The sequence below is a fragment of the Bradyrhizobium semiaridum genome (assembly GCF_020329505.1).
In the GTDB taxonomy this organism is placed as follows: Bacteria; Pseudomonadota; Alphaproteobacteria; order Rhizobiales; family Xanthobacteraceae; genus Bradyrhizobium; species Bradyrhizobium semiaridum.
On sequence record NZ_JAGKJJ010000029.1, the window covers coordinates 1 to 57,305 of the forward strand.

Here is a 57,305-nt window from a genome sequence, read left to right on the forward strand (position 1 = left end):
GCAAGATGCGATCCGGGTGGGGGTCTTGCCACGAGTCCCGCTGAGGAGAGAACCCCCACCCGGATCGCATCTTGCGATGCGATCCGGCCTCCCCCGCAAGCGGGGGAGGCGAAGAAAGAACCTCGTTTTTCGAAGCAGGCAGCACCGCAACACATCCCCAGCGTCGTCGTCGCCAAGGACCACAACGCCATCCTGCTGCATTCCATCGACGAGGCCGCGATCCACGCCGGCCTGTCGGTCGGACTGCCGCTCGCCAATGCGCGGGCGATCTGCCCGGAGCTCACCGTCTACGACGCCGATCCCGCCGCCGACGCGGCAACCTTGAACGACATCGCCGACTGGTGCGACCGCTTCACGCCGCTGGTGGCGCTGGATCCGCCCTACGGCCTGTTCCTCGACATCACCGGCTGCGCGCATCTGTTCGGCGGCGAGCGCGCGCTGCTGCAGCTCGTCACCGGCGGCTTGAGCCGGCGCGGCTTTGCCGTCAGCGCCGCGATATCAGGCACCTCGATCTCGGCGCGGGCGCTGACGCGCTGCGCCTCGGGCACGATCGTCGCCGATGGCGAGGAGGCGCAGGCCACAAGCCCGCTGCCAGTGTCCGCCCTCGGCGCCGATCCTGCCATCATCACCGGCCTGCGCCGCGCCGGCTTGAAGACCATCGGCGATGTCGCATCGCGCGCGTCGCACGAGATCTCGGCGCGGTTCGGCGCCGCCTTCACGACGCTGCTCGGCCACGCGCTCGGGCGGGGCGATGCCCCGATCAGCCCGCGCAAGCCGCTGCCGGATTACATCGTCGAGAAGCGCTTTCCCGAACCCATCGCCACCGACACCGTGATCGCGCTGACGCTGCAAAGCCTCGCCAAAATGCTGGTCGCCGCGATGGACAAGCAGGGCAAGGGTGCCCGCCAGCTGATAGCGAGCTTCTTCCGCACCGACGGCGCAGTGCGCAGCATCATGGTCGAGACCGGCCGTCCGGTGACGCAGCCCGAGCTGATCGACCGCCTGTTCCGCGAACGGCTCGACAGCTTGAACGATCCGCTCGATCCCGGTTTCGGCTTCGATCTCATTCGTCTGACCGCAGGGCGTACCGAACTCGTGGTGCAGCAGCAGCGCGACCTCGACGCCCACGTGCACGACAATGACCAGCTCTCCGCGCTGATCGACCGCATCGCCGCCCGCATCGGGGGAAAACGCGTCGTCGTGCATCTGCCCCTGCAGAGCCACATCCCCGAACGCTCCGCGCTCGCGCTGCCGGCGCAGCATCATCTCGCCGCCGCCAGCGCCGCGGCCTGGCCGGAACGCGTCGCGGGCGAGCCGCCGCTGCGGCCGCTCAGGCTGTTCGAGCGGCCGGAGCCCATAACAGTGCCGTTCGCGACCGTGCCTGACGGTCCGCCGCATCAATTCACCTGGCGGCGCGCGCTGCATGCGGTGGTCAGGGTCGAAGGCCCCGAACGCATCGCGATGGAATGGTGGAAGCAGGACGGCGCATCGCTGACGCGCGATTACTTCCGCGTCGAGGACGCCGAGGGCCAGCGCTTCTGGATCTTTCGCGACGGCCTCTATGACAGCGAGCTGACCGACGAGGAGGGCAAGCCGGTTCCGGCCAAATGGTATGTGCACGGACTGTTCGCATGAAAGCGCCGCCTGACTACGCCGAGATCGGCATCACCAGCAACTTCTCCTTCCTGCGCGGCGGCTCCGATCCGCGTGCCTATGTGCATCAGGCGAGCGAATTGAAGATCCCCGTGATCGGCCTTGCCGATCACAACACGCTGGCTGGCGTGGTGCGGGCCTGGAAGGAACTCGACAACGACAAGGTGGTGCACCCCCCAAAGCTTCTGATCGGTGCCCGCATCGTCTTCATCGACGGCACGCCCGATATTCTCGTCTATCCCCGCGATCGCGCCGCCTATGGCCGGCTGTGCCAGCTTTTGACCCGCGGCAAGCGCGGCGACGATGAAGCGTTTTCGAGCGAAGTGGGTACCGGTTCGCGTGAAGAAAACGCGTCAAAACAAAAATCGGTGCGGATCGAGAAGGGCGACTGCCGCCTCTCTCTGTCCGATCTGCTCGACTACGCCGAAGGCCAGTTGCTGGTGCTGGCGCTGCCGCATCGCTTCGACCAGGCAAGGGCACTCGACCTGCTCGCGCGATTGAAGGCAAGCGCCGCCGACGGCGTCTGGCTCGCCGCCAGCCTGCTCTATCGCGGCGACGACAAGCGCCGCCTGGCGCGGCTGCATGCGATCGCCGCCGAGGCCGATGTGCCGCTGATCGCCACCAACGAGGTGCTCTACCATCATCCCGCGCGCCGCCCGTTGCAGGACGTGCTGACCTGCATCCGCGAAAAGACCACGATCGAGGTGGTCGGCCGCAAGCTTGAGGCCAATGCCGAGCGGCATCTCAAACCCGCCTATGAGATGGTGCGCCTGTTCCGCGATTGGCCCGAGGCCATCGCCGAGACCATGCGCTTCGCCGCGCGCATCTCGTTCTCGCTCGACCAGCTCAAATACCAGTATCCCGACGAGCCGGTGCCGCCGGGCAAGACCGCGCAGCAGCATCTGGAAGATCTGACCTGGGCCGGCGTCGACAAATATTTCGGCGGTGTGGCCAATATCGACAAAAAACTGCACGCCACGCTGAACAAGGAGCTCGCGCTGATCGCCGAGCTGAAATACGCGCATTACTTCCTCACCGTGCACGACATCGTTCGTTACGCCCGCAATCAGGGCATCCTGTGCCAGGGCCGGGGCTCGGCGGCGAATTCTGCCGTCTGCTACGTGCTCGGCATCACCTCGGTCGATCCGACCAAGGTCGATCTGCTGTTCGAGCGCTTCATCTCCAAGGAACGGCTGGAGCCGCCCGACATCGATGTCGATTTCGAGCACGTCAGGCGCGAGGAGGTGATGCAATATGTCTACCGCCGCTACGGCCGCCACCGCGCCGCTGTTATCGCCACCGTCATCCATTATCGCCCGCGCAGCGCGATCCGCGACGTCGGCAAGGCGCTCGGCCTGACCGAGGACGTCACCGCCGCGCTCGCCGACACCGTCTGGGGCAGTTGGGGCAAGGGCCTCAACGAGATGCAGGTGCGGCAGGCCGGGCTCGATCCGAAAAACGCGATGATCAACCTCGCGGTCGAGCTCGCCACCGAGCTGATCGAGTTTCCCCGCCACCTCTCGCAGCATGTCGGCGGCTATGTGCTGACCCAGGACCGGCTCGACACCTATGTGCCGATAGGCAACGCCGCGATGGACGACCGCACCTTCATCGAATGGGACAAGGACGACGTCGACGCGCTCAACATGATGAAGGTCGACGTGCTGGCGCTGGGCATGCTGACCTGCATCCGCAAATGTTTTGATCTGATCGATCAGCACAAGGGCAAGCGCTACGAACTGGCGGATATCAAAGCCATCGACGATGACGAGGTTTTTCAAATGCTTCAGAAGGGCGAGTCGCTCGGCGTGTTTCAGGTCGAGAGCCGTGCCCAGATGAATATGTTGCCGCGTCTGAAGCCGAGAACATTTTACGATCTCGTTATCGAGGTTGCGATCGTCCGCCCGGGGCCGATCCAGGGCGACATGGTTCACCCATATCTGAAACGTCGTAAAATGAATCCGGAAGATATCGAATACCCTTACCCAAGGGGCGGCGACAAGAACGAATTACGCAACGTCCTGTATAAGACCCTTGGTGTGCCCCTGTTCCAGGAGCAGGCCATGCGAATTGCAATCGAGGCTGCAGGTTTCACTTCCGAAGAAGCCAATGGGCTACGGCGTGCGATGGCGACATTCCGCCATGTCGGCACCATTGGTAATTTCGAGGAAAAGCTGATCGGAAACATGATCCGGCGTGGCTATGATCCGGTTTTTGCCAAAAATTGTTTTGAGCAAATCAAGGGCTTTGGCAGCTACGGTTTCCCGGAGAGCCATGCCGCAAGCTTTGCTCAACTCGTCTATGTTTCGTCATGGTTGAAATATCACCATCCCGACGCCTTCTGCTGCGGCCTGCTCAACTCGCAACCGATGGGCTTTTACGCCCCGGCGCAGATCGTCGGCGATGCCCGCAAGAACGGCGTCACCGTGCGCGAGGTGGATGTGTCGTACAGCTTCGCGCAGAACACGCTGGAGGAGCGGGACGGAAAGTACTGCGCGGTGCGGCTTGGTTTTCGTCAGATCGACGGTTTCCACTGGCTCGATGAGGATGAGGAGCGGCTGAAAGAAGTTCAACAGTCGTTCCGCGGCGCGTGCAGCGAAAATATGCAGCAGTCAGGGACGCACGAACGGATGGGCTCTCTCCCCCCTTGCGGGGGAGAGTTGGAGAGAGGGGTGAGCCACGACCACCGCCCGTGCGGTTTACCCCTCTCCCTAACCCTCCCCCGCAAGGGGGGAGGGAACCCGCCTACCTCCCGTGGGCCCTTAAACGAAGTTGAACTCGACTGGGCCGACCGCATCGTCGCCGCGCGCAACCGAAAACCCTTCACCTCGCTGGAAGACTTCGCCCGCGATACCCGCTTGCCGAAACGCGCGCTGATCCTGCTCGCCGATGCCGATGCGTTCCGCTCGCTCGGCCTCGACCGCCGCGAGGCGCTGTGGGCGGTGCGGCGGCTGCCCGACGACGTGCCGCTGCCGCTGTTCGAGGCGGCGACCGCGCGCGAGCAGCCGGACGAGGGCGCACAGAAGCTGCCGGAGATGCCGCGCTCCGAGCAGGTGGTCGCCGACTATCAGACCATCCGCCTGTCGCTGAAGGGCCATCCGATGGAGTTCTTGCGCGAGATGTTCACAAAAGAACGCGTCGTTGCCTGCCATACCATCAACCAGAGCAACGACCGCCGCCGCGTCCGCTGCGCCGGCGTGGTGCTGGTGCGGCAGCGGCCGGGCAGTGCCAAGGGTGTCGTGTTCATGACCTTGGAGGACGAGACCGGCATCGCCAATATCGTGGTATGGCCGAAGGTGATGGAGCAGTACCGCAAGGAGGTGATGGGCGCGCGCCTGATCCTAGTCGAGGGCTATATTCAAAGCAGCCCGGAAGGCGTCACGCATCTGGTGGCGCAGCGCATGATCGACCGCTCCCACGACCTGATCGGCCTCGCCAACGAATCCCTCTCGCGCAAGCACCCGGTGCCGGCGGGCCCGGCGCTGGTCGAGCCGCTCAATGACGACCGCCGCGACCACGGCGACAACTCCCCACAAAAAATCCGCCACCCCCGCAACGTCCGCATCCTGCCGCCGTCGCGAGATTTCCATTGAACCCGTCATTCCGGGGCTCGCGCCAAGTGGCGCGCCCGGAATGACGCGGATGTTCGTATTTTCCGAATTTCCTCTTGACGCGCACCCCAACTCAGATGTTCAATGTCTCCGTCTCACCCGATCGAGGGGCGCTGCGCATCGTCACGGTGTTGCGGTGAGATGCGGTGGACGCCGCGCGTGCCAGTGACGACAGCACGCGAGGCGGACGGCGAAGTCGTGCAGGCCGGACGCCCTGGTGGCAGGTGTCCTCTCGCTCGATGCAATTGCGTCTTGCGAGGGCGGTGACAATAAAGCCCAGTCTCGCCGGGGTAAGCACGTATAAGCCGTAACCCATCGCGCAGGGAAAGCCGGGTTGTTTCCGGTTACACCTGTGGTCCTACCCCCGAGCTTTCTACCCATTGCTCGGGGCCCATGGGTGCGATCGGCACCCGGCTTTCCCTGCGCCCTCTGCTCTTAGAGCGGCGAAACGAAATGCAAAACTCGGACAAGACATGTCGCGAGAACGCGAAGCTGCGTCCCCACCCACCACTGCCATCGCCCGGCCTGTACACCTGTGCGCATTGCGCACAGGCCGAGCGATGACACCGAGCTAGCTGTTTGACATTTCAATCACACCATCACCGTCATCCCCGCGCAAAGGCTTCGTCTTTGTCGCCGGAGGAGCGCGCTCTTGCACGCGTCTCGAAGGACGCGCTACTCCACCGACGCCCCCACCGGCGGTCCGCCGGGCGGGCGGTGCAGGAAGGTGAGCGATGCGTAGGCGCCGACCCAGGAGCCGATCGCTGCAAAGGCGACGTAGACCCAGTTCTCGGTGTAGCTGATCACCGCATAGGACGACAGCAGATACCAGATGCTGCTCCAGGTCGCCGCCGGCACGCGCTTGCGGGCGACGACGGCTGACGTGAACATGACATAGACGGCGTCGGTGCCCGCGGTCGCGAGGAAGACCGCGCCGGCGGTGAGGGGATCGATGGCAGCCATTGCAACTCCTGTTCGGGTCGGGCACAGCGGGACATGACGAGAAACAAAGCTTCGCCCTTTTTGTCATCATGCTCGGCCATCAAACAACCGCAAAGGGAAACGCGCATGCAGGATATCAGAGCCATCCTTGCCGGTATCTGGACCGACGTCGGCGGCGCACCGTCCGCACTCGATGCGGTCAGGCTGACCGGGAGCGAGCCGCAACTGCCGTCATCGTTTCGCGTCGCTGCGGCGGCGCAGGCGAGCATCGCCGCCGCCGGCCTTGCGGCAGCCGAGATCTGGAGGGCGCGCAGCGGCGAGACGCAGGAAGTCGCGGTCGACATGCGCCACGCCGTTGTCGAATGCCGCAGCGAGCGTTATCTGCGTGTCGATGACAAGCCACCGCCGCCGGCCTGGGACAAGGTCGCCGGTGTCTACCGTGTCCGCGACGGCTTCGTGCGTCTCCACACCAATTTCCCGCATCACCGCGACGCCGTCTGCAAGGTCCTAAACTGCAATGCCGAGCGCGACGACGTCCAGTCTGCGCTCTTGCACTGGGACGGTGAGGCGTTCGAGATCGCGGCCTATGCGGCCGGCGGCGTAGTCGCCTTCATGCGCTCACATGACGAATGGTCGGCGACGCCGCATGCGCAAGAACTGGCGAAGCTGCCGCTGATCTCGATCGAGAAGATCGGCGAGGCCGCGCCGAAGCCGTGGCCGGCGGGGACGCGGCCGCTGGCCGGCATCCGCGTGCTCGACCTGTCGCGCGTGATCGCCGGCCCGGTCGCCGGCCGCACGCTCGCCGCGCATGGCGCCGACGTGCTGCTGATCTCGAGCCCAGACCTGCCGTCGATCCCCTGGCTGACCATCGACACCGGCCGCGGCAAGCTCTCGGCTTACACCAAGCTGACAACCGAGGAAGGCCGGCGCACGATGCGGCGCCTGATCGGGGAAGCCGACATCCTCTCGCAGGGTTATCGCCCGCAGGCGATCGCACGGCTCGGCTTCTCGGCGGAGGAGGCGGCGCGCATTAACCCTGGCATCGTCTATGTGACACTCTCGGCCTACGGCCATGCCGGACCATGGGCGGAACGCCGCGGCTTCGACTCTTTGGTGCAGACCACGACCGGCTTCAACCATGCCGAAGGGCAGGCGGCGGGTGTCGATGGGCCGAAGGAATTGCCGGCCCAGATGCTCGACCACGCCACCGGCTATTTCATGGCGTTCGGCGCCATGATGGCCAAGGCACGGCAGGCCCGTGAGGGCGGCAGCTGGCACGTTCGGGTCTCGCTCGCGCAAACCGGGCGCTGGCTGTGGAATCTCGGCCGCATTGCCCAGGGCCTCTCGACCGAAGATCTCAAGCCCGATGCGGTGGCGCCCTATATTGAAGCCCTCGCATCAGGTTTTGGCACATTGAGCTCGGTCAAGCATGCTGCCGTGCTGTCGAAGACCCCGGCCCGTTGGACCCGTCCGGCCATGCCGCTCGGTACGCATCCCCCGCAGTTTCCCGGATGATGCATTCAGCCGCCGTTCAGGCTATGCGAACTTTAACGAGAGAAGATGCCGAACTGCGATTTTTATCTTGTTTGCCACGCCAATTCGGCACTATTAGCGCACCGCTGGCGCCGTCCCGCCGGAAGCTGAAAACGATCGAGCCCCGGACCGCATGCTGAAAGAGCTTACCAAGGGAATGCAGAGCTTTAGCCGCAAGCGCCTCGGGGCCGCTGTGGTCGTGCTGGCGGTCGCCGGCGTGAGCGCCTATGGCTACGCGCGTTACAGCACGGAAAAGCAGACACCTTCAGAAGTCTCCAGCCAGTCGCGCAAGGGCATGTCGCGCTACACGCCGACGCCGGCCGAGTGGGCCAGCCTGACCTTCCAGACCGTCAAGGAGCACACCTTCCGCTCCGAGCTCGTGACCGAGGGCAAGATCGGAATCGACGAGGACCGCTCCACGCCGGTGTACTCGCCCTATACCGGCCGCGTCACCCGCCTCTTGGTGCGCCCGGGCGATGCCGTGGTGAAGGGCCAGCCGCTGTTCGTGATCGAGGCGGCCGACACGGTGCAGGCGCAGAACGACTACATCGCGGCGATGACCGGCCTCAACAAGGCGCAGTCGGCGCTCGACCTCGCGCAGATCCAGGAGAAGCGCGCCAAGGATCTGTCCGAGGGCAAGGCGATCCCGCTGAAGGATTATCAGCAGGCGCAGGCGGCGCTGGTGCAGGCGCAGAACGACGCGCGCTCGGCGCAGACGCAGCTCGAGGCGGCGCAGAACAAGCTGCGCATCCTCGGCTTCGCCGACGACGCCATCACCACGTTGCAGCAGAAGGGCCGTCTCAATCCGGAGACGACGGTGTTCGCGCCGATCGGCGGCACCGTGGTGCAGCGCAAGGCTGGTCCCGGCCAGTATGTCGCGACCGGCGCCAGCGATCCGGTCTATGTGATCGGCGATCTCTCCACCGTGTGGCTGATCGCCTATGTCCGCGAATCCGATGCCGACAGCGTCGCGGTCGGGCAGGACGTCACCTTCAGCGTGATGGCGCTGCCGGGTCGGGTGCTGAACGCCCGGGTCAACTATGTCGCCGCCGCGATCGATCCGACCTCGCGCCGCCTCCTGGTCCGCGCCACCATCGACAACGTCGACAACCGCCTGAAGCCTGAGATGTTCGCCAACGTGACGCTGTTCTCCAAGGGCGATCACCCCGCGGTCGGCGTGCCCAAGCAGGCGCTGATCTACGAGGGCGACCAGGTTCGCCTCTGGGTCGCCCGCGCCGAGGACAAGACCATCGAGCTGCGCCAGATCAAGCCCGGCCTCACCAATGGCGATCTCGTCGAGGTCGCCGGCAATCTGAAGCCCGGCGAGCAGATCGTGACCAAGGGAAGCCTCTTCATCGACCGTGCCGCCTCCGGCACGTGAGAGCATGATCCGGAAGTGCGAGCCGGTTTTCCGGAACGATCATGCTCAATCAAAAAGTCCCTCAGAGTTGAAAGTCTCGATCTGAATGGATCGTCTCGTCGCCCTTGCCGTCAATCGCCGCTACTTGATGGTGGCCATGTTCGTTGCCGTGCTGATCGGCGGCGTGCTCGCCTTCAAGCAGCTCAACATCGAGGCCTATCCCGATCCGACCCCGCCGATGGTCGACATCGTGACGCAGAGCCCGGGCCTGTCGGCCGAGGAGATCGAGCGCTACATCACGATCCCGATCGAGACCCAGGTCGCGGGCCTGAAGAACCTGCGGACCATCCGCACCATCTCGCTGTACGGTCTCTCCGACGTCAAGCTGCAGTTCTCCTTCGACTACACCTATGACGAGGCGCTGCAGCAGGTGCTCAACCGCCTGGCGCAGCTCACGCCGCTGCCGGGCAATGTGCAGCCCGGCATCTCGCCGCTCAGCCCGATCGGCGAGATCTTCCGCTACCGCCTCAAGGGCCCGCCGAACTACAGCGTGCTCGACCTCAAGACGCTGCAGGACTGGGTGCTGCAGCGCCGCTTCCGTGCGGTGCCCGGCGTGATCGACGTCACCGGCTGGGGCGGCAAGACCAAGACCTACGAGATCCAGGTCGACTTCAATAAGCTGGTCGCCAACGGCCTGACCCTGCCGCAGGTGCTGCAGGCGGTCTCCAACGCTAACATCAATGTCGGCGGCAACACGGTGAATATCGGCTCGCAATCGGCGGTGGTGCGCGGCGTCGGCCTGATCCGCTCGATCGACGACCTCAACAACACCATGGTCTCGCAGTCCGGCGGCAATCCCGTGCTGGTCCGCGACATCGCCCATGTCACGATCGGCGAGAAGCCGCGGCTCGGCATCGCCGGTCTCGACAATGACGACGACATCGTCCAGGGCATCGTGCTGATGCGCCGCGGCGAGCAGAGCTCGCCGACCATCGCCCGCGTCGAGCAACTGGTCAACCAGATCAACAATTCCTCGATCCTGCCGCCGGGCGTGAAGATCGAGCGCATCTACGACCGCAAGGACCTGATCGAGCTCACCACGCACACCGTGCTGCACAATATGGTGGTCGGCATCCTCCTGATCGTGCTGCTGCAGTGGATCTTCCTCGGCGACCTGCGCAGCGCGCTGATCGTCGGCGCGACGATCCCGTTCGCACTGTTCTTCGCCGTGATCATCCTGGTGCTGCGCGGCGAATCCGCCAATCTGCTGTCGGTCGGCGCGATCGACTTCGGCTTGATCGTCGACGCCACCGTCATCATGGTCGAGGCGATCTTCCGCCGGCTGTCGCAGACCACCGCATTGTCGGAGGAGGAGCGCAGCCACATCTCCGAGGACACGGTGATGGGGATGAAGAGCCACGCGATCCTGTCGGCGGCCGCCGACGTCTCGCGCTCGATCTTCTTCGCCGCTGCGATCATCATCGCCGCGTTCCTGCCGCTGTTCACGCTGAGCGGCGTCGAGGGCAACATTTTCGGCCCGATGGCGCGCACCTATGCCTATGCGCTGGCCGGCGGCCTGCTGGCGACGTTCACCGTCACGCCGGCGCTGAGCGCGATCATCCTGCCGGCGCATATCCACGAGACCGAGACCTGGATCGTCAAGAAGCTCGATGCGATCTATTTGCCGGTGCTGAACTGGGCGATCGTCAACCGCAAGGTCGTGATGGGCGGCGCCGCCGCGCTGGTGGTCACGACCATCATCCTCGCGCGGTTCCTCGGCCTCGAATTCCTGCCCAAGCTCGAAGAGGGCAATCTGTGGATCCGCGCCACGCTGCCGCCGACGATCTCGTTGCAGGAAGGCAATGCCTATGTGAACGAGATGCGGCGGATGATCCGCAGCCGTCCCGAGGTGGTGTCCGTCGTCTCGCAGCACGGCCGCCCCGACGACGGCACCGACGCGGCCGGCCTGTTCAACGCCGAGTTCTTCGCACCGCTGAAGCCGGCCAGCGACTGGCCCAATACCCACGACAAGGACGAGCTCACCGCGCAATTGCTGGCGCAGCTGCAGGAGAAGTTCCCCGGCGTCGAATTCAATTTCTCGCAGTATCTGCAGGACAACGTCTCCGAAGCGGTATCGGGCGTGAAGGGCGAGAACTCGATCAAGCTGTACGGCAGCGATCTGCAGGCACTGACCGACACCGCCAACAAGATCAAGTCGGTGCTGGCCACGGTGCAGGGCGTCACCGACCTTGCGGTGTTCACTTCGCTCGGGCAGCCGACCATCCAGATCGACGTCGATCGGGCGCGCGCCGCGCGCTACGGCCTATCGCCCGGCGACATCAACGCCACGATCAAGGTCGCGGTCGGCGGCGACACCGCCGGCGATCTCTATGAACCCGGCAGCGACCGGCACTTCCCGATCATCGTCCGGCTTGCGCCGGAATATCGCAAGAGCGCGGAAGCGATCCAGAACCTGCGGATCGGGGTCGCCAATCCCAATGGCGGCATCACCCAGATCCCGCTCAGCGAGGTGGCCTCGATCAACCTGATCTCGGGTGCGGCCTATATCTACCGCGAGCAGCAGGAGCGCTATCTGCCGATCAAGTTCTCGGTGCGCGAGCGCGACCTCGGCAGCGCGATCCAGGAGGCACAGCAGAAGATCGCCGAGCAGGTGCAACTGCCGCCCGGCTCGCATGTCGAATGGGTCGGCGAGTTCGGCAATCTGCAGGATGCGATCAAGCGGCTGTCGATCGTGGTGCCGATCAGTCTCGCGCTGATCGCGGTGCTCTTGTTCTTCAATTTCGGCTCGATGGTCGACACCATGCTGGCGATGAGCGTGATTCCGATGGCGATCTTCGGCGGCGTGCTTGGGCTCTTGATCTCCGGCATTCCGTTCAGCGTGTCGGCGGCGATCGGCTTCATCGCGCTGTTCGGCATCGCCGTGATGGACGGCATCATCATCCTGTCGCAGTTCAACCAGTTGATCGACGAGGGCTACGACCGCATGCGCGCGGTGATCCGCACCGGCGAGCTGCAGCTGCGTCCGGTGCTGATGACGTGCGTGGTCGCCGGCGTCGGCCTGTTGCCGGCGGCGGTGTCGGAGGGCATCGGCTCCCAGGTGCAGAAGCCGCTCGCGATCGTCGTCGTCACCGGCATGCTGTTGGCGCCGCTGGTGATCCTGATCACGCTGCCGGTGCTGATCTCCTATTTCTCGCGCCGGCCGAAGCAACGCTAGCGCATGATCCGGAAAAGTGCGCAGCGGCTTTCCGATGAGATCATGCGCCAGCAAGAGGCGATTACGCGAAGCCGTAAAGCCGTGCCGGATTGTCGACCAGGATGCTCTTGCGGACCGCGGCATCCGGCGCCCACACCGGGAGCTGATTGAGGAGGCGGCCGTCGTCGATCTGGAACAGCGGCGTCACATCGCTGATCTTCTTGCCCGCCGGCGTCACAGAATCCGGATGCGGCCAGTCGGTACCCCAGACGATCCGCTCGGCATTGGCTGCGATCAGCGCCTTCGCCAGCGGCGCGGCGTCCGGATAGTCGGGCGCGAGCTTGGAGGCACGGTACGCGCCGGAGATCTTGACATAGGCCTTGCCGGACTTGACCAGCTCGAGCAGGTCGGGAAATCCGGGTTGTTCGACACCGAGCGCCGCCACGGCGCCGCCGAAATGGTCGAACACGACAGGGACCGGCGAAGCGGCGACCAGTTCCTTGATCGCGGTGATCATCGCGAGGCTGGTGAACAGCTGCACATGCCAGCCGCGCGCTTTCATCCGCTCGACGGCGGCGGAGAAGCGCTGCCGGCCGACATTGGGATCATTGACGCCGCCGGTCGCGAGATTGAGGCGGATGCCGCGGAAGCCAGCTTTGTGCATCGCATCGAGGTCGCTCTCGCTGGTCTTGTCGTCGATCACGGCGACCCCGCGCGCGGTCGGCCCGCGCGCCGTCATACCGAACAACGTCGAGGAATTGTCGGGCCCGTAGACGCTCGGCGTCACGATCACCACGCGCTCGATATGCAGCGCCTTGTGCAGGGCGCTCATCTCCTCCGGCGAGGCCAGCTCCGGCGTATAGACCCGGCCAGCGAAGAACGGGAATTTCTCGGGATCGCCATGGATGTGGGTGTGGCAGTCGCACGCACCGGCAGGCACGTCGAAATTGACCGGTGTCGATGGTTGCGCTGCCTTGGAAAATGCGTTGCTGCTGTTCATGCTCACTCCCGCCGCGATGGAAGCCAGCATCATACTGCGTCGCGTCAGCATTGGACGTCTCCCTGCGTGCTCGTCTGTTATGCGCGATGTCCGCGCGCCGGCATTATGGCCCGCCGGCGGGCAGGGAGGTTATCGGCGGATGGCGCGGGCGGGAAGGGGCCGTTGCTCGCGGAGCGCGTGGTTCCGCGAGGGCTATTGTCCCGACGGTGTGCGCAAGCCGTGCCAGGCGTCGCGCACCTGATGGTAGTGCACCTCGGGCAGGTAATCCGGCGTCTTCAGGTTCAGCGTCTTGACGTCGAGCCGCCCGCTGGCGCTGAGCAGCGTGTAGGAGGCGATCACGCGGTCGCGCTGCGCGCCGATCAGCCGCGCCCGCGCCGAGATCAGATCCTGCTGCGCGTTGAGCACGTCGACCGTGGTGCGCTGGCCGCCGGCGGCTTCCTTCTGCACGCCGGCGAGCGCGATCTCGGCCGCCTTCACCTCGGATTCGGACGCCGAGACCGCGATCTTGGCGCCCTCATTGGCGACCCACGCGCTGACCACGGCGGTCTTGGCCTGGTTGCGGACCTGGTCGAGCACGAGCCGGCTCTGCGCCGCGACCTCCTTGGCCTGCCGGGTCTGCGACGCCGCGGTGCCGCCGTCATAGATCGGTTGCGTGACCTGGCCGATCACCGAGGCCTGATCGGTCCCGAAGCTGCCGAGCGTGGTGTCGGTGTCGCGGCTGCGGCTCACGCTGCCCTGCACCGAGACGTTTGGCAGCAGACTGCCTTCGGCGACGCGGATCGTGGTCGAGGCGACATCGACGTCGTAACTTGCCGCCTGCACCGCGGGATGCTCGCGCAGCGCGAGCGCGATCGCATCTTCGCGGCTGCGCGGCAGCAGCCGGTCGACGGTCTCGGCCGCGCGCAGCTGCGACGGCGAATTGCCGACCACCTGCGCATAGGTGGCCTGGCTGATCGCGAGATTGACCTCGGCGGCGTTGAGATCGGCCCGGCCACGGTTGAGCCGGGCTTCGGCCTGGGCGGTATCGGTCGGCGTCACGTCGCCGGCATTGAGACGCCGCTCGGTGATCGCCTGGGTCTCCTTCAGGAACGCGACGTTGGCGCGTTGCGCCTCGACCAGCGTCTGGTTGGCCAGCACGTTGGTATAGGCGGTGACGGCATCGAGCAGCACGCCCTGGCCGACATTGCGCAGCGCCTCGCGGCCGGACTGCACCTGCAACTCGGCGACGCGCACGCTGTTGGCGGTCTTGAAACCGTTGAACAGGGTCTGCGTCACCGTGAGCCCGATCTGCCAGGGCTTCAGTGTCGCGCTCTGGATGACATTGCCGGGCAACTGGTCGCGGACCGCCTGCAGGCCGACCGACAGGCCGGCGATGATCTGCGGGCGGTAGCCGGCCAGCGCTTGCGGCACGTTCTCGTCGGTGGCGCGCTGGCGCGCCCGTTCGGCGTTGAGCGCCGGGTTGCTCTGGTACGCCTTGACCAGCGCCTCCGGCAGGCTCTCGGCGCGCGCGCCGGGGCTCGCCAGCAGCGCCCACGTCAGGGCACCAAGGCAGATGCCCGACAAAAGCGCGCGCATCCTGACCCGACCAACTCTGGCGGTACGCTCAACCATGTGATCCCGCAAACCAAACTCCGGCAGTCCGCCCCCGCCGACGCCCTCGACACGTCTACCTGTTTACGGGGCCATGCCGCCACTGACAAACCGCCGCGCGACATCTGCACATCATTTCCGTTCTTGTCTGTTGCCGGTTCGTCACAGCGGAAGCCGATTGCCATATGAAGTATAAGCTCGACCCGCCTGCCGCCGATTCAGCGGCGAGAGTTATCCACCGGCTGCCCGGATTGAGCGCAGATGCCGAAGATTTATTCTGATCCCGAGGCGGTCGCGGAACACATCATCCGTGACGTCGGAACCAATCTGGTGGTCGGGCTGCCGCTCGGCCTCGGCAAGGCTAACCACATCGTCAACGCATTGTATGCGCGGGCCAAGGCCGACCGCGCGATCAATCTGACGCTGCTGTCCGCGCTGACGCTGGAGAAGCCGAAGCCGAAAAACCTGATCGAGCAGCGCTTCATCGGCCCGGTGATCGACCGGCTGTTCGGCGGCTATCCGGATCTTGCCTATGCGGATGCGCTGCATGCCGGCGCCCTGCCGCCCAACGTTAAGGTGATCGAATTCTTCTTTCTCGCGGGGCGGTGGCTGCACCAGCCGTTCGCGCAGCAGCATTACATCTCGGCAAACTATACCCATGCGGCGTCGTATCTGTTGTCGCACGGGATGAATGTCGTTACCCAGCTGGTCGCCAAGCGCATAGTCGATGGCGAGACGCGCTACAGTCTGAGCTGCAACACCGACACCACGCTTGATGCCTTGCGTGCTCGCGCGGAAGGCCGCGCTTCGTTCAAATTATTCGCACAGGTCAATTCCGAGCTGCCATTCATGCCGGGGCCCGGCGATCTGCCGGCTGATGAATTCGCCGCGGTGCTCGACAGTCCCGACACCGACTTCCCGTTGTTCGCGCCACCGTCGGAACCGATCAGCGACACCAAATATGCGATCGGGCTGCACGCCGCCGGCCTGATCCGCGACGGCGGCTCGCTGCAGATCGGCATCGGCCAGGTCGGCGACGCCCTGGCGCAGGGGCTCGTGGTGCGTCATCGCGACAATGCGGCGTTCCACGGCATCATGAAACGGCTCTCGCGGGGGGACGCACAGCTGGCCAAGGCTGAAACCGGCCCATTCGAAAAGGGCCTCTACGGCGTCAGCGAAATGCTGTTCGAGGCGTTCCTCGCGCTGATCGATGCCGGCATCCTCAAGCGCGAGGTCGACGGCGTCATCCTGCACGGCGCCTTCTTCCTCGGGCCGCGATCGTTCTACCGCACGCTGCGCGAGATGGCGCCGGAGCAGCTGGCGCGGATCCAGATGATGCCGGTGTCCTTCACCAACGAGATCTTCGGCGACGAGGAGAACAAGCGCCGCGCCCGGGTCGATGCGCGCTTCGTCAACACCGCGATGATGGCGACGTTGTTGGGTGCTGCGATCTCTGATGGCCTGGATGACGGCCAGGTGGTGAGCGGCGTCGGCGGCCAATACAATTTCGTGGCGCAGGCCTTCGCGCTCGAAGGCGCGCGCTCGGTGCTGGCGCTGGAGGCCACGCGACCGTCCGGCAAGGGGCAACAGTCGAACATCCGCTGGTCCTATGGCCACACGACCATTCCGCGGCATCTGCGCGATATGTTCGTCACCGAGTATGGCGTTGCCGATGTGCGCGGAAGGTCCGACGCCGATATCGTTGCGGCGATGCTGCAGGTGTCGGACTCCCGCTTCCAGAACGAGCTGATGCGGCAGGCCAAGGAGGCCGGCAAGCTGCCGCGCGGTTACGAGATTCCCGCGGCCTATCGCGAAAACTTTCCCGAGCGCATCCGCGATGCTTTGAAGCCCGCGCGCGAGGCGGGCCTGCTGCCGTCATTCCCGTTCGGCAGCGATTTCACCGACGTCGAGCAGCGGCTGATCCCGGCCTTGCAATTATTGCAGCAGGCGCAGCGCACGCCGCTGCAACTCGCTGGCCTGCTCTGGCAAGGCATGCGGCATCCGCCTGATGCTGCGAACCGGGAATGCCTGGCGCGGCTCGGCCTCGACAAGCCGACGCATTTTTCCGAGCGCGCCTATCGGGCGCTGGTCAACGCAGCCCTGCAGCGAACCCAGGGAGGCTAGCGGTTCTTGTTGACCGGCTTGCGCTTCTCGATGAACGCCGCCATGCCCTCGGAGCGATCCTCGAGCGCGAAGGTCGAGTGGAACAGATTGCGCTCGACATTCATGCCTTCGGCGAGCGGCGTCTCGAACGCGCGGTTGATGGCTTCCTTGGCCATCGCTGCCGCCGGCCGCGACATCGAGGCGATCTTCTCCGCGGCAGCGAGCGCTTCTTCCAGCAGCTTGTCGGCGGGAACGATCCGCGACACCAGGCCCGAGCGCTCGGCTTCGGTGGCGTCCATCATCCGCCCGGTGAGGCAGAGATCCATCGCCTTCGACTTGCCGATCGCGCGGGTCAGCCGCTGCGTGCCGCCGATGCCGGGGATGGTGCCGAGCGTGATCTCGGGCTGGCCGAACTTGGCGGTGTCGGCGGCGATGATGATGTCGCACATCATCGCGAGCTCGCAGCCGCCGCCGAGCGCGTAGCCGGCGACCGCGGCGATGGTCGGCTTGCGGCAGCGGGCGACGCGGTCGCCGCCGATCGCGGTGAAGTCGCTGTTGAACATGTCGATGAAGCCCTTCGGCTGCATCTCCTTGATGTCGGCGCCGGCCGCAAAGGCCTTTTCGCTGCCGGTGATCAGGATGCAGCCGATCCCGTCATCGGCCTCGAGATCGTCGACCGCCGCGGCGATCTCGCGGAACACGCCGAACGACAGCGCATTCAGCATTTTCGGCCGGTTCAGCGTGATGATGCCGACCGGTCCCTTGCTCTCGACGATGATGAATTCGAACGTAGCCATGGACGCAACCCCGTGCCTGATTTGCCGGGCAATGTGCCTGCTGGCGGATTGCGCTTCAAGTGCCTGAAAGGAGACGCTTGGACGCGGCCTTCGAGGCCGCGCTGGGGCGCCGGAAGGCGCCGCAGCCTGACGGAAGGCCCAGCTAGGCCATGAACATGCGTGCGGCGGACGCCACGGTGAGCAGGGCGCCGAAACCGATGAAGATCTTGCCGATCAGCGAGGTCTCGTCCCAGCTCGCGCTTTCACCGCTTGCGACAGCCTGCGCCGGTTTGGCCGGCGCCACGGCAACGGTCTGCGGCTGCGCGGGCGGCGGCGCCTCCTGCTGGACCATCTGCGGCGGCTGGGCCGGTTGCTGCGGTTCCGGCGGCTGCTCCTGCTGCAGGGCGCGGTCGACGTCGTTGAGCTGGTCGGAGGCGACCACGCTATTGTCGGCGGCCGGCTGCGCCTCGGCGGGCTTGTCGGCCGCAGCCAGCATGGCGTTACCAGTCACGGGCATCGCGGTCGCATTGTCGACCCCGGGGGTCAGCTCGGCATTGGCGTTGGCGACCGTGGCTGGAATAGCTGCCGACGGCGCACTGGCGGTGCCGGTGGCCTTCTTGCCCTCGGATTTATCAGCGGACTTCGACGATTGGCGCTGCGCGGTACGCTTGCCATGCCGCGAATCCTGTCGGACGGACTTGCCGGCCGTCGCGCTGTCGGAGGTCGACGCAGACGTGTCCGAGCCGGCCGCATGCGCCGGCAGCGGACCTGTGAAACACACGAAAAGCCCCGTCGCGGCGATCAAGGCCAAGCCTCCGCTGGCTTTGATTTTCATCGGATTAACTCCCCATTAAGCCCGCCCACGGGGAGCGAATGAGACCCTGCTGCGTGTCCACACCGGGGCAAAAAATGGGAATCTTCGGGCCACAGCGGGCGAAAGCTGGGCAATCCGATTTCGCGGGTCTGAGGGGCAGCGGCAGCGCCGATGCGTGCCGGTCCGATCGGTGATATGAGCCGAAGCAACTGGAAACCCGCTGGAGCGATTCTTGGGCCAGTCGTTCGATGCGGTCGGGCTGAAAACTGATATCACGAGTTCGTGATATCAGGGCCTGCCGCGTAACGAATTGAAAGATCGGCCGAATTGCAACTCAGGAGCATGCGTGCGTGAACGTGAGGATGAATGGACCGGCCTGATGCGGTCGGCCATTTCTGGCGATGACGCTGCCTATCATCGCCTGCTCAAGGCCATCACGCCGGTGCTCCGCGCCGCGGCGCGCCGGGGTTTGGCGCGAGCCGGCCAACCGGTCGATCAGTCCGAGGACATCGTGCAGGACATCTTGCTGGCGGTACATTTGAAGCGACAAACCTGGGACAGCAGCGCGCCGTTCGCACCCTGGCTGTTCGCGATCGCGCGCAACAAGCTGATCGACACGCTGCGCCGCCGCGGCAAGCGCATTTTCGTCAACATCGATGATTTCGCCGAGACCCTGCCGGGCGAAACGCCCGAGCCGACCGCATCGGCGAGCGAGGTGGCCGCCCAGCTGCAGACCTTGCCGGCGCGGCAACGCGACGTGCTGCAGTCGATCGCGGTCGACAGCAGCTCGATCAAGGATACCGCGGCGAAATTCTCGATGAGCGAGGGCGCGGTGCGGGTTGCGCTGCATCGTGGACTGGCGAGCCTTACGGCGAAACTACGGGACCGATGAGCATGGACACCGATCAACTCATTCGCACCCTGGCGGCCGACAACACCTACCGCACACGCCCGATCGGCCTCGCGCTGATGCTGGCGCTGCTGGCGGCGGCGCCGGTCTCGCTGCTGATCTTCTTCGCCGAACTCGGCGTACGGTCCGACGTGATGACCGCGATGCGCAATCCGTTCTTCGACCTGAAGTTCGCGGTCACGCTGGCGCTCGCGGTCGCGGCGATCGCGGTGAGCCTGCATCTGTCGCGGCCGGAAGCCTCGCTGCGTGGTTTCGGCTGGTGGCTGCTGGTGCCGGCCGGCATCCTCGTTGCCGCCATCAGCGGCGAGATGATGATGCCGCAGCGGGCGCCGATGATGACGCGGCTGGTCGGCAAGAACTCGATGGCCTGCATGACCGCGATCCCCGCGATGTCGCTGCCGCTACTGGTGGGCGCGCTGTACGGCTTGCGGCAGGGCGCACCGGCGCGACCCGCGGTCGCCGGCGCAGTGGCCGGCTTGCTGTCGGCGGGCCTCGCCGCGACCGTCTACGCCTCGCACTGCACCGATGACTCGCCGCTGTTCGTGGCGACCTGGTACACGCTGGCGACGGCGATCGTCGCCAGCGTCGGCGCGCTGATGGGCAAGCGGGCGCTGCGATATTGATCCGTGTCGTTTGTCGCGCGGATGAAGCGAAATCCGGGCTCGCTATCCGCGGATAAACATTTCCCGGATTGCGCTGCGCTCCATCCCGGCAACGGGTCTACGGCAAGATCACGCAGCGGGCGCGGACTGCTGCATGCGGTGGAAGCGCAGGACCTGCTGCGCCGTCGAGGGCCGCAGCCGCTCATAGGTGTCCTTGCAGGCCTGCAGGTCGGTCGGCTCGGCGCCCGAGAGGTCGTCGCGCAGGTTGATGATCGCGCGCACTGTTGACCATGACAGGGCCGACACCTTGGCAAGGATCATCACGCCTTCGGCACGGGTTTCCATCATCATGTTCTCGGCGACGCTGACCGGGACGTTGGCGAGCGCGGCGAGCGAGGCATTGGTTTCGTCAAACTTGCCGGCCTCGGCGAACGAAGCGAGCTGGAATTCGTCGAGCCGGCCGTCCTGGTAGAGGGATTTGACCAGAGCATGCGCGATCGTGGTGTCGCGGCTGACCGCGCTCGGTGCCGAGCGCGCGCGCCGCGTTGCTTCCCTGACCGCGGTCGGGATTTCCTTGGCCTGCTGCGGATTGGCGGCCTCGAGCCGCTGCCTGACGGCGTCGGAGGCCTTTGCGACCAGCTTGAGATAGAGATGCCGCGGGATGGTCGGACGCAGCCCGACGCAGGTCGACAGATTGTCGTCGCCCTCGGCGCGACTGACCAGGCGGGTGAAGCCGCGTTCGGTGAACTCGGCGCCGGGATTGTTGACCGTGCTCTGGATCACCTCGTCATTGCCGCGCAGCACCAGCACGTCGGTGACGGCGCCGCTCAGCGTCGCCCGGTTCGAGATCGCGAGCAGATGCGCCTGGCTCTTGCTGCGCGCGGTCTCGATCAGGATGTCGTCGTCGAGCCGCATCGACTGCGCCAGCACGGGGCCGGCAACCTCGATCAGATCGTCGAAGGCGAGGGTGCGGACGGTCCGCGGCGGAGCGGTGTCGATCGGGGCGAGGCGGCTCGCGAGCAGCGCCTTGGCGGAGCTCTCGATGTGCTCGAGCAGGCATTGGAAAACGTCATCGAACAGCCCGATCTGCTGGTCGGAATAGTTCACCGAACCGTTGATGAAGAGATCGGTGACGCGGCGCAGCGTCTCGACGCGACGCGCAACGGTGCCGTGGGCGAGCGTCGTCTGCAGCTCATCGAGCAGGCTTTCTGGGGCGGTCGCAGACTTCGAACTCATGACTCTGTCCTGGAGCGATGGCGCCGGTTTCTCCGACGCCGGAAGCGAACAATGGAACGATCAGGCACCTGCGATGCGGTTGCGCCCCCCGGCTTTGGCCGCGTAAAGCGCGCCGTCGGCGCGGGCGAGCAATGTGTCGGAATTTTCACGCGGCTTCAGCGTCGTGACGCCGGCGGAGATCGTCACCTTCATGCCCGGTGAAAACGCCGACCAGTCGAGATCGGCGATGATCCCGCGCAGCCGCTCGACCGCGCGCATGGCCTGATCCTGGGACAGATCGGGCAGCACCAGCAAAAATTCCTCGCCGCCGTACCGGCCGAAGCGATCGATGCTGCGGATATTGGCGAACATGCTGATGGCGAAGGTGCGTAGCGCCTCGTCGCCGATCGGATGGCCGTGGACGTCGTTGATCCGCTTGAAATGGTCGAGATCGATCAGCGCGACCGCCGTGGTGCTGCCGCTGCGGGCGCTGCGCGCGATCTCCTCCTCCAGCACGCGCATGATGCTGCGGCGGTTGAAGGCGCCGGTCAGCTCGTCGATCTCGGCGAGCTGCTCGATGCGCCGGTAGGCCTCCTTGAGCTTCAGCCCGCTCTGGTACAGAGATTGCTGCATCGAGCTCGAGAAGATGCCGAGGCACATGCAGCGTCCGATGGTCAGCGCGAACACCAGCATGGTTGCCAGGCGATCCAGCCTGGTGCCGGTCGGCATTCCGATCGGCTTGTCGGTGCCCAGGAACAGCGCGGCGAGGCCGATGACCATGACGGTCCAGACGATCGCGGTCTGCCGCGTCGATGTGCGCAGCGCGCCGAAGCCGAACACCACGAACAGGTTGCACAGGAACAGCACGCCGACTTCAGGCGCGATGTAGGTGAACGCCAACAGGTTCACCATGTTGATCGCCGATTGCGGCGCGACCAGATAGTGATCGCGGAAGCGCTCGTGGACGCCGAGTTCGGAGAGCAGCACGTAGACCGCGACCAGCGTCAGGCCGGTCAGGGCATAGCCGGTTGCGACCAGGACCGACGTGGTGCCGGCATGGGCGTAGATCAGCAGCACAACGGCATCGAGAACGAAGCAGGCGCCGATCATCGACTGGATCTGACGGCGTTGCCTGGCGCGCCGCGCCAGCCGCTCTGCTGTCAAGCGCGGCCGGTCGCCTTCCAGGGCGCCCGCGATCGGGCCGAGAAATGACGACGCAGCGCTGCCCATGGTCTCACCGTTGCTGAAATCGGGGCGAAATCTACGGGGGAAAGCCTTTAGGTTTGGTATCTTTCGGAACCGAATCTGCTCTGTCGAAACCCGGTCATCACCCTTGTTTCGTAAGGGGAATCCGTTCCGATCGGGCAGCGAGTTCCGCCGGCTTGCCCGCACCGGTTCACGCAAGTCGCGCTGGCGCGCGGGCAAAGCCTTGATATGGTCGCGCCGGAAAGTGCGGGTTGCGAGCGTGCCTGGTGCTATGATACCGATGGCTGGATGTTTTTCGCGTTCAGCGATTTTTTTGCTGTCGGATCGGAGTCTGTGGCCTAGATCACACATGCGATCACGACATTGCCGTAATGTGAAGAATCTTGGCCCGCGCGTCGAACCACGCCCTACCCCCCTTAGACCAATTTTACGAGACGGCCATTGAGCGCGACACAGGCGCCTTCAGACGATGCTCTGATCGCTCGGATCGCTCAAGGCGACCGGCTCGCCATGCAGGTGCTCTATGGGCGGCACCATGTCAGGGTGTACCGTTTCGGGCTTCGGCTCGTGCGGGACGAACAGGTTGCCGAGGATCTCGTCAGCGAGGTCTTTATCGACGTGTGGCGTCAGGCGGGCAAGTTCGAGGGACGCTCCGCCGTTTCAACCTGGCTTCTGGCGATTACCCGGTTCAAGGCGTTGTCCGCGCTTCGGCGCCGGAAGGACGCCGAACTGGACGATGAGGCCGCGAACGCGATCGAGGACACGTCCGACGATCCGGAAACGGTGGTGCAGAAGAAGGACACCGGTGACGCGTTGCGCAAGTGCCTGTCGGGACTGTCCGCGGAACATCGGGAGATTGTCGATCTTGTCTACTATCACGAGAAATCCGTGGAAGACGTCGCAGAGATCGTCGGTATTCCGGAGAACACCGTGAAGACGCGCCTGTTCTATGCGCGCAAGAAACTTGCCGAGTTGCTGAAGGCAGCCGGCATCGAACGAGGTTGGCCATGATGGCTGCGAGCAATAAGGTGCTGGAACAAGAGCCTGGCGATATCGAGACGCTGTTGCCCTGGCACGCGGCCGGCACGCTGAATGCCCGCGACGCACGCCGCGTCGAGGACGCGCTGGCGCGCGATCCGAATCTCGCCCGGCAATATGCTGTTATCCGCGAGGAATATGCCGAGACCATCCGGCTCAATGAGAGCCTCGGTGCGCCGTCGGCGCGCGCCATGCAGAAGTTGTTTGCGGCGATCGATGCCGAGCCCGAGCGCAAGCCGTCGATGTCGGCGCGGATGTCGGCCGGGATCTCGCAATTCTTCGCGAAATTGTCGCCGCGGACGCTGGCCTGGTCGGCGACCGTCGGCGCGCTCGCGCTGCTGGTGCAGGCCGGCGTGATCGGTGCGGTGCTGATGCAGAGCCAGCCGGCCTCGTTCGAGACTGCGTCGTACGACACCTCCGAGCGCGCCCCCAGTCCTGCTGCGCCAAGGACCGCCGCGCCGAATGCCCCGCTCACCCGCGACCTCGGCGCCGCGGCGGCGCCCGCGGCGCCGACGCGGTTGCTGGTCCGCTTCACGCCGGATGCAAGGGTCGCTGACATCAGCGCGTTGCTCGACGGCTATAACGCCTCGATCGTCGACGGCGCCAAGGGCGGACTGTTTCGCCTGCAGTTCGGCAACCGCGCGCTGCCGCGCAGCGAGGTCGCCGGGCTGGTGGCGAGGTTGCAGAAGGAGAAGATCGTCAGCCTCGCGGCGGAAACGCCGTAACCGCGGCCGACGATTTTACCTCGCGCAGCGATGCAATCCGAACATTGATGGAAGGGCAGGCGCCGGCGCTGCGACAGGTTGGCGCGGTCATGTTGCGCCCTGACAAAGCGTCGCAGCCTGCGCTGCATCGATCACGAATAACACCTGCGTGAGCTGTGCAGCGATCGACGTCGCGTTATCGACGGCTTTCGACGAATTCGCCGGAAAATGCGCTGTTGCATGCTGATTTCGGCGCGACGCGCCGGAGACGACGCAGCGGAACCTCGCGGCGCGAAAGTTAAAAAAAGCGCCGGCAGTTTGAACGTCGGCCTCCCAGCCACGACATATGAGTGTGGGAGCGGTTATTCCCTCCCCGGCTATATCAGGCGCGAGCGCCCATCCACCCCAAGCGCCCATATGGCTTTGACCCGTCCGGTTGTCCCCCCGGACGGGTCTTTCATTTTGGGGCGGGCGCGTGCGGGCCTGGCCTCCGACGTGATCGGGGAGGCCGGGCGTCACTCGGAGCATCGCGAATCCGGCCAGGACGGGCGGCGCTGCGACGGATTGTTGTGGATCGCTTCATCGTGCCTGCCGTGAAAGGCGCGCGCGCCGCCACCATGCAAGCCGATGACCTGACTGAGGATAAGCCAGAAAACCCCGTAGTGACGCGGACTTCTTTGATCGACCGCTGCCGATTAAGAATTCAGTTAGACTTTATTTACCTTTTCCACAGAATATCTCCGTCACGTCCAGTTGATTCGGTTCGGTTGCGTCTGCGTCCGTTTCCTCCTTGCGGGCAAGTTGAATGACACATCGGACCGACGTGGCCAGAGGCCAGGAGATCGTTGCACGCTGGTGCAACCTTGCCGAGCAAAGGCTGGATCACCTTACCGAACTGTTCGAGACCGGACGCTGGCGCCGGTATCACACCGAAGAGGCCTTCCTCGAAAACATCAGGGAAGCGCGTGCTGCTGTCGAGATCTGGCGCGAGCTGCTGTCGCGCGAAGCTTCGCTCGACAACTCGCCGATCGATCTGTCCTGGCTGGGCCGCGGCAAGTCGAAGCTGCCGCCGCGCGAAATTGTGTCGGCACCGGAACGCAGGCCGGAAACGGCGGCACTGGCGGAAGCCGCGATGACTGCGGTCGCAGCTGCGCTCGAGACCGCGGTCGACGTGCTGGAAGAGCCGCCCGTCGTGGCCGACGCGCCGCCCCTGGACATGCCATACCGGATCACGCCGCCGCCGGTGCTCGATCTCGATTCGATCCAAGCGCGCTATCCGCTGCTGCGCAACACGCTGTAGGCGGAGAGCCGGCTCCAGGTCAGATTCCCTCAAAAGCTGCTCTTCCTCCCCGCCGGATTGTTAAGGACCGCATCGGATAGTCTGCCCGATCGACAATTCGACCGGTGCGGCTCTTGTCATGCCCTATGCCATTCTCATTGCAATCTTGGGCGGGATCGTTTCAACGGTCTTTGCGCTGTTTGCGTTGCGTTCGCCGTCGGCGATGGTGACCGCGCCATTTTTGGGTGCCATTCTAGGCCTGCTGCTCGCGGTAAAGTCACTCAGGAGCCAAGGCCTCTCGCTCGGCGCCAGTCTTGAAGATTATCGAAATGCCGCAGGCATTCGTTCCCTCAATCAGGTCTCTGTGCGATTCATCAACATCGCGCTCGGCGGGGCCGCAATCGTATCGGTTGTGGAGTTATCCGGTCTGCTGTTCGGGCAAGCGCTTGTGCTTGCTATGCTGCCAGCGGGCTGCACCCTGGTTGTCTTCTATACGCTCGTGCGTTCCTGGCAGGTCTCCGACGCCGAACAATTCGGCAAACTCGACGCGATCCAGGTGACCGGCGGGATTATGGGTATCCTGTTGGTGGGCCTGATGCTGTATCCATGGATCACCAAGGTGCCTGACGGAAATATGCTCATGCCGGACGTCGTTCGCGTCGTATTCGTTGTGAACGCCGCAGCGGCGCTGGAAGCAGCGATGCTCTCGGCCCTGGGCATCAGCTTCGTCTATCGCATCATGGGTCTGATCGAGACTCGGCTCTAGCGCCGCACCGCGTTCGAACCGACTGTCAGCTGCGCGTATTGCTGGGCGCCGCCGGCCGAAAGGTCCGTCGTAATGGGGCGCGCGTGGTCGAGGCCGACCACAGCGCCGCGCGGCGTCTCCGAGATCATGTTGTTGTTGATCAGCGCCGTGCCGGCGCCGGGCACCACCGAGACGCCGATCCCGACAAAGGCCTTGCGGATCACGTTGCCTGATATGGCGACGTCGCGCAGGTATTTGCCCCAGCCGGCGACGATGCCGAAGGTCGGCGCGTTCTCGATCACGTTGCCGGTCACCGACGTGTCGGCCTCGACATAGATGCCGATGCCGGCCCCGTCATTGGGGTCGGTGCCAATGGGACGCTTCGGCAGCAGGTTGCGGATGATGTTGCCCTGGACCACCGCGATGCGGCCGCCCTCGTTGAAATTGCACACGGAGACGCCGAGCGCGGCGCCGTCGACGGTGTTGTTGGCGATAACGGCCGCCTCGAACGAGAACTCCGAATAGAGCGCGACCTCGCGGACATTGCTGATGCTGTTGTCCGATATGTGGATGTTGGACGCCGAGTTGCCGCGGACCGCCGAGAAGTCGCAGTTCCTGATGCGGTTGCCGCGCACGATCACGTTGCCGGCGCGAAACGCGTTGATGGCGTTGCCGTACTGCCCGGAGCCGCCGGGGCCGGCCTTGATGTCCTCGATCCGGTTGTCGGCGACGATCGAGCCGTCATCGCCGATTGCGGTCCGCAGGATCTCGATGCCGTTGTCGTTGGTGCCCTTGATGGTGTTGCGCGCGACCATCAGGCCGAGCGCGTCGAACGACACCAGCGCCGTGGTTGCGATCTCGGTGAAGACATTGTTGCTGACGTCGCCGGACATCTGCTCGAACCAGATGCCGTTGCCGCCGCTGCCGATGAACTGGCAGTCGGTGATGCGGATGTCGCGGCCGGACAGGCAATGCACGAGGCCGCGCCGCGTCGGCAGCGGGATGTTGCCGCCGTCGAAGGTGAGGCCCATGAGCACGATGCCGCTTGCGCCCTCGCCTAATAGCATCGACGCGCCGCCGCTGAAGACGAGCCGGCTGGCGCCGCGCACGCCGATCAGCTGGCTGCCGGAAGCGAGGCGCAACATGCCGGTGCGATAGACGCCGGGCGGAAACGCCAACGGCACCTGCGCGCGCGCGGCCTCGTCGATCGCGCGCTGCAGATTGCGGGTCTGGTCGTCGGGGCTGCCGGCACGGACGCCATATTGCGTGACGTCGCGGCCGAGCGAGGCGGTCGATGCGGCGGCCCGTGCGGCATCCGGCGACATGGCAAGCGCGCCGGCGACGCCGGCGGCGGATGCTCCGATGAGATGGCGGCGGTTGACGTCCATGAGCATGGCCCTCGCTGAAGCCGCGAGCGTGACGTTCGCCTCCGCTAGGTAGCGCGAAATGCGGCGCCGCATGGTGAACATGCTGACGCAACGGGCCGATTGTTGGCGGTAGGGTTAATCGGCGGTGCAACGATCCAACACGCTCACGCGCGCGGCTTGCCGGGTCAGTTTCACCAGTTCCAGCAGCATCGCCTCGCCCGCATCGACCAGCTCGTCGAGCGTGATCGCCGACAGGCCGCGCGCCGCCGTTCCGTCATGCGCGAGCGGCGGAACATGGACGAATTGCGCAAGGCGCAGCTCATTGTCGCCCTTCATGGTCTCGATCGCCCGCCAGCTCAGATAGTTGCAGAGGTAGCTGCCGGCATCGCGCGACAGGCGGGCGTCGATGCCCGTCGCCTGGGCTGCGCGGAGCAACTTTTTGCTGTGCGGTCCGAAGCTTTGCGCATCGGCACCATCGGCGATCGATCCCTTGCGGGCGTGCTGGCGGCCGGCGTCGGGAAAGCGCGTCGTTACCGCGTTGCGGGCGCGGGTCTCGATGCGCAGATGCGCGGTGCGGCCGGCGAGGCCGAACATCAGCAGCGCCTGCGGGCGATGCCGTGCGATCAGCTCCGGCAACTCGCGATCGACTGTCGCGTAGGTGACGTGGAAGATGTGGCTGCTCAGCGCGACGTCGTCGAAGGCCGGGCGCCGCAGCCCGGTCAGCCGCCTGACCAGCGGCATGGTCGGGTTGACCGGCGCGCCCGGGAATGGGCCGAAGCCGGTGATGAGAATGCGCAGCTTTCCGCTCAATGCAGCATCTCCACGATCTGTTCGGCGGCGACCGCGGGCGAGACGCGCCCGCCGGCGACCTCGGCTTCTATCTTCTTCACCTTGGCGCGGATCGCGGCATCTGTGCGCAGCCGCGCCATCATCCGGCTCTCCAGCATCGACCACATCCATTTCACCTGCTGCTCGCGGCGTCGCGCGGCGAACTCGCCGGAGGCGTTCATCGCGGTGCGATGCTCGAGGATTTTTTGCCAGAGCCTGTCGAGCCCGGCTCCCGTCAGCGCAGAATAGGTCTCGACCGGCGGATGCCAGTGTTCGGAGCGCGGTGCGAGGATATGCAGCGCGCTGCGATAGTCGGCCGCTGCGAGGTTGGCGCGCTTGACGTTGTCGCCATCGGCCTTGTTGATCGCGATCATGTCGGCGAGCTCGACCAAGCCCTTCTTGATGCCCTGCAACTCGTCGCCGGCGCCGGGCAGCATCAAGGCCAGGAAGAAATCGGTCATGTCGCAGACCGCGGTCTCGGATTGGCCGATGCCGACGGTCTCGACCAGCACCACGTCGAAGCCGGCCGCCTCGCACAGCAGCATCGCCTCGCGGGTTTTCGCCGCGACGCCGCCGAGGGTGCCGGACGAGGGCGAGGGGCGGATGTAGGCGTCATCGGACGCCGCGAGCCGCGCCATCCGAGTCTTGTCGCCGAGGATCGAGCCGCCGGTGCGCGCCGAGGAGGGATCGACTGCGAGCACCGCGACCTTGTGGCCGCGCTCGATCAGGAACATGCCGAGCGCATCGATCGTGGTCGACTTGCCGACGCCGGGCGAGCCGGTAATGCCGACCCGCACCGCCGTGCCGGTGTCAGGCAGCAGCGCCTGTACCAGTTCGCGCGCCGCTGCCTGGTGATCGCTTCGCCTGCTCTCGACCAGCGTGATCGCCCGCGCCAGCGCGGCGCGCTGGCCGGCACGGAGGTCCTTGGCAAGGGCGCGGATGTCGGGAGCGGCGGATTTCGAGGCGATCATGGCCTTGGTTTACAACGGCCGGCCGTCGCAGGCGAGGGCCAGCGCACCGGCCCTCCCGTGCTATATGCAGTGCGCGGGAGCCGCGCAGGTTACGTTCCGCATAGTTTCTGGTCGCCGCGCAATTTGCTTATCGCTCCTTGAAGGAGTCTGCAATGCCTGGTCGTGACGGTCACTACTGCAGCCCTAGTCTGATGATGTCGGCCTAGCAAGCTCTTGTTCGCGCTGTCGCCTTCGCTCGGCGATAAATTCATCGCATCCTTCGGGAAGTGTGCACATATAATCTTCGATCCGCCACGCTGTCCTCTCGGTGAAGGTTTTGGCGACGAGAAAACCTGCTACGTACAACCATGGCAGCGACAAGAGTAAAACCACAAGAGCAGACACGGTGAGGGCGATGACGCGGATCACCTTCAACATTGTCAGTGACCCACTCCCTTTTCCCTAAAAACTGCTTTTGTTGAAACCGTCTATCCCCGCCGCTACTCCGCCGCCTCGCTGTGGCCGAGCCTTGTATTGAGCTTGCGGATCAGCTCCTCGGCGGCGTCCGAGATCACGGTGCCGGGCGGGAAGATCGCCTCGGCGCCGGCGGCGTAGAGCGCCTCGTAATCCTGCGGCGGCACCACGCCGCCGATGATGATCATGATGTCCTCGCGGCCGTGCTTCTTCAGCGCGGCCTTCAATTCCGGCACGGCGGTGAGATGCGCTGCGGCGAGCGAGGAGACGCCGAGGATGTGGACGTCGTTCTCGACCGCCTGACGGGCGGCTTCGTCGGCGGTCGCGAACAGCGGCCCGATGTCGACGTCGAAGCCGATATCGGCGAAGGCGGATGCGATCACCTTCTGGCCGCGGTCGTGGCCGTCCTGGCCGATCTTGGCGACCAGGATGCGCGGGCGGCGGCCTTCGGCCTCCTCGAAGGCGTCGATCAGCGCCTGAACCTTCTCGACCTTGTTGGACATGGCCGCTGCCTCTCGCTTGTAGACGCCGGTGATGGACTTGATCTCCGCGCGGTGGCGGCCGAACACCTTCTCCATCGCGTCCGAAATCTCGCCGACGGTGGCTTTTGCGCGCGCGGCGTCGATCGCCAGCGCCAGCAGGTTGCCGTTGCCTTCGCTCGCGCTGCGGGTGAGCGCGGCGAGCGCCGCGTCGACATCCTTCTGGTTGCGCTCCTTCTTCAGCCGCGCCAGTTTGTCGATTTGCAGCCGCCGCACGGTGGAGTTGTCCACCTTGAGCACGTCGATCGGCTTCTCGTTCTCGGGCCTGTACTTGTTGACACCTATCACCGCCTGGCGGCCGGCATCGATCCGCGCCTGGGTCTTGGCGGAGGCTTCCTCGATGCGCAGCTTCGGCAGGCCGGCCTCGATCGCCTTGGCCATGCCGCCGAGCGCCTCGACCTCCTGGATATGGCCCCAGGCCTTTTTAGCGAGATCGCGGGTCAGCCGCTCGACATAGTAGGAGCCGCCCCAGGGATCGATGATCCGGTTGGTGCCGCTCTCCTGCTGGAGAAAAAGCTGGGTGTTGCGGGCGATGCGCGCGGAGAAATCGGTCGGCAGCGCTAAGGCCTCGTCGAGCGCATTGGTGTGCAGCGACTGGGTGTGGCCTTGGGTTGCCGCCATTGCCTCGATCGTGGTGCGCATCACGTTGTTGAAGACATCCTGCGCGGTCAGCGACCAGCCCGAGGTCTGGCAATGCGTGCGCAGCGACAGCGAACGCGGATCCTTCGGGTTGAACTGCTTGAGCAGCTTGGCCCATAACAGCCGCGCAGCGCGCATCTTGGCGACTTCCATGAAGAAGTTCATGCCGATCGCCCAGAAGAAAGAGAGGCGCGGAGCAAAACGATCGACGTCGAGGCCGGCGGCAAGCCCGGCGCGCAGATATTCGACGCCGTCAGCCAGCGTATAGGCGAGCTCGAGGTCCTGCGTCGCGCCGGCTTCCTGCATGTGATAGCCGGAGATCGAGATCGAATTGTATTTCGGCATCCTCGTGGACGTGTAGGCGAAGATGTCGGAGATGATCCGCATCGAGGGCGCCGGCGGATAGATATAGGTGTTGCGCACCATGAACTCTTTCAGAATGTCGTTCTGAATGGTGCCCGAGAGTTTTTCCGGCGGCACGCCCTGTTCCTCGGCGGCCGCGACGAACAGCGCGAGGATCGGCAGCACCGCGCCGTTCATGGTCATCGACACGCTCATCCGGTCGAGCGGGATGCCGGCGAACAGCGTGCGCATGTCGTAGATCGAATCGATCGCAACGCCGGCCATGCCGACGTCGCCGAGGACGCGCGGATGATCCGAGTCATAGCCGCGATGGGTGGCGAGATCGAAGGCGACCGAGAGACCCTTTTGCCCGGCCGCGAGGTTGCGGCGATAGAAGGCGTTGGAATCCTCCGCCGTGGAGAAGCCGGCATATTGCCGGATCGTCCAGGGCTGGTTGACGTACATGGTCGGGTAGGGGCCGCGCAGATAGGGCGCGATCCCCGGCCAGGTCTCGAGGAAGTCGATGCCTTCGAGGTCGGCCTCGCTGTAGATCGATTTGACCGGAATGCCCTCGGGCGTCAGCCACGGCTCGGCGCTCGCGGCCGGTGCCGCCGCGGCGACGGGCTGGAAGGCGACATCGGCGAAATTGGGAATGCGGGTCATGGTATCCATCGTATCACGGCGCTCACCTTGTGGCGTCAATCGTGGTCCGGATGCTGGTGGCTGACGATCGTCGCCATCTTTTCCGGCCCGTAATTCTGCATCGTGGTCTGGCTCGGCAGATTGGCGATACCGACCACCCAGCCGAGGCGGGACTCAGTTCCGAATTGCTGCGTCGGGATCACCCGGTCCGGCCGATCGAAGGTCCCGGTCATGATCTCGATCCGCGGCCCGTCGATGACGTGGAAGCCGAGTGGCGTGCCGCAGGCGGCGCAGAAGTCGCGCGCGGCGATCGAGGACGACTGGAACGACGCAGGCTTGCCGCGGGTCCACGTGAAATCGGTCCGATCGATATCGGCGAGGGAAGCGAACGGGGCGCCCGATGCCTTCTGGCACATCCGGCAGTGACAGATGCTGATCCGGGTCGGCGCCGCCGACACCGCAAAGCGGACGGCGCCGCATTGGCAGCCGCCGGTCAGAACGGGTTTTGCTGGTGCTTCAGCCGTCATGCCTGCTCCATCCGCCGATAGGCGTCGCGCAACGCCGCCAGCGCATCGCCGCCGGCGAAGACGAATTCACCGATGCCGGCCGCCCGCAGCGCCGCTTCCTGGTCGCCGGGGCGCCCTGCCAGATAGATATACCTGGCGCCAGCTCCTTGAAGGCCCTTTGCCGCGTCTGCGGCACGATCGGCATAGACCTTGTCCGAGGAACAAATGCACGCCATCGCCGCGCCGGTGGCCTTGAAGGCCGCGGCAAGCGCTGCCGCGTCGGCAAAGCCCTCGCTGTCGATGGCCTCGATCCCGCCGGTCTCGAAGAAGCTCTTTGCGAAGGTGGCGCGGGCGGTGAAGTCCGCGGGCGTGCCGAGATTGGCGAGGAAGATCCTCGGCCGCGCACCACGTGCCTTCAGCGTGGCGTCCGACTTGTCGCGCAGCGCCTCGAAAGGCGCGGCAAGCCGCATCGGCGCCAGCGCGTCGAACTTGATCGCGGCGTCGGCGAGCGGGGCGGGCGCGGCCGGTTTCACGTCCAGCACCGCGATGTCGGCCTCATGCAGGTCGGGGAACTCACTGGCGCCGGTCAGCACGTCGCGGCGCTTTGCCACATTGGTCTCGCGCTGTGCGCGGGTCGCGGCGACTTTGCTCTGGATCAGACCCCGCGCGAGCGCAGCGAAGATGCCGCCGGCCTTCTCGATCTCCTGGAACAGCGTCCACGCCGCCTCGCAGAGCTGCGAGGTCAGCGTCTCGATGCCGCCGGAGCCGGCGGCCGGATCGGAGACCTTGGCGAGATTGGATTCCTCGAGCAGCACCAGCTGCGTATTGCGCGCAATGCGTCGAGCGAAATCGTCCGGCAGGCCGAGCGCCAAAGTGTGCGGCAGCACCGTGATCGCGTTGGCGCCGCCGAGGCCGGCCGCGAAGGTCGCCATCGTGGCGCGCAGCAGGTTCACATTGGCGTCGCGCTGGGTCAGCATGCGCCAGGCGGTCTGCGCGTTGACGAAGATCGGCTTCGGTGCGAGGCCGCAGGCCTGTTCGATCCGCGCCCACAAGAGCCGCAACGCGCGGAATTTCGCCATCGTCAGGAACTGGTCGGCGTCGGCGGAAAGCCGGAACGAGATCGCAGCCCGTGCCGCATCGAGATCGATACCGGCGCCTTCCAGCATGCGCAGATAGGCGAGCGCGACCGCGAGCGTGAAGCCAAGCTCCTGCACCTCCGAGCCGCCGGCATCGTGCACCGGTCGGCCGTCGGCCAGTACGAACGGTCCCTTGAAGCCGCGCTTGACCAGGCCGTTGACCACCTGGCCGAACGACTTTTCGTAGTTGGGCCATGCGATCGCCGCTGCGCCGCGCACGGCCATGGTGCTGAGCGCCTGATAGTTGAAGTGCAGGTCGAGCTTGGCCGGGTCAAGCTTGCGGGCCTCGACCATGTCGGCGAAGGTCTCGCCGGCATTCTCGCGCCCGATCACCGGGTTGAGCGCGATCATAATGCCGGCATCGAGATGGACGCCGCCGCAGGCCCGCGCCAGCGTCTTCTTGCTGGCATCGGCGAGGCCGAAGCCGCGGGCGCCGGGACCGCCGGCGAATTCGAATTCGAGGCCGGTGGCGCCGTTCTCGAGATCCTGCAATGCCTGTGCATTGGCCTGCGCGGCATCCGGATGGTCGACCCGCTGCAGGATCTGCCAGGGTGCGGCGGGGCCACGGCCGGCAAGCGGGCAGGTGTTGGTAGCCCGGCGGTAGATCGGATCGATCTTCAGCCCGTCATAGGTCTTGCTTGTCAGCTTCTCGAACGGCGCGCCTTTCAGCACGCCGTCGACCAGCTTGCGCCAGTCATCATAGGTCGCAGCCGGGAAATCCGCAGCCAGAGGCAAATCGTCGGTCGTGGTCGTCATCCGCCCAGAATATCCTTCACTGGCCCGGCATGGGCCCGCTTGATTTGGCCGGAAATTGCCACGGGTGGGCGGCCAAGCCAAACGGTTGTTTGCGGTGTCGGGGCCTCAATCGAGGTCCGGCAGACGGAAAATACCGTCGGCGGAAACCCCGGCCAGCGCGTCGGCGACACGGCGGCCGGCAATGACACGGTCTGGAACGATCTCGGCCAGCGGCACCAGTACGAAGGCGCGCTCGAACACATGCGGGTGCGGCAGGGTCAGTTCCGGCTTGCTGAGCGTGACATCGTCATAGGCGATCAGGTCGAGGTCGAGGGTGCGTGGACCCCAGCGCAGCTCATTGGCCCGGTCGCGGCCGAACTTCGCCTCGATCTTGTGCAGCGTGAACAGCAACGCATGCGGATCGAGGCTGGTCTCGATCTCGATGCAGGCATTGATGAAGCGATCCTGCTGCTGTTCGCCCCAGGGCGGCGTCGAATAGTCCGACGAGCGCCCCAGCAGGGCGGCCTGCGTCATGCCGCAGATATTGGCGATCGCCTTGCGGATCGTCGTGCGGACGTCGCCGACATTGCCGCCGAGCGCGATCAGGACGTCAGCCATGCTGCGGCGGGTGGCGTGAGCGCGTCAGCACCACGCCGACATCCTCGAAGATCGCGGCAATCGGTGCATGCGGCTTGTGAACGGTGACCTTGACGGCCCGGATGCGCGGGAAGGCGGCGAGTATTGCATCGGCCACTGCGCCGGCTGCGCGTTCCAGCAATTTGTAGTTGGTGTTCTTGAACGCCGACGTCGCCGTCGCCACCACGTTGGAATAGGACACCGTGTCGGACAGGCGGTCGGTATGCGAGGACTCCGAGAGATCGGTATAGAGCTCGAGGTCGATGACGAAGCGCTGCCCGACCTCGGTCTCGTGTTCCATCACGCCATGGCGGGCATGGATGACGATCCCTTTGATGAAGATCGTGTCCGTCATTGCTGTCCCTTGATTGCTGCGGCCACCCGTAGCGCCTGAACGGTTTCCGTGACGTCATGTGCACGGATGATGCGTGCGCCGTTCTGCGCGGCGATCAGATGCGCCGCGAGCGAGCCGCCGATCCGCTCGTGAGGCTCCGACGGCGCGACGCTGCTGATGAAGCGCTTGCGCGAGGCGCCGACCAGCACCGGCAGCCCGAAGGCGCTGAACTCGGCCAGCCGCGCCAGCGCGGTCATGCTCTGCTGTGGCGCCTTGCCGAAGCCGATGCCGGGATCGAGCACGATCCGGTCGGACGCAATGCCGGCCTTCGCGGCGATCTCGAGCGAGCGGGTGAAGAAAGCCGTGATGTCCTGCATGATGTCGATGGCGGGATCCGCCCGGTCGCGGTTGTGCATGATGACCACGGGTACACCGCGGGCCGCGACGACGGCCGCCATGCCGGCATCGCGTTGCAGGCCCCAGACGTCGTTGGCCATTGCGGCGCCCTGATCGAGCGCCCAGGCCACGACCTCCGACTTCATGCTGTCGATCGAGACCGGCACGCCGAGCGCGACGACGCCGGCCAGCACCGGCTTCAGCCGCGCCAACTCGTCGCCGGCCGTGACCGGCTGCGAGCCGTAGGGGCGGGTCGACTCGGCACCGATATCGATGATGTCGGCGCCGTCGGCGACCAGCTTGCGGGCCTGCGCCAAGGCCTGCTCGGGTGCGATGAACTGTCCGCCGTCCGAGAAGGAGTCCGGCGTCACGTTCAATATACCCATCACCGCCGGATATGGCTTCGACAGCAACGCCGGCAGCAGCGCGCGTCCGGCCAGGCCGGCGGCCGCTGAAGCTATGGGCTTGGTCGCCATCATGCGGAGGCTTTGCGCTGACCGCGGCGGCAAGTCAAGGTGCGGTGGGGGCGGTTGGCGCCGGTGGGCCTGATCACCCTAAGAGGTGATCTCAGCTAATACGTGATCTTGGGCGGCAACTTGCGTGCCTGCTCGATCAGCAGCTCGACCGACTTCTCCGACGGCATCACGCGGACAAGTTTTCGCTTGACGTTGGCGTCCTTCATGCTCTGCGCCAGCCGCGACGGGTTACGGTGGGCGAGCTCGCGCACGGTGGTGACGCCGGCGGCACGGATCAGTCCGACCTTGGCCTTGCCCATGCCCGGAATCCGCATGTAGTCGGAGATGTTGGCCCACTCGAGCAGTTGCTGTTCGCTGATCCCGGTCCTGGCTGCGAGCGCCTTGCGTCCCTTGACGGTGCGGGCGGCTTCAAGCAGCGCTTCGGTCGTGCGGATACCCTGTGATTTCAGTTTCGTTGCGCAATAGGCGGACAGGCCTTCGATCTCGGAGAGGGGGTATGTCATGATACTCGTATGCAGGTAGAAGAGAGCGTCGACGCAAGGAGGCGTTGGGAGGTGCTTCAGGCGAACTGGCTGAGGCCCGGCGTCCCCGAGATGATCTCGCCCATTTGATCCGCTCCGATTTTGTCGCGGCCGAACTTGAAAAGTTCACGCGCGATGCTCTGAATTTCGGTCATGCTCAAACCAAGCGCCATCAGCCGGGTGCCGACAGCCATCAATCCGCCACCCATCAACCGTGACAGGCCGCCACTGTTGTTGGAGGCGGCGATCGCCGCTTCAGCGCCGGGAATTTGGTCGATCAGAGCTCGGACTTGGTCGGAAGGTCCCTCGTTACGGAGGAAACCCAGAACGATGCCGATGGTTTTTTCAGCGACAGCACCATCGATGCCGGCCTTGGCGGCCAGCCGTCCAACCAATTCATCCATATTGCCCCGCCTCAACCGGTCTTTGCCGGATCGTTCTCGAAGATTTATCTTGAGCGCCTGTGCCGCGAAATACAAGCGATCCGCGCCACGCAGCTGGTTTTTCTTTTTCGATCGCGTGCCGGTGTTGCAGCGATGCAAGAGTGAGCGGTGCATACACGCCATCTTGTCGCAATGCGCAATGGCTTTCTTCACTTGCGGCCAAAAAGGTTTGGCCGGAAAGAAAGTATCAGGAACTTATAAGGCAACCATATACGGCTGCATCGGCCGATGGTTTCAATCGACCGACCTGCAAGATACAATATGATGGCATGGTTCGTTCATCGAACCCGGTTCGAGATCGAGCCGATCTAATCTGCGCGAAGAGGCGAAGCGATGGCGACCTCCGACAATAAGCTGGTCGATACCGACGAGAAGATTCTTGTCGGCAAGGGTGAGGAGACAGCGTGGCTGACGCTGGCGCTGGCCAACAGGCACGGGCTTGTGACTGGCGCGACCGGAACCGGCAAGACGGTCACGCTCCAGGTGATGGCCGAAGGATTTGCACGTGCCGGCGTGCCGGTCTTCGCCGCCGACATCAAGGGCGATCTCTCCGGCATCTCCGAAGTCGGAGAGGCCAAGGATTTCATCATCAAGCGCGCCAAGGAGATGGGGCTGACCTTCCAGCCCGATCAGTTCTCGACAGTGTTCTGGGACGTGTTCGGCGAGCAGGGCCATCCGGTGCGCGCCACCGTCACCGAAATGGGACCGCTGCTGCTGTCGCGGATGCTCGATCTCAACGACGTGCAGGAAGGCGTGCTCAACGTCGCCTTCCGCGTCGCCGACGAGAACGGCCTGACGCTGATCGACATGAAGGATCTGCGCGCATTGCTGGATGCGATCGCGCCCAACGGCAGCAAGAAGACGGCCGACGACGAGGAGGATCCGCTGGCGCCGATCCGCAAGGCGGCGCAAAGCTATGGCAACGTCTCGAAGGCGACGATCGGGACCATCCAGCGCCAGCTGCTGGTGCTGGAGAACCAGGGCGGCACCAAGTTCTTCGGCGAGCCGGCGCTGACGCTGAAGGATTTCATGAAGACCGACCGCGACGGCCGCGGCATGGTCAACATCCTGGTCGCCGACAAATTGATGCAGAGCCCGCGGCTCTACGCCACGTTCCTGCTCTGGATGCTCTCGGAGTTGTTCGAGGAGTTGCCGGAGGCCGGCGACCTGCCGAAGCCGAAGCTGGTGTTCTTCTTCGACGAAGCGCATCTCTTGTTCAACGATGCACCGAAGGCGCTGATGGACAAGATCGAGCAGGTGGTGCGGCTGATCCGTTCCAAGGGCGTCGGCGTTTATTTCGTCACGCAGAACCCGATCGACGTGCCGGACAAGGTGCTGGCGCAGCTCGGCAACCGCGTGCAGCACGCGCTGCGCGCCTTCACCCCGCGCGACCAGAAGGCCGTCGCCGCCGCGGCACAGACCTTCCGCCCCAACCCCAAGCTCGACACCGCGCGCGTGATCATGGAGCTCGGCAAGGGCGAGGCGCTGGTGTCGTTCCTGGAGGGCGCCGGCACGCCGTCGATGGTCGAGCGCGTCATGATACGGCCGCCGTCGGCGCGGATCGGGCCGATCACGCCCGAGGAACGCAAGGCGATCATGGATGCGAGCCCGGTGAAGGGCAAATACGACACCGCGGTCGACGAGGAGTCGGCCTACGAGATGATCCAGAAGCGGATCGCCGGCACGGCCGCGCCGGCGGACGGTGAGGGTGGCGGTGGCGACGGCGGCGGCCTGCTCGGCCAGATCGGCTCGATCGCTGCGACGATCTTCGGCACCAAGCGCGGCCGGCTGTCGACCGGGCAAATGATCGCACGCAACGTCACCCGCTCGGTGACCGACAAGGTGATCGGCGGCGTGGTCGCCGACCTCGGCAAGTCGGTTGGCGGTTCGATCGGCGGCTCGATCGGCCGCTCGCTGGTGCGCGGCGCGCTTGGCGGCTTGCTGCGCAGGTAGGACTTTCGCGCCGGTTCGCGTTCGTGACCGCCGGTGGCTTGCCTCCTGCGGCCATCGGGCTACAACTCGGCGCAACGTTCACCCAACAGGATATCCGCGATGTCCAACGCCAAGCTGCAGTCGGTCCTCGACCGCATCGATGCCGATTTCGACAATAGTCTCGAGCGGCTGTTCACGTTTTTGAGGATCAAATCGATCTCGGCCGATCCGGCCTTTGCCAATGACTGCAAGGCGGCCGCCGATCACCTCGCCAGCGATATCGCGAGCCTCGGCTTCAAGACCGAGGTGCGGCCGACCGCCGGCCATCCGGCCGTGCTCGGCAAGCTGAACGGCTCGACCGACGGGCGCCCGCACGTGCTGTTCTATGGTCATTATGACGTGCAGCCGGTCGATCCGCTCAACCTCTGGCACCGGCCGCCGTTCGAACCCGCGGTGACCGACCACGCCGACGGCCGCAAGATCATCGTCGCGCGCGGCGCCGAGGACGATAAGGGACAGCTGATGACCTTCGTCGAGGCCTGCCGCGCCTGGAAGACGGTGACGGGATCGCTGCCGATCGACATCACCATCGTCATCGAGGGCGAGGAGGAGATCGGTTCGAAGAATTTCGTGCCGTTCCTGGAGGCGACCAAGAGCGAGCTGAAGGCCGACTTCGCGCTGGTCTGCGACACCGGCATGTGGGACCCCAACACGCCGGCGATCACGACCTCGCTGCGCGGCCTCGTCTATGACGAGGTCAAGATCAAGGCGGCCAACCGCGATCTGCATTCGGGCGTGTTTGGCGGCGGCGCGCAGAATCCGATACGCGTGCTGACCCGCATCCTCGGCGGCCTGCATGACGACAACGGCCACATCACCATTCCCGGCTTCTACGACGGCGTGAAGGATCTGCCGCCGGACATCCTGGCGCAATGGAAGAGCCTCAATCTGACTGCGGACAGTTTTCTCAAGCCGATTGGCCTGTCGCTGCCGGCCGGCGAGAAAGATCGCCTCTTGATCGAGCAGGTGTCGTCGCGTCCGACCTGCGACATCAACGGCATCGTCGGCGGCTACACCGGCGAGGGCTCCAAGACGGTGATCCCGGCCGAAGCCTCGGCCAAGGTCTCGTTCCGTCTGGTCGAAGGGCAGGACCCCGAGAAGATCCGCAAGGCGTTCCGCGACTACGTGCGGGCGCGTGTGCCGGCCGACTGCAAAGCCGAGTTCATCGATCATTCCGGCGCACCGGCGATCGCGCTCGACTGGAATATGAAGCCGCTGGCGGCGGCGCGGCGGGCGCTGACCGACGAATGGGGCAAGGAGGCGCTGCTGGTCGGCTCCGGCGCGTCGATCCCGATCGTCGCCGACTTCAAGCGCACGCTCGGCCTCGACAGCGTGCTGATCGGCTTCGGGCTCGACGACGACAACATCCACTCGCCGAACGAGAAGTACGACCTCAAGAGCTTCCACAAGGGCATCCGTTCCTGGGCGCGGATCTTGGCGGCGTTCGCGGAGACGAAATAGGCGCGGCACAAGTAGCCCGGATGCAGCGCAGCGCAATCCGGGGCCGCTCTCTCCGTGGATAGACTCGCCCCGGATTGCTGTGCTGCATCCGGGCTACGGACGAGAACCCAACGTAAAAACGCCGCCCGGAATTGGGCGGCGTTTTGATTCGGTCGTGTAGAGGATGTTGGCGGTTATTCTAGCGCATGATTGTGAAAATTCAATCCCGGTAGCCGGGGTTCACGCGGTCGAGCTTGCGCAGCAGCGGCGGCCAGACCAGCTGGGTCGAGCGCAACTCGGCGCGGTCGGGGTTGGACAGCAGTTCGGTGTTCTTGTCGATCGCGTGCGGATCGACCGGGTAGGCGATCGGTCCGAGCGCGCGGGTGGCGACCTGCATCGAGCAGGCCCGCTCCAAATGATACATCCGCTCGAAGGCGGAGGCGACCGAGCGGCCGACCGTCAGCGTGCCGTGATTGCGCAGCAGCATGTGGTGCTTGCTGCCGAGATCGCGCTGCAGGCGCGGGCGTTCGTCGTGGTCGAGCGCGATGCCTTCATAGTCGTGATAGGCGAGGTCGTGGGTGACGAGCTGCGCGGTCTGGTTCAGCGGCAGCAGCCCTTCCGGGCTCGACGACACTGCGGTGCCGTCGACCGTGTGCAGGTGGAGCACGCAGCCGGCGTCCTCGCGCACCTCGTGGATCGCCGAATGGATGGTGAAGCCGGCCGGGTTGATGCTGTAGTCGCTCTTGGAGAGCTGGTTGCCGTCGAGATCGACCTTGACGAGGCTCGATGCGGTGATCTCGTCGAACATCAGCCCGTAGGGATTGATCAGGAAGTGATGGTCGGGTCCGGGCACCCGCGCCGAGATGTGGGTGTCGACCAGATCGTCCCAGCCGTAGAGTGCAACGAGGCGGTAGCAGGCGGCGAGATTGATCCGCTGTTCCCATTCCGCCGCGGTGATATCGGACGGGACTTCCTTCAGGCGCGCTTCCGCTGGCGACATGGCCAATTGCTCCATTCGTGTTCTTCTGGCGCGCAGCGTAGCGTCACCGCCGGAGCGCAGCAAGGCAGCGCGCGGGCGTGCCAGTCATGCCGGCACGTGACGGCTGAGGCGTGACCGGGAAGATCATGCTCCGGAACCGGGCAAACGCGCGACGGATCTGCTCTGCGGCAGGCGCGCCTTACGGCGCCGGGATCGCCAGCAGGCTCGAAATGCTGCGGCCGCGGATGTCGTAGACGCGGGCGAACACCACGTCGTCGCGCTTGATCTCGACCATCACGGGTGCGGTCAGGCCCTTGCAATAGAACTCGCCCAGCGTCATCGCGAAGTCGGCGGCGTTGCTGTCCCAACCGATCGTGAAGTCGGGGCCGAGCGCGACTTGGGCCGGCCGCTGCGGTCCGCACACCGCGACCTTCCACTTGCGGTTCTGCGGCGGCACTTCCTGCCGCTCGGCGAGCTGCTCGCGCAGTTCGTCGGAGGCCTGCTTCAGCGCGAGGCCCCAATAGTCCAGCATGAAGTAGTTGTCGGCGGTCCGCACCGTGCCGGCGATATGGTTGAAGTGCGTATATTGATACGGATGCAGCCGGATCATCTCGCTGAGCGGCAGCAGCAGGCCGAACGCGAACACCGCGACGGCAGCAGGCTGCCAGGCACGGCGGTTTTCGCCGAGCCAGTCCATGCCGCGCGCGAATGCGACGCCACCGAGCACGGCCATTGGCGGGATCACGAAGATGAAATGACGGATGCCGTTGTAGAGCGCCGGACGCTTCACCATCGCGATGACCAGCGGCAGCGTCGCCGCGAGCGTCAGCATCAGCATGATGGTCTTGCGCCTGGCCGGCACGTCGCTGCGCGACAGCGACGCGAAGGTGACGACAACAGCCGAGAACAGCAGCACTAGCAGCACCTCGGGGAGTTGCAGCGCGAACAGCGTCGGCAGATAGGACCACGGCATGTCCGGCACCGAGACCAGCGCGCCGTCGAACATTTCCTTCCAGGGCTTCTCGAAGAAATGCGAGAAATAGGTCACCGCTTCCAGCGGGTGTCCCGGCTCCATGATCGACCACGGCCAGATCAGGCCCATCACGAGATAGCCGAACGCGAGGCCCGGCATCAGCACGTAGACGACATGGCCGAAGCGGAGCGTCGCCTCGCGCGCGCCCTGGGTACGGAACTCCTCGATCAGGAGCGGCATGAATCCGACCGCCGCATAGATCAGCGCGAGCCCGCCGAGCACCCGGCAGCCGATCGACAGGCCGGCGCCGAAGCCGACGATCAGGATGGTGCGCGGCGAAGGCGCCGGATATTCGTCGGCGAGGCGGACGAGGCCCATGATCAGGATCACCATCGCCACCGCGAACGGCGCATCCTTCGGATTCATGAACATGTGGCCGTAGAATGTCGGGCACAGCGCGAGCAGCAGCAGCGCCGCCAGTCCGGCGACCGGGCCGCCGATGCGGCGCGCCAGCCGCCAGGTGACCGCCAGCCCGATCACGCCGACGATCGCGCCGACCAGGCGGCGCGTCTCGAACAGTTCCAGCGGGATCACCTTGTGCAGCAGCGCAGCGGCCATATCGAAGCCGCCGCCGTACATATAGAGGTTGGCAAAGGAGAGCGCGCCGGTGTCCTTGAAACCGGAACCGTACATGCGCAGCAACAGGTCGGCATATTCAGCGTGGGTGTAATCGTCCCAGCCCAACCCGTAATCGCGAAATGTAAGACCGGCGATCAAAGCGACCACGCCAAGTGCCAGGAAGGCGAGATCGTCGCAGGTCTTGTCCACCGAGCGACGCGCAGGCGTGTCGATGGCAGACGTCGTAATGGATGACATGGTTAATGGTACCGGCGTCCCTGTGGCCCAGTGTGGCGCTTTAGGGCCTCATTCCCCGGCATCCATATAGCGCAGTTCCGTTTCCAAGTAATTGGCAATTGTGGCGTAAATTTCCTGATGCGTTGCAATAAATTGGCAGCATTTCGTAGTCAGTAGATTTACGGGACGAGCGCCTCGCAAGACCGCCATTCAACGGGGCGGAAACCCGAATTCTGGAACTCTGTCCACAATTGGCGGTTGGCGGTGTGGGCAATATGACGGTATCGTTGCTTTCGGCGGCTGCGCCGATTTTCAGGCGGGTCTCCCGGGGGTTAGATCGATGATGGTTGCTCTGTTGGTCGTCGGCGCGGGCCTGGTTGTGGCGGGCCTGGCGGCGATCGGCTTTGGAATTCCCAATAAGGAATTCAGCGTCGGCGGTATGCTGATTGCGACTGGCGTCGACAGCGTATGCGCCGGAGCTATCGTACTGGGGCTGGCCGTGGTGGTTCGGGAGCTTCAGACCATCGCACGGCGGCTCGCCCCTGCTGCCGCCGTCGGCACCGAAGCCGAGTTCCCGCTCGCGCCCGCTGCAACTTCCCCGCGTGGCGCCGCACCCGCTGAGGTCGCTTTCCCGCCGCCGCCCCTCCGCGAGCGCACCGCTGCGCCTCCGCCGTTGGCTCAGCCGGCAGCGTCACCCGCGCCTGCGGCAATGCCGCCCTGGCACGAGGAAATCGCCACCCGTGGCGGGCATGACGAGGAGGCAGCCGCCGTGACGCCGCCCGAGGCCGCTTCAGCGCCGCCCAAGCGGCGCAACCTGCTGTTTTCGTCGAGCTCCCGGAAGGAGCGCGAACGCGGCCAGGGCCGAGCGGCCGAGCCGCTGACGCCGGACCTGCTCTCACCCGAACTGCGTCCCAATCCCGCTGCGGCGGCCGAGCCGGCCCCTGCAACCTTCGACGATGCCTGGCCGAAGGTCGACCGCCCGCGATCGGTCGACGTCGCGCCGCGACGCGGCGCCCGCGCGCCGTCGACGTTCGGCGAGGCCCAGCAGCCGCCAGCGACGCCACCGTCGCCGGGTCATCCGCCGCCGCCCCAGGAGCAGCCGGCAGTGACCGTGCTCAAATCCGGCGTCGTCGACGGGATGGCGTATTCGCTCTATTCGGACGGTTCGATCGAAGCCCAGATGCCAGAGGGTATGATGCGTTTCGCATCGATCGACGAGTTGAGGTCGCATCTTGAGCAGCGGCCTTAGGTCCCGCCAATACTTGCGGGCGATACCATTTGTAAGATAGATCATCGCCGTTCTTGTCAGATTTCCGGTAATCCGTTCATATTCGCGAAGTAGTCCACGATTCTGCCAATGTATTACCGTGCCCGGATACTGTCCGGCAGGCAATCGCAGCTCCCAGGGAACGTCGAGCCATGTCCGACACGTCAGGGAAAAGCCCGGTCGAGCTGACCGCCAACATCGTTTCGGCCTATCTCAGCAACAATCCGACCCCGGCCTCGGATATTCCGAACCTGATCAGTCAGGTTCATGCCGCACTGCTGCGTGTTTCGACCGGGCGCAACGACGCGCCGCTCGAGCCGGCCAAGCCCGCGGTGGCCGCGAAGAAATCGATCACGCCCGAATATCTGGTGTGCCTCGAAGACGGCAAGCGCTTCAAATCGCTCAAGCGCCATTTACGCACCCAGTACAACATGACGCCGGAACAGTATCGCGAGAAATGGGGCCTGCCGGCCGACTATCCGATGGTGGCGCCGAATTACGCGGTGGCGCGTTCCCAGCTCGCCAAGAAGATGGGGCTGGGCCAGCAGGCGCGGAAGCGCAAGTAAGAAAGCCTACGCAGCGGAAGCCAGCGCCTCGCGCGCATCGGTGCGGATGCGCTCGACCATCGAGCGCAGGCCGTTGGAGCGCTGCGGCGTCAGGTGGTCGCGGAAGCCGAATTCGTCGAACAGCGCGAGCGCGTCGGTGGCGAGAATCTCTTGCGGCGTGTGGCCGGAAAACAGCGTCAGCACGATCGCGACCAGGCCGCGCACGATGTGGGCATCGCTGTCGCCGAGATAGATCAGCCGCGGCTCGCCGTTGGCGTCGCGCTCGACCCGCTTCGACAGCCAGACCTGGCTCACGCAGCCCTGCACCTTGTTCTCGGCCGAGTGCTCCGCCTCGGACAACGGTTCGAGCGTCCGGCCGAGCTCAATGACGTACCGGTATCGGTCGTCCCACTCGTCCAGCAGCGAAAAATTGTCCCTGATTTCGTCGATCGTCGTCGTCATCGTGACCCGCATTCCTATGCTTAACGGCTTATATAGGAAGGCGGGCTGCGAAAGCGACGAAAATGGAACCGGTTCCGCCGCTAATTTGCGGTCACGGCGCGGGCGGCTGGCGGAATTCGATCGCCTGGTCGGCCGGCGTCAGGGTGTCGCGGGATGCGGCGGCGGAATCTGCGGCATCCGCGTCGATCGAGCCGGTGTGGTCGGGCTTCTTCTCGGTGATGATCTGATAGATCTTGCGCGCACCCTCGGTTGCCCGCTGGCCGATCGCGGTCGCGGCTTGACCGCCGACTTCGCAGGCCGACGGCTGGCGCTTGCAGAACTGACCCATGTCGTTGATCGTCGCGGTCGCAGCCGATACCGCGTCGGAGGCGCTGATCTCCGGCACCTTCTCCGATTCAGGTGTCTTGTCTCTGGGCAGCAGCACGAGCACTAGCCCGAGCCAGAATGCCAAACGCAGCAGGAAGAACATGGCGCGATCCCGGTCGTTTGTTGGTCTTTTGCTTCATGCGGTCGACGCCGCAGTTGAACTTAGCCGTAGCAGCGGTCGATAAATCGGAAGTGTTTGCATTGAAGTAAATCCGCGGAAAATCCGCCTGATTTGATTCGGTGTAAATTTTCGATTGATCGCATGATGCAGGCCGGATTGGTCGCACATGCCGCGTCCACCATTTCGAAACCATAGCTTGTCGCATCCGGAAACCTGTCGTTCACCATCCCGGGCAAATGCACGGTGAATAACCGGCCAAAGCATCACCAATGCACGGTGTTTGGCGGCAGGCGGTCCCGCCTTAGCGTTCGCTTAAGTTCGCTCTGACACGTTGGCCTGCAATCACCAAGGAGGCGTTCCGGCGCGTCCGTCTGACGATCGAGCCGAAGCGCGAGTGCTGTGAGTGTTGTGAGTTTGATCCGCGATTGCCTCGATGCGCTGCTGCATCCGTCGGCGCAATATGATGCGCTGACCCGTGCGCGCCATCGGGCCTTCATGGCGCCGCGGCTGCTCGGCAGCCTGGCGGCGCTTGCCTCTTTTCCGGCGTTTCTTGCGGTGCGCGGCGCGCCCACCGCGATCGAGGTCGCTGCCTTCGCCTGGCTGATTGCGCCGATTCTGCTGTCCTGGTTCCTGTCGCGCACCGGCCGCTATGAAGGCGCGCATGTGCTGTCGTCGCTGGCGCTCGCCGGTCTCGTGATGACGATCTCGGCGACCACCGGCGGCATCGCGTCGTTTGCGGCCGTGTGGCTCATCGTGATTCCGATCGAGGCGGCGCTGTCGGCGTCGCGGCGCGTGGTGGCATTTGCCTTCGCGCTGGCGATGACCTGCGCGGCGTTGCTCAGCGTGCTCGGACATTATCATCTGCTGCCGGCTGCCGATCCGGTTGTCGTCGCCAACGGCATGCTGGCCGGCGTCGGCGTGATCTCGGCGATCTTCTATGCTGCCGGCCTTGCCTTTGGCGCGGAGTCGCTGTCGCGCACCAGCGTGGCGCTGCTCTATGTCGAGGAAGACCGCTATCGCCTGCTCGCGCACAATATGAGCGACGTGCTGTCGCGGCACAGCCGCAACGGCGCGGTGCGCTTCATTTCTCCGGCGGCCGAGGCCATGCTCGGCATGCCGGCATCGCGACTGCTCGGCCACGGCCTGTTCGATCGCGTCCACGTTGCCGATCGTCCCGCCTATCTCACCGCGCTGTCGGATGCCGCGCGCGGCGGCGAGTCGCGTAGCGTCGAGTTCCGGCTGCGCCGTGACACCGCGCGAAGCGAGAGCGGCGCCTCCGACTTCATCTGGGTCGAGATGCGTTGCCGGCCGCTCGACCAGGCCGCGGGCGAGACCGAAGTGGTCTCCGTGATCCGTGACGTCAGCGACCGCAAGTCACAGGAGCAGGCGCTGGAGCTGGCGCGCCATACCGCCGAGCAGGCGGACGCATCGAAGACGCGCTTCCTCGCCACCATGAGCCACGAATTGCGCACGCCGCTCAACGCCATCATCGGCTTCTCCGAGATGATCGCGCAGGAAGATGTGCTCGGGCTCGATGCCGCGCGCCGCAAGGAATATGCCCAGCTCATCAACGATTCCGGCCAGCATCTGCTGTCGGTGGTCAACGGCATCCTCGACATGTCGAAGATGGAGTCCGGCAATTTCGAGATCTCTCCGGAGCCGTTCGCACCGCGGCCGGCGCTGCTCAATTGCTGCAACCTGGTGGCGCTGAAGGCGCGCGAGAACGGCGTCGACCTCGTGATCCGGGTCGGCGACGACCTGCCGATCATGAACGGCGATCCGCGCGCGTTCAAACAGATCGTGCTCAACCTCGTCTCCAATGCGATCAAGTTCACCGAGCGCGGCGGCAAGGTGACCGTATCTGCCGTGGTCGAGGGCACACGACTCGTGCTGCAGGTCTCCGACACCGGTGTCGGCATCGCCGCCGACGACCTCAAGCGGATCGGCGACCCGTTCTTCCAGGCCGGCAAGACCTATCAACGCCGACACGAGGGCACCGGTCTTGGCCTGTCGATCGTGAAGGGACTGGTCGGCCTGCACCACGGCGAGCTGAGCGTAGAGAGCAAGGTGGGCGAGGGGACCATCGTGTCGGTCGCGCTGCCGCTGGCGTTCACCCCGGCTGCGCCGGCCGAGCCGGCGAGCAATGTCTCGACCCTGAAGCCTGCGCTGCGCTCCGGACTACAAGAGCAAACCCATCAGGTGAAGAAGAGTGCCTAGACAGACTCTGGACGATGATGAAGCGCCGCGCCGTCGCCGCAGCGCCAAGGCCGTGGCGATTGCAGCCGAGGAGGAGCGCGGCCTCGTGCTGCGCGTGCTGCTGTACAGTCCGAAGGATATGATCGCAGGCGTGCTCGCCGCGGCCGCCATTGTCGCGATCCTGATCAACGCGTTGTTCCTGCAAGCCGGCCGTCATCCGTCGCCGATGTTCGGCGGCTCGGTCGTGACCTTGCCGCCGCCGGCACCGGTCGGCGCGCTCACCAGTCCGTTGCCGCGTCCGCGTCCCGCCGAAGCGGCCGCGCGGACGGCCGAGCCGGTCGCCGCCGAGGCCCCGAAGCCGGTCGAGGTCAGGCCGGTGGAGACCAGGCCGGCCGTCGAAGCCAAGCCCGCTGAACCCAAGGCGGATTCGAAGCCTGCCGATCCGATGACCAATCTGGTGGTGAAATCGACGACCGCGGGGCCAGCCGCCGCGCCGTCGAATGTCGTGCGGCCGCCGGCACCGATCCCGACCCCGCATCTCAGCGGGGCTGGAAAGCGGATCGCGGCGGTGCAGCGCACGCTGACCGAATACGGCTACGGCCAGCTCAAGCCGACCGGCACCATCGGTGCCGACACCCAGGCCGCGATCGCGAAGTTCGAGCGTGCGCGCAAGCTCCCGGTGACCGGGCAGATGTCCGACCGCGTGGTGCACGAGCTCGCCGCGATGACCGGCCGCCCGATCGAATAGCGCAAGCTGCCTACGCGGCATCCCCGAGCAGGATGTCGCGGACTTCATCCGAGAACAGTTTCCTGCGTCCGGCTATCAGCACCCATTCCGGATCGACGCGATCCGGAACGGCGTGCGGCATGCCGTGGTCGAGCAGCGCCTGTGCGCAGCCGGCCCAATCGCCGCCCTCGACCGGCTCGTTGCAGGAGGCCCAGGACAAGCTGCCTGACGCGTCATCGCCGAAGCCGTGCTGCTCGGTCCATTGCGCGCCGTGTTCGAGCAGGAATCGCGTCAGCGCCGCGTCGCCGCGGAACACCGCATGATTGAGCGCGGAGCCGTCCCAGTCGCCGCCGCGGACCGCGATGGGCCAGCCGAGCCGGACCATCAGCCGCACGCCGGCGTCGTCGCCAGCTGCGGCAAGCTCGGGAAGCAGGCTCAGCTGCTGCGCCGAGAGCGTACCGGGAAGATCTGATCGTTCGGCCTGGATGCGGCGTGCCTCGCGCTCATCGCCGCTGGCGCAAGCCGCGACGAAGCGCTCGTCATCGGTGAGCGGCTCGGCGCCCAGCCGCTCGCGCAGCAGATCGGCGACGTCAGTCAGCCCGAACTGCAGCGCAAACCTGTAAGCGCTGAGGCCGCAGGGCGTCGTGACGTTCGGATCGGCGCCGGCGTCGAGCAACATCGCAATGCATCTCCGCGAACGGCGCCGCCGGATCGCCCACATCAGGGGCGAGCCGCAATGGGTCAGCGGCGCGTTGCGGGCGGGCTCGTTCGGATTGCCGCCGTGCCGGAGCAGCAGTTCGAGCGCGGCGATGTTCTCGTCGTCGAGCACCTTGTACATCGCGTTGGTGCCCGCGATCCGCGCGCCGTGTTCGAGCAGGATGCCTGTGGTCGAGGTGCCTTCGAGCGAGTGATACAGCGATTCATTGTCGTTCGGATCGGCGCCGGCGTCGAGCAACAGCTTCGTCAGCTCGGGATCGTGATTGCGACCGGCGGCGCCATACAGCGCCGACAGCGGATTGCCGTCATCCGGTGCATCGAGCGATCCCGGCGACCAGCGGCTGCCGATACGCTGATCGGGATTTGCGCCGGCGTCTAGCAGCAAGCGCGCGCAGCGATGCAAAGGCGCGTGAAATTCCGGAAGCTGCACCAGACTGGAATGCGTGACCGCGACCAGCGGCGGCAGCTTCAGCGGTCCGCCGGGACGATTGACCCATGCCGGATCATCGTCGGCGGCGCGCCGTATGGTTCGCTCGTCGCCGATGGCGCAGGCGAGATAGGGATCTTCGGCTGCGAGGTCGGAATCCTCGGCGAGCATCCGGGCCGCCACGCGCGGATTGGCGCGATCGGTGGTGCCGCTGACGTCGGCGGCATAGACCAGTTGCAGCCAGCGCCGTACGCGGTCGGCCTTGCTCTTGCCGGGCGGCAATTGCGCGTCGACATAGCGCCGCAGATCCCGCCATGAGGCAAAGCCGAGGTCACGTGCAATGCAGGACTGCGCGTCGTGGAGCCGCAGGTCGAGGGCTGCGATCTCGCTGTCGCTGCGTCCGGCCGCCGCCGGGAGCGCATGCCGGAAACGGGCGCAGGCCTCCGGTGCCCGCCGCCGGTAGAGGCGGATCAGCTCCTTCGCCTGCTTCTTCAGATGTTCGAGATTCAATCGCGCGCGCGATCGGTCCATGGAAACCTCCGTGCATCAATCGCCGATGGTCCACAAAACCGGCTGCACAAAGGCTTGGTTTGCCGCTTGGCGTGTTGCAAGTGGGTTCAACCCTTCCCGTGGACCCGGGCGCGGCTTGCACCGCGGATGCAAGGATATGGGCCGCGGATGCGGCGGTCAACCGGTTGGTTGCGTTGATGATATCGTGACGATTGGACGGGGCTTCGCCACTGCCCTATAGGTCGGCGCATGCGATTGAAAACCAGCATTTGGGTGGCCGCTTATCTGCGCCGCTGCCAGACCGAGGGCGTGTTCGGTGCGATCCGCAAGAAGGGCGCCGAGGAAGCGGGGGCGGTGTTCGTCAAGGTCGCGCTGATGGACGGCAACGCCGTGCTCTATGTGCCGGCGCCGCAGACGGTCTATGACGAGGGCCGTCCGGTCGATCGGCTGTTCGTGCCGGCCGCGCCGCAGCCGGTGCCCGAACCTTCGGTCGAGGAACGATTGGCCAAGGAACTCCGCTTCGATCCCGACGCGTGGATCGTCGAGACCGAGGACCGCGCCGGGCGGCATTTTCTCGATCTGGCGAAAAGCTAGCTTTTCGATGTCTGGCTACGGATCGCCGGCGCGCTGCCGGGCTGCACCGCCGGCCGCGTCGGCGAGGATGCCGCGCGGGCGTGATGGCGCTCGTCGTCATAGAGCGACGCGCGATACTTGCCGCGCGCGACCGCCATGGTCGAGCCGCGCCAGGCCGCGAGCATCACCAGGACCGAACGTTCGCTCAGGCGATCGTACAGCCGCGACAGGCGGTAGACGTAGTTGACCGATGAGCCCGCGTCCGGATTGAGGAACATCAGGATGCGCTGAAACGCGGCACTCGACATATCGAGCGCGCGCATCGCGCAGGCAAGCGGCTCGCCGCCGGGATCGTTCACCACCTGCGCGGCGATCCGCGACGGCAGGATCAAGGCTTCGCCGACCTCGAGCGTGAAGTTGTCGAGGTCCTCGGCGAATGCCGCCATCTCCAGGATATGTATTGCGCGTGCGGCGCGCGCGGCGGGAAGCCGCGCCGCGGCCTTCAGCGGCGTGTCCTGCAGGTTGTGCAGGATTTGCGCGCGCTCGCTGGCGCCGGCGGCAAAGAACGTATCGGTGATTTCGGCGGCATCGTTCGGCCGCATCGCAAGGCTCGCGGCCATCCGCAACTGCGCTTCGGTCGGCGGTCTGACCGGCGGCGCCGGCGGGGCAGGAGCGGGGATAGGTGCGGCCGCCGGCATGGCTTTGCCGGGATCGGCGCGCCGCAATCCGAGCTTTTCGATGATCCGGGCAGGCGTCGCCGGATAGACCGCAAGCCGCGCCCGAACCGCGGCGCGAGTCGCGTCATCGACCTCGTCGATCAGGCGGGTCGTCAGCTCGACGAACTGCTGCTCTTCGTCCGTGGAGTGGGCGCTGGCTTGCACGTAAAGGTCGGTCAGGACGCGAAGCAGCGTCGGGCGAATGTCGACGCCTTCGCGACGGGAGAGCGTCATCAGCCCATCGAAGCCCGGAAATGGTGGAGCTGCGCTCATGCTCAGGCGTACGCGACTTGGACAAGGACCAGGGATTGAAACCGTTCTGCCAGCAAGCCTACGCGCCCGGCTTTAAGGCGCAGTTAAGGAAAACGACTCGTGAAGGCGAACGCTCGGATTTGCGCGTGTCCATTAAGGCACAGCGCCATATCCGTAACCGTCCGTATCGGTGGCTTAAGATGTCATTAACCATGCGCGTTCTTTACTCGGCCAGCGCGGGGCAAATCGCGTCCGTGCGGGGGCCAGAGGGGAACATGGGCACCATCATCGAATTTCCGGCGGATGCGGCTACGCGGCGGCCGAGCGTGATGGACGTTGCAGGCGAGCGTGTGGGCACCGTGCTGATCCTTCCCGTCGTCCGGATCGAGCGCACCGCCGGGGAGACCGGGGATGGCCGCGGGCCGGAGCAGGGGACCGCACAGGGCCGCCGCCGCCGTCGGCGCTCCTGATCGCAGGACGTTTTGCAATGCCGCGTCGTGCGCAGTCGATCGTCCCGGCGCTGATCCTGCTGCTGGCAGGCGCGGCGCTTGCCGGCTGCAGCGGCGGCGATTTCGGCCGCACCCGCGCCGACTTCCGCAACGACGACATGCATCGCTGGCTCGGCCCCGAAGCCACCGGCAGCATCGGCATGAAGGCCTCGCAATTCCAGCTCACCGAGCACGAGCGGCAGCTGCGCGATCTCGCCTACCAGTTCATCGAGCCGCCGCTGTCGCGCCCGGCATGGAAGAGCGTGTTCGGCGACTACCAGAAGCTGCCGGCGCCCTGGCGGCAGAACGTGGTGTTCGACCGCACCGCCTACGGCCGCAATTTGATCGACGAACCGCACCGTTCGTTCGCCTCGCGCTATGCGCTGCTGATCGACGATGTCCGCGATGACATCACCCGCTTCGAGCCGTTCGTCGCCACCGCGGCGCAGGTGATTGCGCTGGACTGCAAGCGCAGCGCCAGCCTCAAGCTGATCGCGGACGTCTCCCCTCGCGAGCGCGCCGATGCGGTGGCGCGGATGGAGGAGAACGCGCTGATCGTGCAGTGGGTGCAGGTGAGCCTGCAGCGGCGGATCGCGTCCTATCGCTGGGCGCTGCAGCGGCTGGTGATCCAGGCGCCGGACGGCATGGCTGCCGACGCCGAGCGCCAGATCAATGAGCTCGCCCGGCTCGCCGGCACCGTGCAACTGACCGCATGCCAGGCGGCCGTGGCGGTGTCGAAAGGCTAATCCCCCGGTACGGTGTTCAGCGCTTGCGCGCCGCAGGCGGCGGGGCGGGGGGAGGCGCGGGCTGTGGCGGCGGCTCCTGCTTGGCCGCGATCGGTTCGCTCTGCACCCTGCAGGTCGCGGCCGCCAGCGAGGCCTGCGCCTGCGGCATCAGGCCCGGCTCCGGCGCCAGCGCCTTCAGCAGGATCAGTCCGGTCGACGTCGGCGAGTCGATGATCAGCCGGTCGGCTGCCGTGATTTCTTCGTCTTCCGGCAGGTCGTTGTGCTGTGCCTCGGTCATCAGATCGAGCTCGATCACCTTCTTGCCGGCGGAGCGGTCGTTGATGGCGTAATAGGCGACCTCGTTGCGGGTGTAGAACGACACCGAGGTATAGGCCTGGCTTACCGGCACCCTGAGCTTGATCGGTCCAGCTGAGAGATCGTAGCGGCAGATCGCCATCGCGAAGGCTGGATCCATCAGCGGCAGCGGCGAGTTGTTCGGATCGGCCAGCGGCAGCTGCGTCACCTCGTTCAGCTTGGTCATCGGCGTCAGCCGCGAATAGGCGTCCTGCGAGGCGATCCGCGGCAGCGCCAGCACGCTGACGAGATGGACCACGCCGCCAAGCAGCACGCCGGCCAGGATGGTGAACACGATGCGGATCATTTGCAGCCCGTCGTGGTAATCGCCGGCATCGGCGCGTCGCGCTGCGTCCGCGTCGCCACCCCGACCGGCGTGTCGTAGAGGCGCAGCATCAGCGCATAGCGCTCGATGCCGCCGGTCGGCAGCCAGTTGCCGGTGCGCGAGCGCGGGGCGATGTGGATCTCGAAGGTGCCGTCGGAGGCGCGGATGATCTCCTGGCTGGTGAAGCCGTAGCGCTGCAGGGTGTTGGCGACCAGATGGCCCTTGCGGTCGAACAGCGTCAGCGTCCAGAACCGCGCCGGCGGCGTGACGCCGCTGACGACGACGTCGCAGCGGCCGTCGAGCGGCTTGTTCTTGTCGTCTGATATCGCCGAGAACGAGATGCCGTCGCCGGTGCCGATCGGCAGCTCGCCGCTGCGCGCAATCGTTGCGCGCGAGTAGGGATCGACGTCGGAGGTGCCGTTCTTCGGCCGTGCCGTCCAGGCGCCGATCTTCAGCGTGCCGAGATCGGTGCCGCGCGTCGCCGTCGCGTAGGTCAGGCCGAGCCCGACGGCGGCGGCGATCACGAGCGCCAACAAGGTGGTGAGGAGCAGCCGCACGTCAGTTCTTGCGTGGCACGGTCGCCGTGGGGCTGCCGTCCGGTCCGGCCGCGGCGATGTAGTTCTCAGGGAACGCCAGCGCGCTCGAGGATTCCGGCTTGGCGTTGGACGGCTCGTTCAACGTGGTCTTGCCGGAGGTCTTGTCGGCGGTCCTGGCGGCGTCGTCGAGCATCTTCTCGACCCGCACCAGAATATCCGCGCCACGCTTGGTCAGCACGGGCGGCGGCCCCGGCTTGGTCTCGAGCACCTTCGGCGCCGCATTCGCCTGGGCATTGGCCTGCGCCGCCGTCTGCGGCAGCTTCTGGCCCATGCCGACGCCGACCAGTTCGCGCACCTCGACGCCCTGATGCGCCGTCACCATGATGTCGTGCCAGGTCTGCGCCGGCAGCGAGCCGCCGGTCATGCGGTTGGTCGGCGAATAGTCGTCATTGCCGTACCAGACCGCACAGGTGAAGTTGCCGGTGTAGCCGACGAACCAGGCGTCGCGATAGGCATTGGTGGTGCCGGTCTTGCCCGCGGTCGGAATGCCGTCGAGCGCGGCGCGGCGCGCGGTGCCCTCGCTGACCACGTGGCTCATCATGCCCGCCATGTCGGCGGCGATGTTCGGCGGGATCGCCTGCTTCGGCTTCGGACCGTCGCGATCCCAGCGCCACACCAGGTCGCCGGCGCCGGTCCGCACCTCCAGCACCGAGTGCGGCGTCACCGACTTGCCGCGGTTCGGGAAGGTCGCGTAGGCGACCGCATGTTCGAGCACGGTGACTTCGTCGGAGCCGATCGGCAGCGACGGCGTGTCCGGCAGCGGCGCCTTGAGCCCGAAGCGGCGCGCGACCTCGATGATCTTGGCGCGGCCGGCCTTCGGCCCTTCCTTGCCGCCCATCATGATCGACAGCTTGACCGGCACCACGTTGATCGAGCGGGTGATCGCCTGCGTCAGCGTCACCGAACCGGAATAGGAGTGGCCATAGTTCTGCGGGCACCAGTTGCCGATGCAGACCGGGCCGTCGACGATCTTCGAGTTCGGCGTGAAGCCGTTCAGCAGCGCGGTGGTGTAGACGTAGGGCTTGAACGACGAGCCGGGCTGGCGATAGGCGTCGGTGGCGCGGTTGAACTGGCTTGCGCCGTAATCGCGGCCGCCGACCATGGCGCGGATACCACCGTCGAGATCCGACACCACGGTCGCGGCCTGCGTCGCATGATAGTCGCGCCCGAACTGGCGGAGTTGGTTCTCGATCGCCTCCTCGGCGGCGTGCTGCACGTTCATGTCGATCGCGGTGCGGACCACGAAGACGCGCTCGGTGTAGGATTTCGGGAACGTATCGACCAGCTTGCGCATCTCGTCGAAGGCGTAGTCGAGATAGTAGTTGGGCGAGTTCTCGTCGCGCCGGTCGACTGCCACCGCCGGATTGCGGCGGGCGCCGAATACCTGACCCTCGGTCATGAAGCCGGCATCGACGAGGTTGTCGAGCACGACGTTGGCGCGAGCGCGCGCCGCGGGCAGGTTGATATGCGGGGCGTATTTGGTCGGCGCCTTGAACAGGCCGGCGAGCATCGCTGCTTCCGCGAGGTTCACGTCGCGCACCGACTTGTTGAAATAGAAGTGGGCGGCGCCGTCGACGCCGAAGGTGCCACCGCCCATATAGGCGCGGTCGAGATAGAGCTTGAGGATCTCGTTCTTGGTGAGGCGCGTCTCCAGCCAGATCGCGAGGAAGGCTTCTTTCACCTTGCGCTCGATGGTGCGCTCGTTGTTCAGGAACAGGTTCTTGGCGAGCTGCTGGGTGATCGACGACCCGCCTTGGCGCACGCCGCCGGCCTGCGCGTTGGTGACGAGCGCGCGGGCGAGGCCCGGAATGTCGATGCCGAAATGGTCATAGAAGCGGCGGTCTTCGGTCGCCAGCGTCGCCTTGATCAGATTGTCCGGAAAGTCTTCCAGCGGGATCGAGTCGTTATGCTTGATGCCGCGGCTGCCGATCGGATTGCCGTAGCGGTCGAGGAAGGTCACCGCGAGGTCGGATTTCTTCAGCCAGTCCTCGTCGGCGGTCTCGCGGAAGGCGGGGATCGCCAATGTCAGCAGCAGGATCATGCCGCCGAGCCCGAGGGTCGCGGCCTCCGACAGCGGCTCGATGAACACCCAGCGCTTCCAGCGGCCGACATAGAAGCGGTCCATGAAAGTGGAGTAGCGCTCGAACGCCTCGCGCAGGCCGCGGCCGGACGCGAACAGCGTCGCGCCGAAACGCGCGTCGAGGTCCAGGAAAAAGTTCTGGACGTTCTGCTTCCAACGCGGCGGTAGGATCTGGCGCACCGGGGCTCTTGATCAGTTCGACAGCGCTGCAGGCGCCAGAATCGGGCGCCGACGAGCGTCTTGCTTGGATGTTGCGGCAAACCCAAGGCGCTTTTGCGTCGTTGGGCGCTCGTTCGTTGTTCTATCCGAGCGGCTGCCATAAACCAATGGCGGGCCTCGTGAATTTAATGAGAGGGCTAA

The 57,305-nt window shown here is 65.5% G+C and carries 49 protein-coding genes; 21 read left to right on the forward strand and 28 right to left on the reverse strand.

What is annotated here, in order from left to right:
• Nucleotides 1–153 precede the first annotated feature (153 nt).
• Both J6500_RS26205 and J6500_RS26210 read left to right on the forward strand, forming a co-directional pair.
• Nucleotides 154–1,635: a Y-family DNA polymerase gene (locus tag J6500_RS26205; protein ID WP_225715632.1), complete on the forward strand. Its 1,482-nt coding sequence runs from the start codon at nt 154–156 to the stop codon at nt 1,633–1,635.
• Nucleotides 1,632–5,246 carry an error-prone DNA polymerase gene (locus tag J6500_RS26210; RefSeq protein ID WP_225715586.1) on the forward strand — a complete coding sequence of 1,205 codons (3,615 nt, stop codon included), beginning with the start codon at nt 1,632–1,634 and terminating at the stop codon, nt 5,244–5,246. Before J6500_RS26205 ends, J6500_RS26210 begins: the two co-directional genes overlap by 4 nt.
• Before the next feature lie 693 nt (nt 5,247–5,939).
• Here J6500_RS26210 and J6500_RS26215 read toward each other — a convergent pair.
• On the reverse strand, nt 5,940–6,227 hold the full coding sequence (locus J6500_RS26215) for a hypothetical protein (RefSeq protein WP_211986392.1): 288 nt from the start codon (nt 6,225–6,227) through the stop codon (nt 5,940–5,942).
• Nucleotides 6,228–6,332: 105 nt separating this feature from the next.
• Here J6500_RS26215 and J6500_RS26220 point away from each other — a divergent pair, with 105 nt between their 5' ends.
• From J6500_RS26220 to J6500_RS26230, 3 genes are all read left to right on the forward strand, one after another.
• On the forward strand, nt 6,333–7,721 hold the full coding sequence (locus J6500_RS26220) for a CoA transferase (protein ID WP_225715587.1): 1,389 nt from the start codon (nt 6,333–6,335) through the stop codon (nt 7,719–7,721).
• A 151-nt stretch (nt 7,722–7,872) separates the two neighbouring features.
• Nucleotides 7,873–9,120: an efflux RND transporter periplasmic adaptor subunit gene (locus J6500_RS26225; protein ID WP_225715588.1), complete on the forward strand. Its 1,248-nt coding sequence runs from the start codon at nt 7,873–7,875 to the stop codon at nt 9,118–9,120.
• Nucleotides 9,121–9,205: 85 nt separating this feature from the next.
• On the forward strand, nt 9,206–12,334 hold the full coding sequence (locus tag J6500_RS26230) for an efflux RND transporter permease subunit (RefSeq protein WP_225715589.1): 3,129 nt from the start codon (nt 9,206–9,208) through the stop codon (nt 12,332–12,334).
• Nucleotides 12,335–12,395: 61 nt separating this feature from the next.
• On the opposite strand, the gene J6500_RS26235 is transcribed toward J6500_RS26230, so the two are convergent.
• Nucleotides 12,396–13,364 carry an amidohydrolase family protein gene (locus J6500_RS26235; protein ID WP_225715590.1) on the reverse strand — a complete coding sequence of 323 codons (969 nt, stop codon included), beginning with the start codon at nt 13,362–13,364 and terminating at the stop codon, nt 12,396–12,398.
• A gap of 141 nt (nt 13,365–13,505) precedes the next feature.
• Complete coding sequence (locus J6500_RS26240) at nt 13,506–14,888, reverse strand: TolC family outer membrane protein (RefSeq protein ID WP_376707861.1); 1,383 nt, start codon at nt 14,886–14,888, stop codon at nt 13,506–13,508.
• Nucleotides 14,889–15,164: 276 nt separating this feature from the next.
• Between J6500_RS26240 and J6500_RS26245 the strand changes: the two genes are divergently transcribed.
• Entirely contained in the window at nt 15,165–17,027 is a 1,863-nt protein-coding gene (locus J6500_RS26245) for an acetyl-CoA hydrolase/transferase C-terminal domain-containing protein (protein WP_225715592.1), read from the forward strand.
• On the opposite strand, the gene J6500_RS26250 is transcribed toward J6500_RS26245, so the two are convergent.
• Both J6500_RS26250 and J6500_RS26255 read right to left on the reverse strand, forming a co-directional pair.
• The gene (locus tag J6500_RS26250) at nt 17,024–17,803 is read right to left on the reverse strand and encodes an enoyl-CoA hydratase (RefSeq protein ID WP_225715593.1); all 780 of its coding nucleotides are present in this window, start codon (nt 17,801–17,803) and stop codon (nt 17,024–17,026) included. The genes J6500_RS26245 and J6500_RS26250 overlap by 4 nt on opposite strands.
• 142 nt (nt 17,804–17,945) lie before the next feature.
• Nucleotides 17,946–18,617 carry a hypothetical protein gene (locus J6500_RS26255; protein ID WP_225715594.1) on the reverse strand — a complete coding sequence of 224 codons (672 nt, stop codon included), beginning with the start codon at nt 18,615–18,617 and terminating at the stop codon, nt 17,946–17,948.
• Between the two features lie 325 nt (nt 18,618–18,942).
• Between J6500_RS26255 and J6500_RS26260 the strand changes: the two genes are divergently transcribed.
• Together J6500_RS26260 and J6500_RS26265 are read left to right on the forward strand one after the other, a co-directional pair.
• The gene (locus tag J6500_RS26260) at nt 18,943–19,488 is read left to right on the forward strand and encodes a sigma-70 family RNA polymerase sigma factor (protein WP_225715595.1); all 546 of its coding nucleotides are present in this window, start codon (nt 18,943–18,945) and stop codon (nt 19,486–19,488) included.
• A gap of 2 nt (nt 19,489–19,490) precedes the next feature.
• The gene (locus J6500_RS26265; protein WP_225715596.1) at nt 19,491–20,129 is read left to right on the forward strand and encodes an NrsF family protein; all 639 of its coding nucleotides are present in this window, start codon (nt 19,491–19,493) and stop codon (nt 20,127–20,129) included.
• Between the two features lie 108 nt (nt 20,130–20,237).
• Here the strand turns inward: J6500_RS26265 and J6500_RS26270 are convergent, their stop codons facing one another.
• Together J6500_RS26270 and J6500_RS26275 are read right to left on the reverse strand one after the other, a co-directional pair.
• Nucleotides 20,238–21,344, reverse strand: coding sequence for a DUF2336 domain-containing protein (locus J6500_RS26270; RefSeq protein ID WP_225715597.1), 1,107 nt, complete (start codon nt 21,342–21,344; stop codon nt 20,238–20,240).
• 60 nt (nt 21,345–21,404) lie between these two features.
• Nucleotides 21,405–22,553: a GGDEF domain-containing protein gene (locus J6500_RS26275; protein ID WP_225715598.1), complete on the reverse strand. Its 1,149-nt coding sequence runs from the start codon at nt 22,551–22,553 to the stop codon at nt 21,405–21,407.
• A 417-nt stretch (nt 22,554–22,970) separates the two neighbouring features.
• On the opposite strand from J6500_RS26275, the gene J6500_RS26280 reads away from it, so the two are divergent.
• The 4 genes from J6500_RS26280 (at nt 22,971) to J6500_RS26295 (ending at nt 26,316) form a co-directional block, all read left to right on the forward strand.
• The gene (locus J6500_RS26280) at nt 22,971–23,540 is read left to right on the forward strand and encodes a sigma-70 family RNA polymerase sigma factor (RefSeq protein ID WP_225715599.1); all 570 of its coding nucleotides are present in this window, start codon (nt 22,971–22,973) and stop codon (nt 23,538–23,540) included.
• Nucleotides 23,537–24,292, forward strand: a complete 756-nt coding sequence (locus J6500_RS26285) for a hypothetical protein (protein ID WP_225715600.1) — start codon at nt 23,537–23,539, stop codon at nt 24,290–24,292. The genes J6500_RS26280 and J6500_RS26285 overlap by 4 nt, the downstream gene beginning before the upstream one ends.
• Nucleotides 24,293–25,076: 784 nt before the next feature.
• Entirely contained in the window at nt 25,077–25,571 is a 495-nt protein-coding gene (locus J6500_RS26290) for a TIGR03809 family protein (protein ID WP_225715601.1), read from the forward strand.
• A 118-nt stretch (nt 25,572–25,689) separates the two neighbouring features.
• Entirely contained in the window at nt 25,690–26,316 is a 627-nt protein-coding gene (locus J6500_RS26295; protein WP_225715602.1) for a hypothetical protein, read from the forward strand.
• Here J6500_RS26295 and J6500_RS26300 read toward each other — a convergent pair.
• From J6500_RS26300 to J6500_RS26355, 12 genes are all read right to left on the reverse strand, one after another.
• Nucleotides 26,313–27,683, reverse strand: a complete 1,371-nt coding sequence (locus J6500_RS26300; RefSeq protein WP_225715603.1) for a TIGR03808 family TAT-translocated repetitive protein — start codon at nt 27,681–27,683, stop codon at nt 26,313–26,315. The genes J6500_RS26295 and J6500_RS26300 overlap by 4 nt on opposite strands.
• Nucleotides 27,684–27,797: 114 nt before the next feature.
• Entirely contained in the window at nt 27,798–28,472 is a 675-nt protein-coding gene (locus tag J6500_RS26305; protein WP_225715604.1) for a pyroglutamyl-peptidase I, read from the reverse strand.
• Nucleotides 28,469–29,461, reverse strand: a complete 993-nt coding sequence (gene meaB, locus J6500_RS26310) for a methylmalonyl Co-A mutase-associated GTPase MeaB (protein ID WP_225715605.1) — start codon at nt 29,459–29,461, stop codon at nt 28,469–28,471. Before meaB ends, J6500_RS26305 begins: the two co-directional genes overlap by 4 nt.
• A 183-nt stretch (nt 29,462–29,644) precedes the next feature.
• Nucleotides 29,645–29,878 carry a hypothetical protein gene (locus J6500_RS26315; protein ID WP_225715606.1) on the reverse strand — a complete coding sequence of 78 codons (234 nt, stop codon included), beginning with the start codon at nt 29,876–29,878 and terminating at the stop codon, nt 29,645–29,647.
• Nucleotides 29,879–29,940: 62 nt separating this feature from the next.
• A complete protein-coding gene (gene scpA, locus J6500_RS26320) occupies nt 29,941–32,097 on the reverse strand; it encodes a methylmalonyl-CoA mutase (protein ID WP_225715607.1) in 2,157 nt (718 codons plus the stop codon).
• 35 nt (nt 32,098–32,132) lie between these two features.
• On the reverse strand, nt 32,133–32,603 hold the full coding sequence (locus tag J6500_RS26325) for a GFA family protein (protein WP_225715608.1): 471 nt from the start codon (nt 32,601–32,603) through the stop codon (nt 32,133–32,135).
• Nucleotides 32,600–34,474, reverse strand: coding sequence for a methylmalonyl-CoA mutase family protein (locus J6500_RS26330; protein ID WP_225715609.1), 1,875 nt, complete (start codon nt 34,472–34,474; stop codon nt 32,600–32,602). The genes J6500_RS26325 and J6500_RS26330 overlap by 4 nt, the downstream gene beginning before the upstream one ends.
• 105 nt (nt 34,475–34,579) lie before the next feature.
• Entirely contained in the window at nt 34,580–35,071 is a 492-nt protein-coding gene (gene folK, locus J6500_RS26335) for a 2-amino-4-hydroxy-6-hydroxymethyldihydropteridine diphosphokinase (protein WP_225715610.1), read from the reverse strand.
• Nucleotides 35,064–35,444, reverse strand: a complete 381-nt coding sequence (gene folB / locus J6500_RS26340; protein ID WP_225715611.1) for a dihydroneopterin aldolase — start codon at nt 35,442–35,444, stop codon at nt 35,064–35,066. The genes folK and folB overlap by 8 nt, the downstream gene beginning before the upstream one ends.
• Entirely contained in the window at nt 35,441–36,298 is an 858-nt protein-coding gene (folP, locus tag J6500_RS26345; RefSeq protein WP_376707862.1) for a dihydropteroate synthase, read from the reverse strand. Before folP ends, folB begins: the two co-directional genes overlap by 4 nt.
• A gap of 92 nt (nt 36,299–36,390) precedes the next feature.
• Complete coding sequence (locus J6500_RS26350) at nt 36,391–36,798, reverse strand: DUF4332 domain-containing protein (RefSeq protein WP_225715612.1); 408 nt, start codon at nt 36,796–36,798, stop codon at nt 36,391–36,393.
• Between the two features lie 56 nt (nt 36,799–36,854).
• On the reverse strand, nt 36,855–37,220 hold the full coding sequence (locus J6500_RS26355) for a DUF2267 domain-containing protein (RefSeq protein WP_225715634.1): 366 nt from the start codon (nt 37,218–37,220) through the stop codon (nt 36,855–36,857).
• A 372-nt stretch (nt 37,221–37,592) separates the two neighbouring features.
• Here J6500_RS26355 and J6500_RS26360 point away from each other — a divergent pair, with 372 nt between their 5' ends.
• Both J6500_RS26360 and J6500_RS26365 read left to right on the forward strand, forming a co-directional pair.
• Entirely contained in the window at nt 37,593–39,212 is a 1,620-nt protein-coding gene (locus tag J6500_RS26360) for a helicase HerA-like domain-containing protein (protein ID WP_225715613.1), read from the forward strand.
• A 99-nt stretch (nt 39,213–39,311) separates the two neighbouring features.
• Nucleotides 39,312–40,712, forward strand: coding sequence for a M20/M25/M40 family metallo-hydrolase (locus J6500_RS26365; protein ID WP_225715614.1), 1,401 nt, complete (start codon nt 39,312–39,314; stop codon nt 40,710–40,712).
• A 199-nt stretch (nt 40,713–40,911) separates the two neighbouring features.
• On the opposite strand, the gene J6500_RS26370 is transcribed toward J6500_RS26365, so the two are convergent.
• Together J6500_RS26370 and J6500_RS26375 are read right to left on the reverse strand one after the other, a co-directional pair.
• Nucleotides 40,912–41,691: a class II aldolase/adducin family protein gene (locus J6500_RS26370; RefSeq protein ID WP_225715615.1), complete on the reverse strand. Its 780-nt coding sequence runs from the start codon at nt 41,689–41,691 to the stop codon at nt 40,912–40,914.
• A gap of 178 nt (nt 41,692–41,869) precedes the next feature.
• On the reverse strand, nt 41,870–43,519 hold the full coding sequence (locus J6500_RS26375) for a glycosyltransferase family 39 protein (protein WP_225715616.1): 1,650 nt from the start codon (nt 43,517–43,519) through the stop codon (nt 41,870–41,872).
• A gap of 319 nt (nt 43,520–43,838) precedes the next feature.
• On the opposite strand from J6500_RS26375, the gene J6500_RS26380 reads away from it, so the two are divergent.
• The gene (locus J6500_RS26380) at nt 43,839–44,747 is read left to right on the forward strand and encodes a DUF308 domain-containing protein (protein WP_225715617.1); all 909 of its coding nucleotides are present in this window, start codon (nt 43,839–43,841) and stop codon (nt 44,745–44,747) included.
• A 170-nt stretch (nt 44,748–44,917) separates the two neighbouring features.
• Nucleotides 44,918–45,331, forward strand: a complete 414-nt coding sequence (locus tag J6500_RS26385; protein WP_225715618.1) for a Ros/MucR family transcriptional regulator — start codon at nt 44,918–44,920, stop codon at nt 45,329–45,331.
• Between the two features lie 6 nt (nt 45,332–45,337).
• On the opposite strand, the gene J6500_RS26390 is transcribed toward J6500_RS26385, so the two are convergent.
• Both J6500_RS26390 and J6500_RS26395 read right to left on the reverse strand, forming a co-directional pair.
• Nucleotides 45,338–45,772, reverse strand: a complete 435-nt coding sequence (locus tag J6500_RS26390; protein WP_225715619.1) for a SufE family protein — start codon at nt 45,770–45,772, stop codon at nt 45,338–45,340.
• A gap of 91 nt (nt 45,773–45,863) precedes the next feature.
• Nucleotides 45,864–46,241 carry a DUF5330 domain-containing protein gene (locus J6500_RS26395; protein WP_225715620.1) on the reverse strand — a complete coding sequence of 126 codons (378 nt, stop codon included), beginning with the start codon at nt 46,239–46,241 and terminating at the stop codon, nt 45,864–45,866.
• 426 nt (nt 46,242–46,667) lie between these two features.
• Between J6500_RS26395 and J6500_RS26400 the strand changes: the two genes are divergently transcribed.
• Nucleotides 46,668–48,476, forward strand: a complete 1,809-nt coding sequence (locus tag J6500_RS26400; RefSeq protein WP_376707863.1) for a sensor histidine kinase — start codon at nt 46,668–46,670, stop codon at nt 48,474–48,476.
• Complete coding sequence (locus J6500_RS26405; RefSeq protein ID WP_225715622.1) at nt 48,469–49,203, forward strand: peptidoglycan-binding protein; 735 nt, start codon at nt 48,469–48,471, stop codon at nt 49,201–49,203. The genes J6500_RS26400 and J6500_RS26405 overlap by 8 nt, the downstream gene beginning before the upstream one ends.
• Before the next feature lie 10 nt (nt 49,204–49,213).
• On the opposite strand, the gene J6500_RS26410 is transcribed toward J6500_RS26405, so the two are convergent.
• A complete protein-coding gene (locus J6500_RS26410) occupies nt 49,214–50,857 on the reverse strand; it encodes an ankyrin repeat domain-containing protein (RefSeq protein ID WP_225715623.1) in 1,644 nt (547 codons plus the stop codon).
• A 228-nt stretch (nt 50,858–51,085) separates the two neighbouring features.
• Here J6500_RS26410 and J6500_RS26415 point away from each other — a divergent pair, with 228 nt between their 5' ends.
• Nucleotides 51,086–51,430 (forward strand): DUF1491 family protein, encoded by a 345-nt coding sequence (locus J6500_RS26415; RefSeq protein ID WP_225715624.1) that lies wholly within the window; start codon nt 51,086–51,088, stop codon nt 51,428–51,430.
• Here J6500_RS26415 and J6500_RS26420 read toward each other — a convergent pair.
• The gene (locus J6500_RS26420) at nt 51,427–52,359 is read right to left on the reverse strand and encodes a DUF2336 domain-containing protein (protein WP_225715625.1); all 933 of its coding nucleotides are present in this window, start codon (nt 52,357–52,359) and stop codon (nt 51,427–51,429) included. The two genes, J6500_RS26415 and J6500_RS26420, sit on opposite strands and share 4 nt — an antisense overlap.
• 293 nt (nt 52,360–52,652) lie before the next feature.
• Here J6500_RS26420 and J6500_RS26425 point away from each other — a divergent pair, with 293 nt between their 5' ends.
• Together J6500_RS26425 and J6500_RS26430 are read left to right on the forward strand one after the other, a co-directional pair.
• Nucleotides 52,653–52,847, forward strand: a complete 195-nt coding sequence (locus tag J6500_RS26425; RefSeq protein ID WP_225715635.1) for a hypothetical protein — start codon at nt 52,653–52,655, stop codon at nt 52,845–52,847.
• A 17-nt stretch (nt 52,848–52,864) separates the two neighbouring features.
• Nucleotides 52,865–53,611, forward strand: coding sequence for a hypothetical protein (locus tag J6500_RS26430; protein WP_225715626.1), 747 nt, complete (start codon nt 52,865–52,867; stop codon nt 53,609–53,611).
• Between the two features lie 16 nt (nt 53,612–53,627).
• On the opposite strand, the gene J6500_RS26435 is transcribed toward J6500_RS26430, so the two are convergent.
• Genes J6500_RS26435 through J6500_RS26445 form a run of 3 tightly spaced genes read right to left on the reverse strand, consistent with a single transcriptional unit; the run spans nt 53,628 to nt 57,125 of the window.
• Nucleotides 53,628–54,251 (reverse strand): DUF1254 domain-containing protein, encoded by a 624-nt coding sequence (locus J6500_RS26435; protein WP_225715627.1) that lies wholly within the window; start codon nt 54,249–54,251, stop codon nt 53,628–53,630.
• On the reverse strand, nt 54,248–54,826 hold the full coding sequence (locus J6500_RS26440; RefSeq protein WP_225715628.1) for a DUF1214 domain-containing protein: 579 nt from the start codon (nt 54,824–54,826) through the stop codon (nt 54,248–54,250). The genes J6500_RS26435 and J6500_RS26440 overlap by 4 nt, the downstream gene beginning before the upstream one ends.
• Nucleotide 54,827: 1 nt before the next feature.
• Nucleotides 54,828–57,125, reverse strand: a complete 2,298-nt coding sequence (locus J6500_RS26445) for a transglycosylase domain-containing protein (protein WP_225715629.1) — start codon at nt 57,123–57,125, stop codon at nt 54,828–54,830.
• Nucleotides 57,126–57,305: the final 180 nt, after the last annotated feature.

Excerpts from the sequence above, each read along its gene's own strand:
- J6500_RS26415 (WP_225715624.1), top strand. The coding sequence starts at position 51,086 with ATGCGATTGAAAACCAGCATTTGGGTGGCCGCTTATCTGCGCCGCTGC.
- J6500_RS26230 (WP_225715589.1), top strand. The coding sequence starts at position 9,206 with ATGGATCGTCTCGTCGCCCTTGCCGTCAATCGCCGCTACTTGATGGTG.
- J6500_RS26425 (WP_225715635.1), top strand. The coding sequence starts at position 52,653 with ATGGGCACCATCATCGAATTTCCGGCGGATGCGGCTACGCGGCGGCCG.
- J6500_RS26420 (WP_225715625.1), bottom strand. The coding sequence starts at position 52,359 with ATGACGCTCTCCCGTCGCGAAGGCGTCGACATTCGCCCGACGCTGCTT.
- J6500_RS26435 (WP_225715627.1), bottom strand. The coding sequence starts at position 54,251 with ATGATCCGCATCGTGTTCACCATCCTGGCCGGCGTGCTGCTTGGCGGC.
- J6500_RS26265 (WP_225715596.1), top strand. The coding sequence starts at position 19,491 with ATGGACACCGATCAACTCATTCGCACCCTGGCGGCCGACAACACCTAC.
- J6500_RS26235 (WP_225715590.1), bottom strand. The coding sequence starts at position 13,364 with ATGCTGACGCGACGCAGTATGATGCTGGCTTCCATCGCGGCGGGAGTG.
- meaB (WP_225715605.1), bottom strand. The coding sequence starts at position 29,461 with ATGATCGCCTCGAAATCCGCCGCTCCCGACATCCGCGCCCTTGCCAAG.
- J6500_RS26295 (WP_225715602.1), top strand. The coding sequence starts at position 25,690 with ATGCCCTATGCCATTCTCATTGCAATCTTGGGCGGGATCGTTTCAACG.
- J6500_RS26315 (WP_225715606.1), bottom strand. The coding sequence starts at position 29,878 with ATGTTGAAGGTGATCCGCGTCATCGCCCTCACCGTGTCTGCTCTTGTG.
- J6500_RS26255 (WP_225715594.1), bottom strand. The coding sequence starts at position 18,617 with ATGAAAATCAAAGCCAGCGGAGGCTTGGCCTTGATCGCCGCGACGGGG.
- J6500_RS26245 (WP_225715592.1), top strand. The coding sequence starts at position 15,165 with ATGCCGAAGATTTATTCTGATCCCGAGGCGGTCGCGGAACACATCATC.
- J6500_RS26410 (WP_225715623.1), bottom strand. The coding sequence starts at position 50,857 with ATGGACCGATCGCGCGCGCGATTGAATCTCGAACATCTGAAGAAGCAG.
- J6500_RS26385 (WP_225715618.1), top strand. The coding sequence starts at position 44,918 with ATGTCCGACACGTCAGGGAAAAGCCCGGTCGAGCTGACCGCCAACATC.
- J6500_RS26380 (WP_225715617.1), top strand. The coding sequence starts at position 43,839 with ATGATGGTTGCTCTGTTGGTCGTCGGCGCGGGCCTGGTTGTGGCGGGC.
- J6500_RS26300 (WP_225715603.1), bottom strand. The coding sequence starts at position 27,683 with ATGGACGTCAACCGCCGCCATCTCATCGGAGCATCCGCCGCCGGCGTC.
- J6500_RS26355 (WP_225715634.1), bottom strand. The coding sequence starts at position 37,220 with ATGGATGAATTGGTTGGACGGCTGGCCGCCAAGGCCGGCATCGATGGT.
- folK (WP_225715610.1), bottom strand. The coding sequence starts at position 35,071 with ATGGCTGACGTCCTGATCGCGCTCGGCGGCAATGTCGGCGACGTCCGC.
- J6500_RS26275 (WP_225715598.1), bottom strand. The coding sequence starts at position 22,553 with ATGGGCAGCGCTGCGTCGTCATTTCTCGGCCCGATCGCGGGCGCCCTG.
- J6500_RS26390 (WP_225715619.1), bottom strand. The coding sequence starts at position 45,772 with ATGACGACGACGATCGACGAAATCAGGGACAATTTTTCGCTGCTGGAC.
- J6500_RS26240 (WP_376707861.1), bottom strand. The coding sequence starts at position 14,888 with ATGCGCGCGCTTTTGTCGGGCATCTGCCTTGGTGCCCTGACGTGGGCG.
- J6500_RS26290 (WP_225715601.1), top strand. The coding sequence starts at position 25,077 with ATGACACATCGGACCGACGTGGCCAGAGGCCAGGAGATCGTTGCACGC.
- J6500_RS26285 (WP_225715600.1), top strand. The coding sequence starts at position 23,537 with ATGATGGCTGCGAGCAATAAGGTGCTGGAACAAGAGCCTGGCGATATC.
- scpA (WP_225715607.1), bottom strand. The coding sequence starts at position 32,097 with ATGACCCGCATTCCCAATTTCGCCGATGTCGCCTTCCAGCCCGTCGCC.
- folB (WP_225715611.1), bottom strand. The coding sequence starts at position 35,444 with ATGACGGACACGATCTTCATCAAAGGGATCGTCATCCATGCCCGCCAT.
- J6500_RS26360 (WP_225715613.1), top strand. The coding sequence starts at position 37,593 with ATGGCGACCTCCGACAATAAGCTGGTCGATACCGACGAGAAGATTCTT.
- J6500_RS26350 (WP_225715612.1), bottom strand. The coding sequence starts at position 36,798 with ATGACATACCCCCTCTCCGAGATCGAAGGCCTGTCCGCCTATTGCGCA.
- J6500_RS26375 (WP_225715616.1), bottom strand. The coding sequence starts at position 43,519 with ATGTCATCCATTACGACGTCTGCCATCGACACGCCTGCGCGTCGCTCG.
- J6500_RS26430 (WP_225715626.1), top strand. The coding sequence starts at position 52,865 with ATGCCGCGTCGTGCGCAGTCGATCGTCCCGGCGCTGATCCTGCTGCTG.
- folP (WP_376707862.1), bottom strand. The coding sequence starts at position 36,298 with ATGATGGCGACCAAGCCCATAGCTTCAGCGGCCGCCGGCCTGGCCGGA.
- J6500_RS26250 (WP_225715593.1), bottom strand. The coding sequence starts at position 17,803 with ATGGCTACGTTCGAATTCATCATCGTCGAGAGCAAGGGACCGGTCGGC.
- J6500_RS26215 (WP_211986392.1), bottom strand. The coding sequence starts at position 6,227 with ATGGCTGCCATCGATCCCCTCACCGCCGGCGCGGTCTTCCTCGCGACC.
- J6500_RS26395 (WP_225715620.1), bottom strand. The coding sequence starts at position 46,241 with ATGTTCTTCCTGCTGCGTTTGGCATTCTGGCTCGGGCTAGTGCTCGTG.
- J6500_RS26370 (WP_225715615.1), bottom strand. The coding sequence starts at position 41,691 with ATGTCGCCAGCGGAAGCGCGCCTGAAGGAAGTCCCGTCCGATATCACC.
- J6500_RS26210 (WP_225715586.1), top strand. The coding sequence starts at position 1,632 with ATGAAAGCGCCGCCTGACTACGCCGAGATCGGCATCACCAGCAACTTC.
- J6500_RS26225 (WP_225715588.1), top strand. The coding sequence starts at position 7,873 with ATGCTGAAAGAGCTTACCAAGGGAATGCAGAGCTTTAGCCGCAAGCGC.
- J6500_RS26365 (WP_225715614.1), top strand. The coding sequence starts at position 39,312 with ATGTCCAACGCCAAGCTGCAGTCGGTCCTCGACCGCATCGATGCCGAT.
- J6500_RS26220 (WP_225715587.1), top strand. The coding sequence starts at position 6,333 with ATGCAGGATATCAGAGCCATCCTTGCCGGTATCTGGACCGACGTCGGC.
- J6500_RS26270 (WP_225715597.1), bottom strand. The coding sequence starts at position 21,344 with ATGAGTTCGAAGTCTGCGACCGCCCCAGAAAGCCTGCTCGATGAGCTG.
- J6500_RS26330 (WP_225715609.1), bottom strand. The coding sequence starts at position 34,474 with ATGACGACCACGACCGACGATTTGCCTCTGGCTGCGGATTTCCCGGCT.
- J6500_RS26325 (WP_225715608.1), bottom strand. The coding sequence starts at position 32,603 with ATGACGGCTGAAGCACCAGCAAAACCCGTTCTGACCGGCGGCTGCCAA.